Raw genomic sequence first — 57,671 nt, forward strand, 5'->3', positions numbered from 1 at the left:
CTACAAAGGACGTATCACACGTATTGAACCAAGCTTAGAAGCCGCATTTGTTGATTACGGTGCTGAGCGTCACGGTTTCCTCCCTCTTAAAGAAATTGCCCGCGAATACTTCCCTGAAGGTTATACCTACCAAGGCCGTCCAAGCATTAAAGAAGTGCTGACTGAGGGCCAAGAAGTAATCGTACAAGTAGAAAAAGAAGAACGTGGTAGCAAGGGCGCAGCTCTAACCACGTTTATTTCTCTTGCGGGTAGCTACCTTGTTCTTATGCCAAACAACCCTCGTGCAGGCGGTATTTCTCGCCGTATCGAAGGTGATGAGCGTACTCAACTAAAAGCAGCATTAAGCACTCTAGAACTGCCTCAAGGCATGGGTCTGATTGTTCGTACTGCTGGCGTTGGTAAGAGCGCAGAAGAACTTGAGTGGGACTTGAACGTACTGCTGAACCATTGGAGCGCGATTAAAGGCGCGGCAGACTCTAACCCTGCCCCATTCTTAATCCACCAAGAAAGTAACGTTATCGTTCGTGCAATTCGTGACTATTTACGTCGTGATATTGGTGAAATCCTTATCGACAGCAACACCATTTATGAACGTGCGAAAGAGCACATTCAATTGGTTCGCCCAGATTTCATCAACCGCGTTAAGAAGTACGAAGGCGAAGTGCCGCTGTTTAGCCACTACCAAATCGAGAGCCAAATTGAATCGGCTTTCCAACGTGAAGTGCGCCTACCATCTGGCGGTTCTATCGTAATCGACCCAACGGAAGCTCTGACTTCTATCGATATCAACTCTGCTCGTGCAACTAAGGGTGGTGATATCGAGGAAACAGCACTGAATACCAACCTAGAAGCAGCAGACGAGATCGCTCGTCAATTGCGTCTACGCGACTTAGGTGGTCTAGTGGTTATCGACTTTATCGATATGACACCAGTACGCCACCAACGTGAAGTAGAAAACCGCCTACGTGAAGCTGTTCGACTAGATCGTGCTCGCGTACAAATCGGTCGTATCTCACGCTTTGGTCTTCTAGAGATGTCTCGTCAACGATTGAGCCCTTCTCTTGCAGAAGCAAGCCACCACATTTGTCCTCGCTGTAGCGGCACAGGTGTTGTTCGTGACAACGAATCTCTAGCACTTTCTGTTCTTCGTTTGATTGAAGAAGAAGCACTAAAAGACAACACAGCTCAAGTATTGGCTGTAGTACCAGTGCCAATCGCATCTTACCTATTGAACGAAAAACGTCGCTCGGTTAATCATATCGAACGAATTCAAGAAGTGAAAATTACGGTTGTTCCTAACTCAGACATGGAAACACCGCACTTTGAAGTAATTCGCGTACGCGAAGGTGAAGAGTTTGATTTAATTTCTTACCTACTTCCTAAGAAGTTGGAAGCAATGAAAGAAGCAGAAGGTAAAGAACCTTCTGAAACAGACATCAAACCTAAGCGAATCGAAGAGCCAGTTCTTAAGGGCTTTGCAGCGCCAGCTCAAACCGCTCCAGCTCCTGTTTCTAAACCTGCGCCGGTAGCGAAGAAGAAAGAAGTAGAGCAAGAAGCAAAACCTGGCCTATTCAGCCGTTTGTTTAAAGCACTAGGTAGCTTCCTATTTGGTGGTTCTGAAGAAGTAAAAGAAGAACCAAAACAAGAAGAGAAGAAATCAAACCGCGACAACAAGCGCAACAAACGCGATCGCAACGACCGTCGTCGTAGCAACCAACGCGATAACCGCGAAGGTCGTGAAAACCGTGATAACCGTCGTCGCCGTAAGCCTCGTGAAGAGCAAGCAAATGAGCAAAACGAAGCTCAACAGCCTGCAAACAAACAGCAACCAAACCGTAGCCAGAAGCGTAAGCCAAAACCTCAACAAGCTGAAAAAGCTCAAGAGCCGAAAGCAAACGCGAAAGTAGCGGAAAAAGGCTTGCAACTTGCGGCTGAAGCTCGCTCAGAAGTGAAGCCTGAAGAGAATAAAGCGAAAGCAAACGCGAAAACAGAGAAAGTCAAAGAGCGCCGTCAACGTCGCAAACTGAACAAATCTGTTCGTGTTAAAGATCAACTTGCCGATGAGCAAGTAGAAGAAACAGCAGTAAAAGCAATTGAACCTGTTGAGTCTCAAGTAGATCAAGCCGTTGATACAGCAGCAGACGCACAGCAAGACAACAAGCAAGGTGAATCGAAACAACGTCGTAACCGTCGTTCTCCTCGTCACCTACGAGCAAGTGGTCAACGTCGTCGTCGTGGTCGTGATCGTCGTCCTAACCCATTCCGTCTGCGCAAAGGCGGTGTAGCATCTCCTGAGATGGCAATGGGTAAAGTGATGCCACGTTACATTCCAAAACCAGCGCCTAAGAAGGAAGAGCGAGTTCAGGAAGAAGCGGTTGTGGCAATTGCAACTGTACCTGCTATGCAAGGTGGTTTTGCTTGCCCTGAAATGGCAATGGGTAAAGTCATCATCCGTCGTGAGCAACCAGCGGTAGCTGAAGCACCTGTTGTTGAACCTAAAGTTCAAGAAACAGTAGCAGCTAAAGCTGAATCACCGATTGTTGAAGCTGTAGCGCCTGAAAAGGCAGAGCCAGTAGCGGTTGATCAAGCTCCTGTAGAGCCGATCGTTGAAGTGGCTGAAGCACCTGTTGCGGAAGCAACAACAGAAACAGTTGTTGAAGAAGCTCCGGTTCAAGAGCCAGTCGTTGCAGAAACTGTGGAAGAAGCAGCAACAGAAGTTGCCGTTGAAACTCCAGTAGCAGCGCCAGAGATGAAAGCTGAAGTTATCAACGTTGTTGCTAAGCCACGAGCTAGCGCACCAATGACAAAAGCACCTGGTCCTCAAGAACTACGTGAAATCGAAGTAGCCGCAGCGCCGTTTAAAGCTGAACGCTACCAAGCTAAAGGTGCTGGTAGCCAAGTGGCAACAAACCGCGCCTCTGCAGCAATGACAAAGCCAAACTTCAACTAAGTTTGAATATCATTGCGATAGCTTGAAAGCTAGAATCAAAAGGCCACCGAAAGGTGGCCTTTTTTGTTTGTTCTCGGTCTAGCGTAATTGGTTATATTAATATCAACGACGGATCACATTTGTGGTTCATTATCCGTATCATTCTTGAACTTAATCACACTTTTCGGTAGCATTCGCCAACTCAAGTTTTCGACACCATTCTACTGCTGCTCTTTTATTACTACGGTTTACACTAAGTACCTTGAATGTATTTTCATCACTTAGTGGTTAATGCAAATACGAATATGTGTCGGGATAAACTCATCTCAACGAGAACTTAAAGACAAACATGTTCGAATTCCCGCAATTTTCTAAGCACTCTGTTAAAAATGACGTGCTATCAGGTTTGACGGTTGCCCTGGCACTTGTCCCTGAAGCCGTAGCATTTGCATTCGTTGCTGGTGTAGACCCAATGGTTGGTCTGTACGCAGCATTCATCGTTGGCCTTATCACCTCAATCTTTGGTGGTCGCCCAGGCATGATCTCTGGTGCTACAGGCGCAATGGCTGTAGTAATGGTCTCTCTTGTTGCAAGCCACGGTGTTCAGTACTTATTTGCTGCCATTATGTTGGCCGGTATTCTTCAAATTGCTGCCGGTTTATTTAAATTGGGCAAATTCATTCGAATCGTTCCACACCCTGTAATGATTGGTTTTGTTAACGGCCTAGCGATTGTTATCTTCCTCGCGCAATTAGGACAATTCAAGGCTCCAGACATGAATGGCGTGCTGACTTGGCTTCCACAAGATCAAATGATGTTAATGCTAGGTTTGGTTGCGCTGACCATGGCGATCATCTACTTCTTGCCGAAAATTACAACAGCAGTACCATCTTCACTTGTTGCTATCGTAACCGTGACTGCACTAGTTGTTGGGTTAGATCTAGAGACACGTACAGTTGTCGACTTCCTACGTTCTATGTCAGGTAATGAAGCCGCTACACTAGCAGGCTCTTTGCCAACCTTCTCTATTCCATCAGTACCATTTACGCTAGAGACTCTGCAAATCATCTTGCCTTATGCAGTGATCCTTGCGGCCATCGGCCTAATTGAATCTTTGCTAACGCTGACCGTTTTAGACGAAATGACGAATACTCGTGGCCAATCTAACCGCGAATGTATCGGTCAGGGCATGGCAAACATGACATGTTCTGTATTCGGCGCGATGGGGGGTTGTGCAATGATTGGGCAGTCAATGATTAACGTAAACTCCGGTGGCCGTGGCCGTCTGTCTGGCATCGTAGCGGCTGTAGCTCTGCTGATGTTCATTTTGTTTGCGTCATCGTTGATTGAAATGATTCCACTAGCAGCCCTAGTTGGTGTGATGTTCATGGTTGTGATTGGCACATTCGAATGGGCAACATTTAAGTTGGCTCGCCGTGTACCAAAGCAAGATTTCTTCGTTATCGTACTAGTAACTGTCGTTACAGTACTGACTGACCTTGCTGTTGCGGTCGCGGTTGGTGTAATCGCTTCAGCGCTGATGTTTGCATGGCAACATGCGAAGCACATTTACGCAGATACTTGCTTGAACGCAGAAGGCTCAAAAGAGTACAAAATTCACGGTCCAATCTTCTTTGGTTCAGCAGCAAACTTCCTCGAGCTGTTTAATGCGCCAGAAGATCCTAAAGATGTGATTGTCGATTTCGCAGACTCTCGCGTAACAGACCACTCGGCAATTGAGGCAATTGAAACGCTAGCAGAGCGCTACGCTTCCATCGGCAAAACGCTTCACCTTCGTCACCTAAGTCCGGATTGTCGCAAACTACTCGACAAAGCTGGCAGTCTAGTCGAAATCAACGTGAAAGAAGACCCTAGCTACAAAGTCGCAACCGACATTTTAGCTGGCTAATCTATGCGTAAAGGGATGAGCAATGCTCATCCCTTTTTTTATTTATCGGATATCGAGATAATTACAGCTTCTGCAAAACCGCTACCGACGCCTCTTCGATTAAGTCCAATACCAACTCAAATCCATCATCTCCACCATAGTAAGGATCTGGGATCTCGTCATAACTCGAATTAGAGTGGCTTAAAAATAGCGAGACTTTATGACGATGTTCTGCAGGACAAATATCGAGTAAGTCAGCCAAGTTTGCTTTATCCGCAGCCAGTACCAAATCGAAGTCTTCGAAATCTTGCACTGACACTTGGCGCGCTTGCATTCCTTTAAACGAATAGCCACGTTGTTTCCCTGCCGCCATGGCTCTTGAGTCTGGCGTGTTTCCGGTGTGATAGCCAATTGTCCCAGCCGAATCAATGTCGACATCGACACCTAACTCTTCTGCTTTAGCTCTCAGAACGGCCTCTCCGGTTGGTGAACGGCAAATATTTCCCATACAAACAACGAGTATTCTCTTCATTTTATTCCCTGAATTATCGATGGTTTTTCTTCACGATATGTTGGTCTATCATAGCGAGATAATTCAATGAACCCAAGCTACCGCGGGCAAAGCACGAAACGGATTTAAGGAAGTATTATGTCTATCGAAGAAAATAAAGAAGCACGCCATAAGGCACGCCAACAAAAAGTAAAAGAACAGGTAGACGCAAAAATTGCGGCCGCTCAAGAAGAGAAAGGTCTACTTCTGATCATTACTGGTAATGGTAAAGGTAAATCGACATCTGGCTTTGGCACGATTGCTCGCGCCGTCGGTCACGGCCTTACGTGTTCAGTGGCTCAATTTATCAAAGGCACTTGGGACAACGGCGAGCGCAACTTGCTAGAAAAACTGGGAGTAGAATTCCAAGTTATGGCGACTGGTTTTACTTGGGAGACGCAGAACAAAACCGCCGATACCAAAGCAGCGCAACTGGTCTGGAAAGAATGTAAGCGTATGCTGCAAGACGACTCTATTGATGTCATCTTATTCGATGAGCTAACTTACATGGTGAGTTACGGTTACATCGATTTGGACGAAGTGGTCGAAGCGTTAAACAATCGCCCAAAAATGCAGTCGGTTGTGATTACTGGTCGTGGTGCACATCGCACACTAATTGAAATGGCCGATACCGTTTCTGAAGTGAAGAATGTAAAGCACGCATTTGAATCTGGCGTAAAAGCGCTGAAAGGCGTCGACTGGTAAAGCTTGCAGCACAATGAAAAAAAGGGTTGGCACAATGCCAACCCTTTCACTTTCAACGCGTGGTTAGTTGAAAAGATTCTTCAACAGACCATCGACCGCTTCTTTGGTTTTCTCATCTTTGATTTTGTCCGTTAGCTTCTCTACGCCACGGTCAATTTCTTTCTGAGCTTTCTGTTTAAGAACATCATCGAATACGAGTTTGAATTTAGGGTCCGCCCACTTACCAGACACATTGATTGGAATCGTGATGTCCTTCAGCTCATCGATGTTTTTACCACCTTGGCCTTCTAGCGTACCCACAATTGAAGTACTGATAGTAAAGTCGACCGTCTCATTGATGTAGTTTGCACTGCCTTTACCACGCACACGTAGTAACGGTGATTGAGCACGCAAGTTGTCCGTTGATACCACACCTTTGTTTAGTTTCAACGTCGCGGTCATCGCACTGAAGTCTGTTTTCTTAACTTCGTTGGTACTTTCAACTTTTTGCCCTTTGAATCGCGCGTAGTTTTCACGAATCAATTGAGCAACGTTGATGCCATTTACCGCACCATCAGCAAAGTTAATCACTACCGTACCAGCAAGGTTCTGTTTGATACCTGTCGGCGTCAAACTGCTACCTTGGACATTCACGTCGATGTTACCCGTACCTTCTAGCTTGTCGTTGTTAGCAACATCAATCAGTAGCGGTTGAACTTTCACACCTTTGATTGATTTTTTCACGCTGTAAGTCGCTGGCGTCTTACGTGCATCTAGCCTTGCTGTTGCTGAAATTGTGCCTTGGTACAACTTCGAGCTAAATGATGTGAGGTCAAACACACCACGATTGACAGTGAAGCTCGCTTTTACCGCTTCCATTTTTGCGTTAGCCGCTTTGAACTTATCGATGGTGATATCACCTTTGACATCCAGCGTTTTCAGTGCTGAAAGATCCGGCTCAACTTCAGGCCCCGCGGATGCACTCTTACCACCAGATGCTGGCTTTTCGCTTGCTGGTGCTTGTTTATCCAAGCCTAAGAATTCATCTAAATCGATATTAGGGCTATGAAGGGCAAAACGTATTTTTGGAATGTCTCCCAATGTCACATCGGCTTTACCATCCAATGCAATCGCGTTTGCGGTTAACTTCTCTAGAATAAAGCTAAGGTGGCTTTTGTTTAGGTCAAATGAGAGGTCAGAGACCATATCAACTTTCATTGGTGATTGTGGCAAAGCATCACCTTCAAAGCTTGATTTCAGCGTAAGCTTATTCAACAACACTTTGCTAATCGCTTGGTCAACCGTAAGCTGCCCACCGCCTTGCATGTCCAGCTTCATACCAGCCGCACTGCCTTGAAGCGCGTAGCTAAGATTGTTTACTTTATCGAATTCAAATGTATCTAAGCCAATTTTTGCCGATTCAATAGTGTTGTTTGGATCAGTGTACGTCGCATCAACATTGATGTTCTTCAACGCATAACTGGCAAGACCTTTCGCCAGTTTAAAGTCTGCCTTACCTTCTGCTGTAAACTTCTGGTCATTCATTTCGCCTTTCACACCAAAGTCAGCTGTCGTCCAGCTGTCAAAAGCAAATTCAGAAAGGTTCAACGATACATCATACAGCTTGGTGTAATTGCCGGCTTGCTTGTCTTGAATTTCTAGTGAGCCATTAGAAACCGTAACACCAGCCAGGTTGATACTCCAATCTGAGCCTTCAGACTGCGATTCACCACTTTGATCTGGTGCAGTATCATTCGGTTGCTCTGCTTGTTGAGTTTGCGCTTTCGTTAGAGCATCAATGTTCTTGCTGCCGTCTTTCTTCGTTTCAACGTAGAACTCCGCACCATCTAAAGTAATGTTACCGATTTCAAGTTGTTTGCTAAAAAGTGGTGTGACAGAAACATCAACACCGACAGTGTCGACTTTAAAAAGATTTGGCTGACTAAAACCTTGCGGGTTACGCAGTTCGGTTCTTCCCAATTCAAAACCAATTGATGGGAAGAATTGCCAACTGATATCCCCTTCAATCACTAATTCTAACCCTGTTTGTTTCTGAGCTTGCTCAACAATCAGTGGCTTAAATTGGTTTGGATTGACAAAAATAGTTAACGCTAAAATTGCAGCAACAAATACCACAACAGGTATCGCGAGAACTAAGAGCAGTTTCTTCATTTGTTTTTCCTTGCTCGTGTGTTTTTAAAATTATAAGCGCAGACTAGATTTACCGCCGAGAGTTCCACAAAAGCGTGAAAGTCATCCGGTTTTGACATGCAACTGACTAATTTAAAAACAAAAAAAGAAGTGGCACCTAAAGTGCCACTTCTTATCATAAAAATAAAGCGATATAGCCGTCTAAAGACTTAAGCTTTCAAAAGTTTTGCAATGTGAGCTTTTAGTACATCGATCGCGATACGGTTCTTACCGCCACGAGGTACGATGATGTCCGCATATTGCTTAGAAGGTTCGATAAACTGCATGAACATCGGACGAACAGTTTGCTGATATTGCTTAAGAACGGATTCCATTGTACGGCCACGCTCTTCAACGTCACGCTTAACACGGCGAAGTAGGCAGATATCCAGAGGCGTATCCATAAATACAGTCGCGTGCATCAGGTCACGAAGACGAGGGTCAGTAAGAAGAAGGATACCTTCTAAAATGATTACCTTTTTAGGGGTCATTGTGGTGGTGTTACTTGTTCTTGTGTGCTCTGTGTAGCTGTACTCAGGCACTTCCACGGCCTCACCACGTACAAGCTTCTCTAGGTGCTCGCACAATAGGTCGTGGTCCAACGCACTCGGGTGATCGTAGTTCGTCTTTACTCGCTCTTCCATGCTTAGGTGGCTTTGGTCGTTGTAGTAGCAATCTTCCGTGATGACACCGATTTGATGATCGCCTACTTTCGCGCGAAGCTCATTGTAAATTGTGCTCGCGATCAGACTTTTTCCAGAAGCAGAAGCGCCAGCAATACCTACGATGACGCATTGATTATTATCAGACATTAGTTTGCACCCGATGATGATTTCTAGTCACATAAAAAGATAAACTGCCTGATTATAGGGAGTTCACCCCGTAGTTACTAGCTGGAATTAGAGTTTAGTCATAAGTTTCTGCCTGCCCAGAGGATTAACCTCCAGGCAAACGTTAAAATGTGCAACTTTCAACCACCAACCTCAGTTTACCATTGTAAAACTGATTGCATCTGGTTTCGCTTTGCCTTGCCAAAACATTGTGCTACACACTCGATCTGCAAGCTGTTTGTAGTAGCCTGAATGCTCACTGTCAGGTCGTCTCACAACGGTTGGCACACCAGCATCAATGTCTTCTCGCATAGAAATATGCAACGGAATTTGGCCCAATAGCGCTAAGCCAAACTCTTGAGACATTTTCTCCGCGCCACCCATACCAAAGATGTGTTCAGTCGCTCCACATTGGCTACAAATGTGGTAACTCATATTTTCGACCACACCTACTACTGGCACATTGACTTTGTTAAACATTGCTGCACCTTTGCGCGCATCTGCCAACGCTAAATCTTGTGGCGTCGTCACCAAAACCGTGCCGGTAACAGGAATTTGTTGTGACAACGTCAACTGGATATCACCCGTGCCTGGTGGCATGTCTATCACTAAGTAATCCAGCTCTGGCCAATCGGTTTCATTCAATAGCTGAGCTAACGCTTTCGATGCCATAGGGCCACGCCAGATCGCTGCTTCAGATTTATTAACTAAATAGCCAATAGAATGAGTATAGATGCCGTGAGCAAAAATAGGCTCCATCCATTTGCCATCGCGAACTTCTGGTTTCGCATCTTCCTGGCCGAGCATCATCGGAACCGATGGACCGTATATATCGGCATCCAATAGGCCAACCTTCGCTCCCGACTGCGCGATAGCCAAGGCTAAGTTAACGGCTGTTGTGGATTTGCCCACCCCACCCTTTGCAGAGCTCACCGCAATGATATTCTTCACGCCTTTCACCGCATTAGAAACCTGCGTTTCTAGTGCTTTTACGCCGAGTTCAATGTGAAACGGAAACGCGGCTACAGCTTTGGATGCTTGCTGTTGTTGAATCCATTTTTGCAATGTGCGCTGAAGCTCATTACTAGCAAATGGCAATGTAATCTTCACTTCACCTTGAGCGGTGATGGTGACAACGCCGTGAATATCGGCCCAGTTTTCCACTAACTGTGGATGTTGAAATTGATTAAACCAATGACAAAAATCTTGTTTTGAAGTGAACTGATGCATAAGTCCTCCTTTTGAGTACCATGCTACCACCGACCCGACATAACCAGAACCCTAAAAAAACTAAGGCATTCCGCGGTTTGACACCTTGGAGTTAGTGAGTTCATGGGGTAGTATTATCCATCAAAATTTTTTTATACCTATCAAGAAAAGCGAATATTAAGTATGGCAAACGATCCAAGACACCTTCCTTCAAGGAAACTGCTGGTAACTTGTGCCCTTCCGTACGCTAACGGTTCGATCCACCTTGGCCATATGCTTGAGCATATCCAAGCGGACATTTGGGTTCGTTACCAACGCCTACGCGGCAACACTGTAAACTTCATCTGTGCTGACGATGCTCACGGCACGCCAATCATGCTTAAAGCGCAACAGATGGGTATTACTCCAGAAGAGATGATTGCCGCTGTTAGCGAAGAGCACCAAAAAGACTTCGCTGGCTTTGATATCAGCTTTGATAACTACCACAGCACGCACTCAGAAGAGAACCGCGAACTGGCATCTCACATTTACCTAGAGCTAAAGAAAAACGGCTTTATCTCTAGCCGTACTATCTCTCAGCTTTTCGACCCTGAAAAAGAGATGTTCCTACCGGATCGTTTCGTAAAAGGTACATGTCCTAAGTGTAAGTCTGAAGATCAGTACGGTGATAACTGTGACAACTGCGGCGAGACTTACAGCCCGACAGAACTGATCAATCCTAAATCTGCAGTTTCTGGTGCGACGCCAGTAATGAAAGATTCTGAGCACTTCTTCTTTGACCTGCCTCAATTTGAAAGCATGCTAAAAGAGTGGACTCGCTCTGGTTCTCTGCAATCAGAAACCGCGAACAAGATGCAAGAGTGGTTTGAATCTGGTCTGCAACAATGGGATATCTCGCGTGACGCACCTTACTTTGGTTTCGAAATCCCAGGCGAAAAAGACAAGTTCTTCTACGTATGGCTAGATGCACCTATTGGCTACATGGGCTCATTCAAAAACCTATGTAACAAACGTGACGATCTAGACTTCGATGAATACTGGAACAAAGACAGTAAAACTGAACTTTACCACTTCATCGGTAAAGACATCGTGTACTTCCACAGCTTATTCTGGCCTGCAATGCTTGAAGGTTCTGGCTTCCGTAAACCAAACAACGTGTTCGTACACGGCTACGTAACGGTAAACGGCGCGAAAATGTCTAAGTCGAAAGGTACATTCGTGAAAGCAAGCACGTACCTCGATCACCTAGACCCAGAATGTCTACGTTACTACTACGCAGCGAAACTAAACAGCCGTATTGACGATCTAGATCTTAACCTTGAAGACTTCACTCAGCGCGTTAACGCTGACGTAGTCAACAAGATCGTTAACCTAGCATCTCGTAACGCAGGCTTCATCGCTAAACGTTTCGAAGGCAAACTATCTGACAACTTCGCTGAACCAGAGCTTTACAACGAATTCGTGGCAGCGGCTGACCGTATCGCAGAGCTTTTTGAAGCTCGCGAATTTGGCCGTGCTATCCGTGAAATCACGGCACTTGCGGACAAAGCAAACCAATACGTTGACGAGAAAGCCCCTTGGGTTGTAGCGAAAGAAGAAGGCAAAGATCAGGAACTACAAGACATCTGTTCTGTAGGTATCAACCTGTTCCGCGTACTAATGACTTACTTGAAACCAGTAATGCCAGCTCTTGCTGCACGTACTGAAGCATTCCTAAACCAAGAGCTAACTTGGGAAGGCATTGCTCAGCCACTCACTGGCCACGAAATCACTAAGTTCAAAGCGCTATTCAACCGTATCGATCCAAAGAACATCGAAGCGATGATCGAAGCATCGAAAGAAGACGCTGCAGCAGAAATGGCAGCGAAAGAGAAAGCTGAAGCGGCTAAAACAGAAACTGAGCTAAACAAAGACCCAATCGCGGACGAGATTGAGTTTGATACTTTTGCTCAAGTGGATTTGCGTATCGCTCGCATCATCTCTTGTGAAGAAGTGCCTAAAGCAAACAAATTGCTTAAGTTCCAACTGGATATCGGTGGTGAAACTCGTCAAGTTTTCTCTGGCATTAAATCAGCCTACAAACCTGAAGAGCTAGAAGGCAAGCTAACCGTAATGGTAGCGAACCTAAAACCTCGTAAGATGAAATTCGGTATGTCTGAAGGCATGATCCTAGCGGCAGGCCCTGGTGGTAGCGACCTATGGATTCTTGAGCCACACGAAGGCGCTCAGCCTGGCATGCGTGTAATGTAATTCCCTTACGTTACGCTTGAAATGAGTTCAATCCCCGCCTCTCTCGGCGGGGATTTTTTTGATCAAATTCACATTATTGGGGAGATTCTGCACCAATAACGCGCAAAACATTTAGGTTTAAATTTTAACCACTTGTTTTTAAAGTAATTTTAATTGGCATCAAAACTGCAAATTCCTTCTTGCTAGGTCCAAACACTAACAAGGAGTTGGTTATGTTTGTTTTGATTTCAACGTTATTATCCGTCGCCATATTAGCCGGCATTTACCACCTTTCCACAAAACGCGAACAGCAACATGCACGAAAGTATCAGTTGCTTACCCTACTTCGCGATGTCGTTAACTTGCTTAGACGTCATCGAGCAATCACACATTACTCCCTTCAATCCCAACAAAACTATGAGCGAGAAATAGAAGAGATACATCATGCTCTCAACAACAAGCTGCACCTTTTGTTGGAAACATCGCGCTTTGAAAATAAACCCATGTATCGTGTGTTACAGATAAAAGTCAGTAAGTTGCTCGAACAATGGCAGGAAAACAGCATCGCAAGAAATCAAATGGAGCACGGAAAGCTGATTCGACATTGTTTGTTCTTAATGGATGAAGTCACTATTGCGTGGCTAGCAGTTGAGCAACGAGATGAGTTGCATGATGAGTACCACATGAATTGGCAAACCATTATCGATAGCCTCGAAACCTTGACTCAACTTCGTATTAGCATTCAAGACTTAAACGAACAAGGAGGAAGCGTTCGAGTAAAGAACTACGCATCTGTAATGACACGTAAACTGAATCAGTTAGCGGTAATAGCACCGCTGACTATCGCAGCGCCGATCTCCGTACGTTCGACACAAGCGTTAAACGACTATGTCGAAGGAAAACACACAGGACTAACAGAAGAAGAACTTTATGGCATCACCTCAGATCTGTCACTGACGATTTTCAATACCTATGATCACGTGCTATCAGATATTGTCGAAACACTGTATTTGCCTTTGCCCAGACTCTCATTAGCCTGAAAGACTCATTTTTCGACATAATTGCATGAGGAACTAGATCAAAAGCCGTAAGTAACGAGCAATAAAAAACCGCAGGCATTGCCTGCGGTTTTTTCTAACTTTGCTCACTCAATGCTTAGCTATCATCTTCAGTGAAGTTGGTTGGTAGTTGCTTTTTCATCTCGTTCCAGATTTGAGCACTTTCCATGCCGTAGTGGCGAATTACAACTGGCAATTGTTCACGCTGGCCCGTTTCACAAGTTTCTAGCAGTTGACGGTAGAATCTTAGCGCCAAATCACGTGAGGCCGGGTTAGAGAAGTAGTAACTGCCAACTCGGTCATACAGCTTCTTCAAGCCGTTGAAAATCAAACCGTAGATTTGGTTACCAGAGTGGAATGCTAAGCGTTGGAACAACATGTAATCGTAAAAGTTAAATGTTTTCGCGATCAAGATTTCCTGACGCTTTGCTTCATCTTTTTCGTTGTCTTCTTTAACGCTTTGAAGCACCTTATCCGCATACGGAGAAGAGGCAATGAAATCATCCCAAGACGATGCATTCACAAGCGCTTCACAAGACTCAATTACGTTCTTGATTGTACGCTCAGAGTTTTCTTTGTTCGCCTTGAATGCATAACGCATAAAGATAGGGCTGATGTTAGTACGTGCCGCAAGCAAATCTTCTACAATATTTGTTGCATTATCGACGTCTAGCGTCATCAACGTATCCAAGATATGCAGACCAGATGTCTCCATAAATTGGTTAACTTTTGTTGGTTTACCGTGTTGGATAGTCAACCATCCATCACGTGCTAGTCGTTGAAGAACCTCTCGTAAAGTCGTTCGAGTAACACCAATCAGTTCGGACAGCTCGCGCTCAGCAGGTAAAATTGAGCCTGGAGGAAAACGGCCGTTCCAAATGCTCTCGATAATATATTTTTCTGCGAATCCCGCAGGGCTTTTCGCCTTAATGACCATTCTACTTTTTATCCAATATTGATTTCTGAGGGTCGATACTACTCATCATACCACTACTTAACGATTTGAGAAAATTTACGATCAATTATTGAAACGATCCCTCAATATAGAGTTAATACTCTACACGTTCGCTGAATTTAGGATACTTAGTGAAGCAGTTCAAAGCCGTAAAATTTGTATTCTATAAAAAAGAAACCGAACACAAATAGAGAAAAAATAACGACAAGTACGTCACATTTTTATGTTTATAATATGCAAAATAAATTTGTATTCTCTGGTTAATATTCCTTTTTAATTGATCTTTTCTCGTCACTTGGCGTCATTTAAAATCCAAGGGGATTTTTTCAAGCTTTCCATGATATAGTAACGCCGTTTTGATCGCGTTATTACACTTAAAAAGTAGTTTTAGTCGGAAGCATTACGTTTTGTTATTGACTAATAAAAGCCGGAGTGTAGAGTTTGCGATCGAAAGTGAGCGGTGCTTGAGTTCAGGGGAAGTAACTTGGCAAAACTACAATAAAACAAAGGATTGTTGTTTTACTAAGTTATTGTTTTAAAAGACTAGTTAATAAGTCTAACAAACAGATACTTGAGCGCTAATTGTAGTGTCTATTCATAATATTGTTATAAAGAGAATTATCATGCCGATATCGCTCGGAAACGCTTTTATCAAGAATTTCCTTGGTAAAGCGCCTGATTGGTACAAAGTTGCCATTATAGCCTTCCTTATTATTAACCCGATTGTTTTCTTCCTAATAAATCCATTTGTTGCTGGGTGGTTGCTCGTCGCGGAATTTATTTTCACGCTTGCAATGGCCTTAAAATGCTACCCATTACAACCTGGTGGTTTACTTGCAATTGAAGCTATTGCTATTGGCATGACCAGCCCAGCGCAAGTAAAACATGAGTTGGTTGCGAATATAGAAGTATTACTACTTTTAGTATTCATGGTTGCGGGTATCTACTTCATGAAACAGCTTCTGCTGTTCATCTTCACCAAAATCCTGCTTGGTATTCGTTCAAAAACTCTGCTTTCGCTTGCATTCTGTTTCGCAGCCGCGTTTTTGTCAGCATTCCTAGATGCGCTGACAGTAATCGCTGTTGTCATCAGCGTAGCAGTTGGTTTCTACTCGATTTACCACAAAGTTGCTTCAGGTAACCCAATTGGCGATCACGACCATACTCAAGACGACACCATCACAGAACTGACTCGTGATGACCTTGAAAACTATCGTGCATTCCTACGTTCGCTGCTTATGCACGCTGGTGTGGGTACCGCTCTGGGCGGCGTAACAACGATGGTTGGTGAACCTCAAAACCTTATCATTGCAGACCAAGCGGGTTGGTTATTTGGTGAATTCCTAATCCGTATGTCTCCTGTGACGTTACCAGTATTTATCTGTGGTCTTATTACCTGTGCATTGGTTGAGAAGCTAAAAGTATTTGGTTACGGCGCACAACTGCCTGATAACGTACGTCAAATCCTTGTGGACTTTGACCGCGAAGAACGTAAGACACGTACAAACCAAGACGTCGCAAAACTGTGGGTACAAGGTATTATCGCCGTTTGGCTGATTGTCGCGTTAGCGCTTCACTTAGCTGCCGTTGGCCTGATTGGTCTGTCTGTCATTATCCTAGCAACGTCATTTACTGGCGTCATTGAAGAGCACTCAATGGGCAAAGCATTTGAAGAGGCTCTGCCTTTCACAGCCCTACTCGCGGTTTTCTTCTCGATCGTTGCAGTAATCATTGACCAAGAGCTATTCAAACCTGTTATTGACGCCGTGTTAGCCGTTGAAGACAAAGGCACACAGCTTGCCCTCTTCTACGTTGCGAACGGTTTGTTATCGATGGTTTCGGACAACGTATTCGTAGGTACGGTATACATCAACGAAGTAAAATCAGCCCTTATGGAAGGCTTGATCACGCGTGAACAGTTCGACCTGCTAGCAGTTGCAATCAACACTGGTACAAACTTACCTTCTGTTGCAACGCCAAACGGTCAAGCCGCTTTCCTATTCCTACTAACGTCTGCGCTAGCACCGTTAATTCGTCTGTCTTACGGTCGAATGGTAGTGATGGCATTGCCATACACTGTCGTTTTGGCGATTGTAGGTCTGATGGGCATAATGTTCTTCCTAGAGCCAGCAACAGCGTCTTTCTACGATGCGGGCTGGATTGCACCTCATACCGGTGATCTGACTCCAGTTGTGTCTGGCGGACACTAAAATTTGAGTTGATTAGGAAACTTATACACGATAAAAAGCTCTGAGTATTCAGAGCTTTTTTCTATTTCAGACAGGATTGAAACCGTGACTATTTTTTCATCACTTAACCAGTTTTCGAAGGGACGCTTATCGTGGCTGCTTCTTCTTTTGTTCATCATATTTTTTGAAGCCTGCGCACTCTACTTCCAACACGTAATGATGCTTGCCCCGTGCGTAATGTGTATTTATGAGCGTGTGGCAATGATGGGTATTGGCGGTGCAGCTATCATCGGACTTATCGCACCGAACAACGCACTATTCCGCTGGTTAGGGCTTATTGGTTGGGGATTAAGCTCGTACAAAGGATTGATGCTTGCAATGCAGCATGTTGATTACCAGTTCAATCCATCACCATTTGCAACTTGTGATCTTTTTGTCACCTTCCCAAGTTGGGCTCCGTTAAACCAATGGGTTCCTTGGATGTTTGAAGCGTATGGCGATTGTTCAAAAATTGTTTGGCAGTTCTTCGACTTATCGATGCCACAATGGTTGGTGGTTATCTTCGCTGGTAACTTGGTCGCTTTGGCGTTGATCGTGATTGCACAGTTCTTTCCGGTGAAACGTAAGAATCCAATTCGTTAAGGCGTATAAAAATATAGATAATAAAAAGCCGACCTTAGGGTCGGCTTTTTATTGGGTTCGATTCAGTAACTCGCTTTTATAGTGTTACTTACCACAACATTGCTTGAACTTTTTACCGCTCTCACAAGGGCATGGATCGTTACGACCTACATCTTTAAATGGGTTTAGGCTTTGAGATTTATTGCCGACCATTAGTTCATCTGCACCCAATGCGACTTCAACTAACATCAAATCAAGTTGATCAACAAGGTCTGTTAACGCTGGCGGCGTTTCAATGCCCGCGTCACGCATATGTTGCTGAGTAGACTCTTCATCAATGGCTAGCATCATTGTGGTAAGCAGCGCTTGCAGCATACGCTGTAAACCATCATTTAACTCAACCTCTTGCCACTGCTCTTCAATCAAAGGCCAAACCGACATGAAACCTTCAGCAAAATCGGCTAACTGCTCAGGATCTTTTTCAGTTAGTTCTAGAGCTGAATACTCATTACGTAAAATACGGTTATGTTGCTTGTGAATTTGCTCTTCGACCGCTGGCTGAATCGATTTAAAACCTTCACCAAATAACGGCTCAAGCCAAGCCTCTGGCGCCAAAGGTTTTGTGGTTAGGTTTGCGGCAAGTACCGCACCTTCAATAAATAGCGAAGATTCATCAAGTTGAACTTCACCTTTTTCAATCAAAGTGTATTGCATGACATCTGGTTTCCCATGAATTTGGCGGCATTATACTCCAATACAAGTGAGATGCCAGTTGGCACCAGCGCCGAGTCTTTTAATGACAAACTTAGCCGACATCGCTACAATCGCCCTCCTTTTTATCACCAAACTGTATTAGGCAAACTATGCGAGTTGTATTAGGCCCAATGGAAGGCGTTTTAGACCATTTGATGCGCCAAATCCTGACCGAAATAAACGACTATGATCTGTGTGTGACGGAGTTCGTTCGAGTGATCGATCAAGTCCTGCCAGACCATGTCTTTCATCGCTTATGTCCGGAGCTTATGCAAGGCTCTCAGACCACTTCTGGTGTGCCTGTACATGTTCAACTACTAGGTCAAGAGCCACACTGGATGGCGGAAAACGCAACCCGAGCAGCAGAGCTTGGCGCGCGCGGCATCGACCTAAATTTTGGTTGCCCAGCAAAAATGGTCAACAAAAGCAAAGGAGGTGCGGCGCTATTGCAGCATCCTGAGTTGATTCATAGCGTGGTAAAAGCATGCCGTGACGCAGTGCCTGCGAATATCCCTGTCTCCGCAAAAATTCGTCTGGGCTGGGAAAACCCTGAAGACTGTTTTGAAATCGTGGATGCGATTCAATCTGCGGGAGCGAATGAACTGACCGTCCACGCACGTACTAAGCAAGGCGGTTATAAAGCATCTGAAATCAAGTGGGAATACATCAATAAAATTCGCGAGCGATTCTCCATCCCTTTGATTGCCAATGGTGAAATCTGGAATTTCGAAGATGGTCAACGCTGTATTGAAACCACTGGTGTCGACTCTCTGATGGTGTGCCGTGGCGCGTTCAACATTCCTAACCTGGGTAACATGGTAAAACACAACCACACGCCAATGGTTTGGTCTGATGTGGTCGACCTGCTGATCTACTACTCAAAGTTTGAAATGAAGGGTGATAAAGGTTTGTACTATCCAAACCGCGTGAAGCAATGGTTCGCTTACCTGCGCCAATCTTACCCAGAAGCTAACGAATTATTCCGCGAAATCCGAACATTTAATAAAGCAGCACCGATTGTTGAGCACATCCAGCGCTACCGCGATGAACTCCAATCGCGTCAAAGCCAAGTGGCTTAAGCACTCAACATGCACGAATTGTGCGCAATGGTTGAACGACAAGTACAAAAAAGGGCGATATTATCGCCCTTTTAGCTATTTGTCAGACGGCCTTTTAGCAAGCGCGCCACGAACTAATAACAAATCTTGTTCTTTCCGGTACTTTTCGCTTCATAGAGCTTCTCATCAGCCGCCTTGAACAGTTCATCAAAGCTTTCCGCTTTGCTTGCAGAGCTAAAGACCACACCACCCGACACGGTAAATCCATTCTTCGTGACTCGTCGTGATCGTTCATCAATCGCTTTTTTGACTCGTTCAAGAATGTGCTTCATCCCTTCAATATCTTCATCGTATATCGCGAGAATAAACTCTTCGCCACCAAAGCGAGATGCGACGTCACTGTGACGAATGTTATCTCGGATGCACTTCGCGACCAGTTGAATCGCAGAGTCACCTACATCATGGCCGTAAGTATCATTGATAGTCTTAAAGTTATCGATATCGAACACAGCCAATGCCACGTTCTTCTTCGTCATTTTATTACGCCAAACGGCCTGCATTCCTCTGCGGTTGAGCAGCCCTGTCATTGGGTCTCTTGCAGCAAGATCTTTAAAGTAGCGACGTTCGGTGTGCATGTTGACATAAAACAGTACTACGGTACTCAATACGTAAATAAAGACCGCGACCATGATGCTGTACTTTTCAAAGAACGTTAAATTCTTAATCTCGCTCCATAAGTTATATTCGTAATAAATACTGTGATTGGCACTCAAGCGCTCTTTTTCAATGGGCTTGATCCGCACGGCATCTTCAGGAATCGTTTGGAAATTGGAAACTAAGTGCAGCTTCCCGACAAGGTTTTCAGAAGTCGTGAGCAGCGCATCGACATCAAAATCAATCGAGAGCACCCCTTGGTGGACGCCTTTTTCGTAAATTGGCACTGTTAAACTGATGATTTGCCCTTCCATGGAATCAAGCATCGGCCCAGGCCCAGCCAATGTAATGTTGACCTTATCTTGCGCGGTTTTTTGCCAGAATGGCCTCGCCTTTAACGTTGACCAAAGCTCTTTAGTAAAATTCTTCGCGTACTTATCGGGCGACGAAATCACATAACCACGTTTATCGATGTAATGGATACCAACAATGTGGGATTCAATATCATGAAGGAAGGACAAAGAAGGGGCAAAGCCTGCTTTTTGTTCTGCAAGTTTGTTGATTTTCGTCCCTGCCTGACACAAGCTTTTTTCGCCGACGATCATGTAATCAACATCAACCGCTGGCAGTCCATCGCTGTAAACGTTCTCCAATAGCAAAACATCAATCGGCCATATATAGCAGATATCGCCTTTCACAATAGAGTTATGCTCTTCAGAAAGAGGGTTCGCGAAGTTTGAATAGTTGGTAAAGCTGTAGTCCAGTGCAGTTAAGACTTTGATACCACGAGTTAACGCTCTATCGATACGCGAATATTCAGTATCAATATAGCGATTGACTGCATCGTAGTAGTTTTTTGTAGTAACGAGCATTACCACAATGAATAGAACTAAAGGAAAGAAAACAACAAATGAGAGGCTAAATCGCCTTTGGTTAACCATTGAGTACCATTGTTTAAGTGTTCGCCTCTCATATGCATCGGCTTAAAGAGGCTGTTTATAGTTATTAATGAACATATTCACAAATTTTAATAAATATAGAATGCGGTGTCACTTCACTTGCCACAAATTGATACTTAATGCTGCCATATTGACAGAAACATGACCTTCATAATCAATTATTTCACACTTATCTAATAATTGATGCAAGTGTTTCGCATTCAAGCCTAACTGCCACAATGGTAGGTCAATCGTGCTTTCTTGTAGACCAATATTGACTGCAACAATGATCGTCTCTTCACCAAGCTGTCTTGCATAAGCTAATGCCCTTTCGTCACAATACAGCCATTGCATGCTGCCAGATTGTAGAGCTTTGAACTGTTTGCGAATTTCAATCCACTGTTGGTACAGTTGGAGCCAAGGCGAACCCTGAACTAAATGCCAAGGGAAACAACGTCTGTTATCCGGGTCAAAGCTTCCCTCAAGACCGACTTCACTACCATAATAAATGCATGGTGCGCCGACATAAGTCATGAGTAAGGCCAACGCGATTTGCATTTTTTTCTCATCCCCATTCACCAAGGTGAGAAAACGCGCCGTGTCATGGCTATCAAGTTGATTGAGTTGTGAGAGCTGATTGGCAAAAGGAACTTTTGCTCTGGATTCATCCAACCACGCTTTGAACTCAAAACCATTTATATCGATTGGGTCGTACGTGATGTCTTGATGCGCGATAAACGCTCGAACAGGGTGGGCAAAACCGTAGTAGTTCATCGCGCCGTCTTCTTGCTCCCCTTGCAGCCATTGAGTCGCTTCAAAAAAATGCTCACCTAACACATAAGCATTCGGATTAACGGATTTGGTCGCTTGGCGAAATGCTTTCACGTAGTGAGCGTTGTTTTTCGCCCCCTCCCCTTCTCCTAGCATATGAATGACATCAAAACGCCAGCCATCCACGGAATATGGCGGCTTCAGCCAATGTTTGATAACCGACGCCTCACCTTGGTAGATATATTCTCTGACTTCGTGATTCTCAAAATTCAATACCGGCAGATTGTCGATACCTTTCCAGCCAATATAGTGATTACTCTCCCCATCAAAGAAGTAATAGTCGCGAAAATCGGATTTAGGATTCCCGTACGCGCCTTTCCCTTTCTGCTGAATATCAAACCAAGGGTGATGCACAGAAGTATGGTTAAAGACCGCATCCAATACGATCTTCATGTTTTTGCTGCGGATTTTTTCGCACAATGACGCAAAATGCTCGTTGGTGCCGAGCATAGGATCAATCGTGAAATAATCCGTGGTGTCGTACTTATGGTTACTTGGCGAGGAAAAAATCGGATTGAAGTACAGTGCGGTCACACCCAATTGTTCAAGGTATCCAAGCTTTTGCTCAACGCCTTTTAGATCACCACCGAAGAACTCACGTGCCCCAGAGTTTTGGTGATTCCCTACTGGTTCTCCCCACGTTTTAATCACAGCATTAGGATCGTACTCGCAGTACGCTTCACGAATCGCAGACTCACTTTGACTCGCGGCAAAACGATCAGGAAAAATCTGATAGAAAACTTGTTCTTGAACCCACTTTGGCGGTTGATAGTTTACATTCAATTTGAAATGAAATTCTCTGGGCGGAATACGTTTTTGCACGCCACGTGCGTCTAGCCAATATTGCTGACCGTTTCTAACGACTTTAAATACATAGTGGGTGATGTCTCGATCTCTATTCGGCTCGAACGATACTTCCCACAGCAGTAACTCTCCAACTCTGCCGCATTGCACCATGGCGACAAGGTATTCTTCGTTGTCTGGCTCAATACGCGCATAAACAGCATCAAATGTTAACGCTTCTGTTTTTAGACAGACCTTCACGCGTTTACCATCGAAGGCTAAACCATCAACCGTCTGGCTATGAAAGAGAAATGGCAAAGACATAATAAGCACTCTTTAATAGGTGGATATGCCACTATTTTATTAAAGAATGAGAGATAAAAAATCCTCCTTGGAAATTCGGTGTTTTACCTATTTTCTCAAGGAGGATCACACTTGGTAGGCGTAGTCGCGGCTCTGACTATGTCGAAGAAACGCGTAACGAATCAGACATGCTATTTAATTGAGTAATAAACTGTCATCCGAAAGTTCTTCGCCTCGAACTTTAGAAAACATGTCTAGTAGATCAGGCACTTGCATATTGGCACGCTGCTCTCCAGCGACATCCAGAACGATTTCACCTTGGTGGAGCATGACAGTTCTGTCGCCACAAGCGAGCGCGTCTTTCATCGAGTGCGTTACCATCATCACCGTCAAATCAAACTCATTGACGATACGCTTGGTTAAATCGATGACAAAAGCCGCCATACGCGGGTCAAGCGCGGCCGTATGTTCATCAAGCAGCAATAACTTACTCTCCGATAACGTCGCCATCACCAGGCTCACGGCTTGTCGTTGTCCACCAGACAACAAACCAATACTGTCACCCAATCGGTCTTCCAAACCTAAACCCAAAATACTGATGCGTTCTTGGAACAACTTGCGACGTTTGGCAGACAGCGCCAGCCCCCAGCCACGTTTTTTACCTCGCATGTACGCTAGAGCCATGTTTTCTTCAATGGTTAGCTCACCACACGTTCCTGCTAACGGGTCCTGAAACACTCGTGCACATTGAGTAGCGCGCTGGGCAACCGTCTGCTTGGTGACGTCTTTGCCATCAATGATCACTTGACCACCAATCATTGGTGTCTCACCCGTCACCGCTCCGAGCAATGTCGATTTACCCGCACCGTTAGACCCGATTACGGTTAGAAATTGGTGCTCTGGTACTTCTAACGATACCCCTTTCAACGCGCGATTTTCCAAAATCGTACAAGGGTTGAACGTCACTTGGATGTTGTTGAGTTCAATCATAACGCCTCCCCAGAACCATTTTTAGATGCCGCTTGTTTCGCAGTCGTTACGCGTTGTTTGGCTTTCATACTTTGCTTGAGCTTAGGTGCAATGAGCGCTACCGCAACCAATACTGCGGTCACGAGATTGAGATCTGAGGCCTGAAGGCCAAACATGCCAGAACTCAACGCAAAAGCGACGGCTAGTCGATACAACACCGAGCCCAAAATAACGGCGCAAACGGCAACCCAAATTTTGCGACCGGGAATGAGTGTTTGGCCCAAAATAACCGCCGCTAAGCCGACCACGATGGTACCAACGCCTGATGTTACGTCAGCAAAACTGTTGGTTTGCGCAAATAGCGCACCAGCGAAGCCAACAAACCCGTTCGACAGCGCCAAACAAAAGTAGGTGTAGAACCCTGTGCTTGCGCCTTGCGCAGACACCATTCGGCCATTCACACCCGTCGCTCGAAGGCCCAAGCCGAAATCGCTATTTAGCAATCGCACTACCAAAAAGGCAGAGATGAGAACCAGTACGCCTACGACTAACGGACGAATAAACATCGCATCGCCCATCGATTCAAAAGGAGTGAGAATGGTGTCTTCACCCAAAAGAGCCATATTGGGTTTGCCCATGATGCGAATGTTGATAGAAAACGCGGCAATCATAGTGAGGATGGACGCTAAGAGATGCAAAATTCCACAGCGTACAGCGAGAAATGCGGTGACCCAACCAGTCATGCCACCAGCAATAATCGCCATACCGGTTGCAATCCAAGGGTTGATGCCTGCAACGATAGCTGTCGCAGCAACCGCGGCTCCCATAGGGAAACTACCATCAACACTTAAGTCAGGAAAATCAAGAACACGAAACGTAAGATAGACGCCCAAAGCAACCAAGCCATAAATCAAGCCGATCTCAAGCGCGCCAAAAAAAGCAAATGCAGACATAACTACTCCTTTCTGCATGTTCAGATCGCTAGCAGCGATCTGACGTTACAACTTTCAACTTAGGTCGAGGTAAAGAGAGCAATCCGCTCAGAAAAAACTTTGCTCTCATAAACTTACGATTTACGAGCCCATTTTTCATGCTGAGACAAATGGGCTTGAGAGAAAGAGTCCTTACCTCAAGATAAGTGATTTACTGCATGCTAGTCGCACGTTGAACAACAGAACTCGGCAGTTGGATGCCCAACTTAGAAGCGGCGCTCTCATTGATGACCAAATCCGAACCCGTTGCGACTTTTACATCCAACTTTCCTGGCTCTTGACCATCAAGTATGGCTGCTACGTAATCTGCCGTTTGCACACCGACTTGGTAGTAGTCAAAACCAAGGCCAGCAATCGCACCTTTTTCAACATAAGATGTTGCACCGCCAAAGACTGGCTTTTTCGCTTGGTTCGCCGCGACAATCATGCCTTCGATCGCACTCGCTACAGTGTTATCCGTAGGCGCGTAAAGGATGTCTGATTTTGCTGCGATGGCTTGCGTAGCAGATTGAACATCGGCACTTTTCAAAGCAGTGGCTTCCACCACTTTAATGCCTTTCGCCTCTGCACTTTCTTTTAGAAGATTAACCAGCGTCACCGCATTCGCCTCGCCAGGGTTGAAGACGACACCAATGCTTTTGACTTGAGGAAGGATTTCTTGAATGAGCTCAACGTGCTGAGCCACTGGAGACAGGTCTGATAAACCTGTTACGTTTTTGCCCGGCTGCTTCATAGATTTAACTAACTTGGCTCCTACCGGGTCAGTCACCGCAGTAAACACAACAGGAATCGTACGAGTCGCAGAAACCAGTGCCTGCGCTGACGGCGTTGCAATACCGACTAGCACGTCTGGGCTCTCTCCCACGTATTGACGCGCAATTTGTACCGCAATTGCAGGGTTACCTTGTGCTGTTTTATAGTCGAATTCTAGGTTTTTACCCTCTTCATACCCTTTTGCTTTCAATCCATCTAGCAAACCTTGGCGAGTGGCATCCAAAGCTGGATGCTCAACGATCTGAGAAACCGCAACTGTTGCGGTATTAGCAAATACATGGGTGGAAGAAAGAATAGCAGTAGCGGATAGAACGGCAGTGGCTAATAAACGTTTCGTTTTCATCATAACTCCTTGATGTGTCTTCGTCCTTGTTTCACGAGCTTCAGCAATATGTGGGTACTCATGAGATCAAATGTGAGAAGGCGTGATGTTGTGTTTGCGTATCTGTGCACTTCTTGTGCATCTTATTTTTATTATTACTACTAAGTCTTAGTAAAGAAAAGAAACATTTAACACTAAGGCAACATTTGTGATCGCAAGATCGCATTCTATTACGCAACAATGTAATGCACTCAAACGTAGCTAGAGGATGGTTGCGGGCTAAAGGCTTAGCCCCACTGCGCATACTGCGCGATGAATATATAGACAAAACAAAAATGGAGTGGCAATCGCACACTCCATTTAAAAATTGTTGAACGCTAAATGAATTAGAACCAGCGCTCTAGTGAGGACTTATCAAGCTGGCGGAAAGCACGATTCAAAATTATTGCGAGCTCTTTATAACGAGGTCGCGCTTTAACTGGTTCTAAGGCAAAGCCTGTTTCCACGATTTTTTGATGAAGTTCGCGATACCAAGAAGCCAATGATGGCGGCAATTTGGTGTTTGAGCGAGCACCGAGCCACCAGATACCTTGCAAAGGCAAGCTTATAGCAAACAAGGCTACGACGATAGATTGAGGTAACGCGTTGTAATTGTTGAACGCCATTTGAGTGAGAACACTGATAGCAGCGACAGCTGGCATGACTTTAATGCCAAAACGAGTCGCTTTGATAATACGTTGCTCAGGAAATATGGCACCCAGCTCTTTACGAACCGGCCAGATCTCCATGTAACTTTGGCCATCTTTCAGGCTATGGATCAATCCGACTTTATTACTCATACCGCTCTCTCACTAAAAAATAGTTGAACATTTCAACTGAAGGTGCAAAAAATTGATGAAAGTTAATATTCTTTCAAATTTTTTTTGTTATCATTGCCTATTATCGCTATCCTTTGCAGACCCTCAATCTCATTGTTGCTGTTATTTACAATTTAAGCAACTCCGAGATATCTATCTGCACGGATCGCATCATAGTGATGGATGGGTTCATCACTATTTCTTTATATGGAATTAGAACGATTTTTGACCAAGATTAGTACGCAGCATTGCTGGTATCGGCTATTCTTGTGATTAATTTTTCATCCTTTAACTGATTTTGATCAGACGAATAACAGGTAGTCACACATGTCTAAGCTAGTTTTAGTTTTAAACTGCGGTAGTTCTTCTCTTAAATTTGCTGTTGTTGATGCCGAGAACGGCGAAGAGCATCTATCAGGTCTTGCTGAATGTCTTCACCTTCCTGAAGCACGTATCAAGTGGAAACTTGATGGCAAACACGAAGCTCAACTTGGTAACGGTGCAGCACACGAAGAAGCACTAGCGTTCATGGTAGAAACTATTCTTGCTTCTAAGCCAGAGCTTTCTGAGAACCTAGCTGCTATCGGTCACCGTGTAGTACACGGCGGCGAGCAATTCACTCAGTCTGCACTTATCACTGACGACGTACTAAAAGGTATCGAAGACTGTGCAACTCTAGCACCACTTCACAACCCTGCACACATCATCGGTATCAAAGCAGCTCAAAAATCTTTCCCAGCACTTAAAAACGTTGCTGTGTTCGATACTGCTTTCCACCAAACAATGCCTGAAGAGTCTTACCTATACGCTCTTCCATACAACCTATACAAAGAGCACGGTATCCGTCGTTACGGCATGCACGGTACTTCACACCTATTCATCACTCGTGAAGTTGCAGGCCTACTAAACAAACCAGTTGAAGAAGTAAACATCATCAACTGTCACCTAGGTAACGGTGCTTCTGTATGTGCAGTTAAGAACGGTCAATCTGTAGATACTTCAATGGGTCTAACGCCACTTGAAGGTCTAGTAATGGGTACTCGTTGTGGTGACATCGACCCTGCGATCATCTTCCACCTACACGACACTCTTGGTTACTCAGTTGAGAAAATCAACACAATGCTAACTAAAGAGTCTGGCCTTCAAGGTCTAACTGAAGTGACTTCTGACTGTCGTTTCGTTGAAGACAACTACGGTGAGAAAGAAGAAGCAACTCGTGCAATGGACGTGTTCTGTCACCGTCTAGCTAAGTACGTTGCTGGTTACACTGCAACTCTAGATGGTCGTCTAGACGCAATCACTTTCACTGGCGGCATCGGCGAAAACTCTGCACCTATCCGTGAAATGGTTCTAAACCGTCTAGGTATCTTCGGTATCGAAGTAGACAGCGAAGCTAACCTTAAAGCTCGTTTCGGCGGCGAAGGCGTTATCACTACTGAAAACAGCCGTATCCCTGCAATGGTTATCTCTACTAACGAAGAGCTAGTTATTGCTGAAGACACTGCACGTCTAGCAGGTCTTTAATTGAATTTTCTGGCTAGCCACTCGGCTAGCCAGATTTTCATCCAACGAATTTCTTAGGGGCTCAACTCCTATTCTTCGAGCGTCATGGAATAAGAGTTGAGCTTTTATCCCCCAATAGCTAAAGGTACTCTACGAATGTCTCGTACTATTATGCTTATCCCTGCAAGTGCTGGTGTTGGTCTAACTAGCGTAAGCATGGGTGTTCTTCGCGCAATGGAGCGCAAAGGCGTTAAGGTTTCTTTCTACAAACCAATTTCTCAACCACGTTCTGGTGGTGATCAACCTGATCTGACTTCTACTATCGTTGGCCACAACAGCGATATGAAGATCGGTGAACCTATGGCGATGTCTGTTGCTGAGAGCCTAATCGGTAACGACAACATGGACGAGCTACTAGAAACTGTTGTTGAGCGTTACAACCAAATCAATAAAGATGCGGATGTAACACTTATCGAAGGTCTAGTACCAACTCGTAAGCACCCATTCGCTAACCAAGTGAACGCTGAAATCGCAGCAACACTTGGCGCAGAAATTGTTCTAGTGGCTACTCCAGGCACTGATAACCCAGCTCAACTTAAAGAGCGCATCGAAGTAGCATGTTCTAACTTCGGCGGTACTAAGAACAAAAACATCTCTGGCGTTATCATCAACAAGCTAAACGCACCTGTTGACGAAGCTGGCCGTACTCGCCCTGACCTATCTGAAATCTTTGACGATGCAGATAGCGCGAAGCAAAACGAAATGAAAGTGATGGAAATCTTCAACACTTCTCCAATTCGTGTACTAGGTTGCGTGCCATGGAGCATCGATCTTATTGCTACTCGTGCAATCGACATGGCGAAGCACCTGAAAGCAGATATCATCAACGAAGGTGACATCAACACTCGTCGCATCAAGAGCATCACGTTCTGTGCACGTTCTCTGCCAAACATGATTGAGCACTTCAAACCAGGTTCTCTACTTGTTACTTCTGCAGACCGTCCAGACGTAATCGTTGCAGCTTCTCTAGCGGCAATGAACGGCGTTGATATCGGTGCTGTACTGCTAACTGGCGGTTACGACATCCCACGTGAGATCGAAGGTCTATGTAAGCCAGCATTCGAAACTGGTCTACCTATCTTCAAAGCACAAGGTAACACTTGGCAGACTTCTCTAAACCTACAGAGCTTCAGCATTGAAGTACCTGCAGACGACAAAGAGCGTATCGAGTTCATTAACGAGCACGTTGCTGGTCACATCGACGGTAACTGGATCGAGTCAATGACGGAAGGTACTCAAAAATCTCGTCGTCTAAGCCCACCAGCATTCCGTTACCAGTTAACCGAACTTGCTCGTAAAGCAGGTAAGCGCATCGTTCTTCCTGAAGGTGATGAGCCACGTACAGTGAAAGCAGCGGCTATCTGTGCAGAGCGCGGCATTGCAGAATGTGTGCTTCTAGGTAACCCAGCAGAAATCAAACGCGTTGCAGCGCAGCAAGGTGTTGAGCTAGGTGCTGGCGTTCAAATCATCGATGCTGATGCTATCCGCGAAAACTACGTTGCTCGTCTGGTTGAGCTACGTGGCGCGAAAGGTATGACTGAAGTTGTAGCTCGTGAGAAACTACAAGATTCAGTATTCCTTGGCACAATGATGCTTGAGAACAACGAAGTTGACGGCCTAGTTTCTGGTGCTGTTCACACTACGGCGAACACTATCGTTCCTCCGTTCCAAATCATCAAGACTGCACCAAACGCGTCTATCGTATCTTCAGTATTCTTCATGCTTCTGCCTGATCAAGTACTAGTATACGGTGACTGTGCAATCAACCCAGATCCAACAGCTGAACAGCTTGCTGAAATCGCTATCCAATCTGCTGACTCTGCAGCAGCATTCGGTATCGAACCACGCGTTGCAATGATCTCTTACTCTACTGGTGAATCTGGTAAGGGTGCAGACGTTGATAAAGTACGTGAAGCAACAAAACTGGCTCAAGAGAAACGTCCTGATCTTATCATCGACGGTCCTCTACAGTACGACGCTGCGATCATGGAAAACGTTGCTGCTTCTAAAGCACCAAACTCTCCAGTTGCAGGTAAAGCGACAGTATTCGTATTCCCAGACCTAAACACTGGTAACACGACTTACAAAGCGGTACAACGTTCAGCAGACCTAGTATCTATCGGTCCAATGCTGCAAGGTATGCGCAAGCCAGTAAACGACTTGTCTCGTGGCGCGCTAGTAGACGATATCGTGTACACCATCGCTCTAACAGCAATCCAAGCAACTCAAGAACAGAAGTAATTCTTTTCTTTGCTTGAATGAATAGTCAAAGCCCTCGATTCGTCGAGGGCTTTTTTGTTGTTCAAGACATACGGTTTAGAAAACAGATACTCAATACAAGACAAAGAACATCAGTGCCCCAACGGCAACACATCCCACCATCACAGGCGTGACCCTAAGCCATAATTTTTTGTCTCCTATCGCGACAACCATACTCATCTTAACAATGGTATTGACCGATGCTGCAATTAAGATACCCAACGCGGCGGTGGTTACGCTCAATATTTGGATGCTCTGACGACTGAGCGCCAAGGAAATCGCGTCTACATCCGTAATCCCTGAAAGGGCCGATAAAATTAAGACACCCGCATTACCGAACCACTCAGCTAGCGCATGTGACAGCAGCATAATCACAGCCAGCATCATCCCAAAAAACAGCGCCGATTGTAGTGCGAGTGGGTTGCTCTGTTTGTTCGATTGTTCGATCTGTTCCACTTCACTCCGCCGCCATATCCACCAAGCAGGCAAATACAGCGCCGCCATCATGGCCATCACAATCGGCCATAGTAACGAGACAAGTTGAGGATTAATCACAAACAGAATAATCAACAGCCGAGGAAACATGGTGCCGCAACTCAAGAGTATGCCACTGGCGAGCAATGGGCTGATATTGGCTTGCTCCCGAGAAAGATGGGAAAACTGCAGCGTTAACGCCGTCGAAGAACTTAAACCTGCAAAAATGGAGGTGAACAATATGCCACGTTTCGCCCCACCGATTTTGATTGCGAAATAGCCCACAAACGAAATACTGGCAATCAATACGACCATCCACCAAATCTCGTAAGGGTTAAGAGCGTTCCAAGGGCCATAGGGTTGATTTGGAAGAAGCGGCAATAACACGATGGAGATAATCAGCAACCGGAGCGCTGCATCCAGCTCGTATTCCTGTAATTTTTGCAACGCTTGGTGAAGTTCTCGTTTGTTGTCGAGCACCACTGCGGTAATCACAGCTGCAGATGCCGCAAGCACCGCTTCTCCCGACACCGCTAAACTGCCCAACACAAACGTCACCAACAAGCTAACCACGCCAGTAATACTGATATCGCGACTCTTCTTCTGCTGCATGACAAACGCGATACACGCCAATATCACCAACGCAATCAAGGCAAAACCAAGCAATAAAGGAGAATAGAGATCCGCAAGAATCGCGACAAGACCACCAAGTAACCCGACGAGAGAGAACGTACGAATACCAGCAACACGACTACCTTCAACACTATTTCGCATCACCCAGCCGCGCTGTGTCCCGATAATCGCACCCAATAGCAAGGCAATAAGCAGATTCCAGATAAGATGCTCGCCAGTCGCAAACTCGTTGATATCCATGCATCACCCCGTTAAAAAGCGGTTGTCATATCATTAGTTTATTTGAATATTGGTAAGAAGCTGTGACGACAAGAAGATAATCTGAAACTAGCCACCGTTCCTGCCTTACCTGTGGGTCTTGTCCTGGCCTTTAACTATCACCAGAGCTCAATAATACAGAACGATTTTCCCTCTCCCGTTCAATTTATCGGCATTATTTTCATATCATCTGAACTTTCTTACGAGAAACTACGTAACGAAGATGGAATGCAATTACGCAATCTCACACATAAGTAAGGAATACATATGAACAACTCCATCAACAACTCATTCCTAAAGTTTGGTTTAGCTGCATGTCTGTTCAGTTTTTCTGCGTTTAGTTTTTCCTCCCCAAGTATTGAAGGCGCAGATCAAGATATGTCCGCGGGCACGGTAACGGCAAAAATGGCTCATGCTGACGAAAACGGGTGGATGGTTGTACACCGAACAGACGAATCGATGAAGCCAGGCCCCGTGATCGGCTATGCTCCGCTTAAAATGGGACAAAATGAGAACGTGAATGCAATTTTGATGGAACCGGTTGAGTCTGGTGACATGCTGATGCTAATGGTCCACGGAGAAAAAGGTGGAATGAAAACGGGCGTATTTGAGTACTCACTCGGAGCCAAAGAAGATGGCCCAGTAAAGGTTGACGGTAAGTTGGTGATGGACATCGTCCGCGCTAAATAAGGCGAGCATATATTTAAAAATTGCCCCTACTGGTCCTAGTACTTAGCGTAAATAAAAGCCCTTAACAACGCAGTTCGTCGTTAAGGGCTTTTGTATTGGATGAACCGTTACAAACTAACCGATCATTTCTCTTTGGTGAGGAGAACTAAAGTCTAAATCAGGCCCTTTAGGCACCACTTGCGTTGGATTAATCCCTGTGTGACTGAAGTAATAATGGCGCTTAATATGATAGAAATCGGTGGTATCGGCGATACCGTCAATCTGATACAACTCTTTCAGATAACCCTGAATATTGACGTAATCGGCAATGCGTTGTTTATTACACTTGAAGTGCCCAACGTACACGGCATCAAAACGCACTAACGTGGTGAACAAACGCCAATCGGCTTCCGTAATTTTATTGCCTGCTAGATAGCGATGGGTCGCCAGATGGGCATCAATTTTATCTAAGGCCGAAAACAATGATTCAAAAGCCTCTTCATACGCTTCTTGTGAAGTAGCAAAACCGCAACGGTACACCCCATTATTCACGTTTGGATAGATGTAATCATTCCATTCATCAATCACACCGCGTAGTGGCTCGGGATAATAATCGTCATGATTGCCCGTGAGATCGTTAAATGCGGAGTTAAACATACGAATGATCTCTGACGATTCATTCGACACGATGGTGTTGGTCTTTTTGTCCCATAAAACTGGCACCGTAACACGCCCTGTGTAGTCGGGTTTCGCTTGAGTGTAGATTTGGTGCATACGTGTATGACCAAACAGCGGCTCGGGTAAACCCATTTGCCAACCTTGACTGAGCATATCAGGGCAAACAACCGTCACATCAATGTGTGGCTCTAGACCTTTCAACTTACGGAAGATAAGCGTTCGATGTGCCCAAGGACACGCGAGAGAAACGTACAAATGGTAACGGCCAGATTCTGGTTGGAATACCGCCTCTGAATCATTTTTAATCCAGTCACGAAATCCAGCGTCTTCACGAACGAACTTCCCGCCATTCGCTTTTGTGTCATACCACACATCGTGCCATACGCCTTCGACCAACTTACCCATGATTGCTCTCCTATTTCTTATGTCTCCCTTTATATTAGAGATTCATAAGAAACAGAAAATCATCACGCTTAGGACATCTTGTTCAAGAAATTCGAATGAGCATTGAAATTCATGTTCAAAGAAAATGAGCATAAAAAAAGCGCGACCCTAGTAAAAGGAATCGCGCTTAAGCCCGTCACAGGCTGAATTTACTTAACCTAACATTTGGTTGGTTACACGCTCACGTGAATACAAGAAACCGCGTGAATGTCTGTACCTTCAATCGTAGGTTTGGTTTTTGCACACTCTTCTGTCGCTTGAGGGCAACGAGTACGGAACACACAACCTGAAGGAGGATTGATTGGTGATGGCAGATCCCCTTCCAACATTTGGATGGTTTTATTGCGTTCTAACTCTGGGTCTGGGATTGGAACCGCCGACATCAGCGCACGCGTATAAGGGTGCTTAGGGTCTGCAAATAGCGCATCCGCTTCGCCTAACTCTACCGCGTTACCCAAATACATCACGAGAACACGATCAGAGATATGTTTCACCACTGACAAATCGTGCGCAATAAACACCAAAGAAAGTCCTAGCTCTTTTTGCAGCTCTTTCAGAAGGTTAACAACTTGAGCCTGAATCGATACGTCTAGCGCCGAAACTGGTTCGTCACAGATGATCATTTTTGGCTTAAGGATAAGTGCGCGTGCGATACCGATACGCTGACACTGACCACCTGAGAATTCATGCGGGTAACGGTTGATTACGTTTGGCAATAGACCAACTTTCGCCATCATCTCTTTAACGCGGTCTTTCACTTCTTGCTTAGACAGTTCTGGATAGAATGTTTCTAGCGGCTCAGCGATGATGTCGCCAACCGTCATACGCGGGTTAAGAGAAGCCAAAGGATCTTGGAAAATCATCTGGATTTCTTTACGTGTTTCACGGCGCTGTACATCTTTCATTTTTGTGAGGTCTTGGCCTAACCAAACCACTTCGCCATCGGTCGCTTCAACAAGTCCAATGATGGCACGTGCGAAGGTCGATTTACCACAACCTGACTCACCTACTACGCCAAGCGTTTCCCCTTCGTAGAGGCGCACATTTACGCCATCTACCGCTTTTAGGCTAGAAGGTTTTGACCAAGGCCACGCTGATTTCGATGCGATGCTGAAGTGAACTTTCAGATCAGATACATCCAGAATTAACTTTTTATCTGCGCTCATTTGTTCCAAGCCTCCCATTCAGAAAAACATGCACGCTGACGACCATCACCAAATGGCGTCAAGATTGGTGCTTCACGCTTACAGCGGTCCATCACACGATGACAACGCTCTTGGTAAGGGCAGCCCGGTGGTAGACGCAGTAAGTTTGGTGGATTGCCAGGAATGGTTGGCAGAATTTCGCCTTCTGTATCCAGACGAGGGATCGCCTTTAACAGACCTTCCGCATAAGGGTGGCTTGGGTTGTAGAAAATTTCGTTTACGTTGCCGTACTCCATCGTACGACCTGCGTACATCACAAGCACTTTGTCACATGAACCAGCAACAACACCTAGGTCGTGGGTGATCATAATGATTGCCGTGTTGAACTCGGATTTCAGCTCGTTCAACAAGTCCATGATCTGTGCCTGAACGGTTACGTCCAACGCGGTTGTTGGTTCATCAGCAATAAGCAGTTTAGGACGGCACAATAGCGCCATCGCAATCATTACACGCTGACGCATACCGCCTGAGAACTCGTGCGGATACATGGTAATACGCTTACGTGCTTCAGGGATTTTTACTGCTTCCAGCATGCGAACAGATTCTTCAAACGCTTCTGATTTTCCCATGCCTTTATGCAGCATCAACACTTCCATCAGTTGATCGCTCACTTTCATGTATGGGTTTAGCGAGGTCATCGGATCTTGGAAGATCATCGCGATCTGTTCTGCACGAACTTTGTTCAGCTCTTTTTCTGGAAGGTTAAGAATTTCTCGACCTTCAAATTTCGCACTGCCTGAGATCTTGCCGTTTTTCGCCAGTAGACCCATGATTGCGAATACAGTTTGTGATTTACCTGAACCAGATTCACCCACGATACCGAGAGTTTCGCCCTGCTTCAGAGAGAAGTTCAAATCGTTTACTGCGGTTACGATACCATCTTGGGTGGCAAATTCGACACGCAGATCTTTGACATCTAATAAGCTCATCATTGCTTCCTTAATCTTATCTTTTAATTATCTGTCTTTTGGATCCAGCGCGTCGCGCAGGCCGTCACCAACGTAGTTGAAGCAGAATAGAGTCACAACCATGAACGCCGCTGGGAATGCCAACTGCCAAATTGCTACTTCCATTGTCTGTGCACCTTCTTGTAGAAGTGCGCCCCAACTTGTCATTGGTTCCTGAACACCAAGACCAAGGAATGATAGGAATGATTCGGTCAGAATCATGCTCGGAATTAGAAGCGTAGAGTAAACCGCTACAATACCTAATACGTTCGGTACAATATGGCGAGTAATGATCTTCCAATTACTTACACCACAAACATGCGCCGCTTCGATGAACTCTTTACTACGTAGGCTGAGTGTCTGACCACGTACGATACGCGCCATATCCAGCCAGGCGATTGCACCAATCGCAACGAAGATAAGAATGATGTTACGGCCGAAGAAGGTAACAAGTACGATAACTAGGAACATGAACGGTACAGCGTACAAGATTTCTAGAATACGCATCATAATGCGGTCAACTTTACCGCCAATGAAGCCAGAAGCCGCACCGTAAAGTGTACCAATCAATACCGCTACGAATGCACCCATCACGCCAACCATTAGCGAGATACGGCCGCCGATTAGAGTACGTACGTACAAATCTCGGCCTAGACTGTCGGTACCAAACCAATGTTCAGAGTTTGGCGCAACGTGCATTGCATACCAGTCAGTATCGTCAAACGCGTAAGGAGCGATCATCGGCAGAACAATTACCGCCAACGTCATTAAAACAAGAATAAATAAGCTCACCATCGCCGCTTTGTTACGCATAAAGCGGATACGAGCATCTTGCCAAAGACTGCGACCTTCAATCTCTAAGTTCTCAGAGAATTTTTCAATCGCTTCTAGGTTTTCTTTTTTCGTCAACATAACCAAACTTCCCTGTTAGTAGCGAATTTTCGGGTCAATCATTGCAAGTAGAATATCTACAATCGCGTTGAATAAGATAAATAGGAAACCAATCAGAATGGTTACACCCATTACTAGCGAGTAGTCACGGTTAAATGCAGCGTTAACGAATAGCTTACCGATGCCCGGCAAACCAAAGATGGTTTCGATAACAACAGAACCCGTGATGATGCCTACGAAAGCAGGACCCATGTATGAAACAACAGGAAGAAGTGCTGGTTTAAGAGCATGTTTGATGATGATGTAACGGTAACTCAGACCTTTAGCACGAGCGGTGCGGATAAAGTTACTGTTTAGTGTCTCAATCATTGAACCGCGAGTAATACGGGCAAACGTTGCAACGTAAAGCAATGACATACCAATAACCGGCAACACTAAAAACTGCCAGCTACCATCTTGCCAACCACCCGCAGGGAAAATGTGCCAATGTAGAGAGAATAGGTAAATCAGAGCTGGTGCCAATACGAACGACGGCATAACCACACCAAGCATCGCGGTCGACATTATGGTGTAGTCAACCCACGTATTCTGCTTGAGAGCCGCTATCGTCCCGACCGTCACGCCCATGATCAACGTAAAGATGAAGGCGATAAAACCCACTTTCGCTGACACTGGCAGAGCAACGGCGATCAACTCGTTTACGGTGTAATCTAGGTATTTAAACGATGGACCAAAATCACCTTGCAGAACGTTGGTCAAATACGTTGTGTATTGCTCGAATACTGGCTTATCAAGGCCGTATTTCGCTTCAATGTTCGCCATAACTTCTGGCGGTAGTGGACGTTCTGTCGAGAAAGGGTTTCCCGGTGCAAAACGCATAAGAAAGAAAGATACGGTGATCAAAACCAACATTGTTGGGATCGCCTCAAATATCCTTTTTGCGATGAATTTAAGCATAAACTCACTCTTTCAGTCTGTGACAATTTAAATGAAAAAGAATAGTCCGATTTATTTTGGACTGAACATAGGCGCTACATGCAATTTCTCACATGCAGAGCCTAATTTTTATAGTTCTATCTGATTGAAGATTTACTCAGTGATGTAGAGATCTTTAGAGTAGATCTTTTCTTCCGCGTTGTTTGATGGGAAGCCACCCACTTTCGTAGATAGTAGACGTGATTTCACGTACTGGTAGATAGGTGCAATTGGCATATCCTTCGCCATTAGCTTCTCTGCTTCTAGGTAAAGCGCCTGACGCTCTTCGTTTGACGTAGAGCTGAACGCTTTATTCATAATTGCATCATATTCTTTGCTGTCGTAGTGAATACCACCAGTGGTGTTGTTGCTCATCATTAGAGTCAAGAATGACGAAGCTTCGTTGTAGTCACCACACCAACCAGCACGAGCAACTTCGAAGTTACCTGAGTCTTTTGTTGATAGGTATGTTTTCCACTCTTGGTTTTCTAGCGTTACGTCTAGACCAAGTGTTTTCTTCCACATAGAGCCTAGAGCAACCGCAATTTTCTTGTGGTTCTCAGACGTGTTGTAAAGAAGGTTAAACTTAAGTGGATTATCTGCACCGTAGCCTGCTTCTTCCAATAGACGAGCCGCTTCTGCGTTACGCTCTTCTTGCGTCATTTTGCCGTAAGCAGGAATTTCTGGGTTGAAACCTGCTGTGATTTCTGGCGTTAGGAAGTAAGCTGGTTTTTGACCTTGAGCTAAAATCGCATCAGTTACGATGTTACGGTCAATCGCGTAAGAGATAGCTTGGCGAACACGTACATCATCAAACGGAGCTTTCTTCGTGTTGAAGATGTAGTAGTAAGTACATAGGTTACCCGTCACAGATACTTCTTGTGGGTGCTCTTTCTTCAGACGCTTGAAGTGCTCTGTTGGCAGTTCGTTCGTGAAGTCGATTTCACCCGCTAGGAAGCGGTTCATTTCTGCAACTTGGTTTTCAATCGGTAGGAAAGTAACTTTCTCTAGTGTGGTGTTTTCGTTGTCCCAGTATTGCTCGTTACGCTTCAATACTAGACGCTCGTTCACAACCCAGTTGTCAACAACATAAGCACCGTTACCAACAAAGTTCTCTGGCTTCGTCCATTGCTCGCCGAACTTCTCTACTGTCGCTTGGTGAACAGGTTTCACTGTTGTGTGGCCCATCATCATCACGAAGTAAGGTACAGCTGTATCTAGCTCTACCACTAGAGTGTGGTCATCCACAGCTTTAACACCCAGCTCGCTCTTGTCTTTTTTGCCAGCAACGATGTCTTTCGCATTCTTCATCTTGGTGTATTCCATGTACCAAGCGTATGGAGAAGCCGTTGCAGGGTCGACAGCACGTTGGAAACTGTAAACGAAGTCACCTGCTGTTACAGGATCGCCGTTTGACCATTTCGCGTCTTTGCGTAGGTGGAAAGTGTATGTTTTGTTGTCTTCAGTTTCCCAAGACTCTGCAACACCTGGGATAGTGTTACCGTCTGCGTCTTGGTTTACTAGGCCTTCAAGTAGGTCGCGAATCACGTGAGATTCAGGAACACCTTGAGATTTGTGAGGGTCTATTGTCGCAACTTCTGTACCGTTACCACGCACCAATTCTTGAACTGCTGCTAGTTTCGGTTCTGAAGAATCAGTTTTTGCTTCTGGTGCAGGTGCCGGCTGAGCCGCCTGTTTTTCTTCTGGCTTATTGTCGCCACAACCCGCTAGGGCAAGAGAAAGACCAGCACCAATAAATAAAGCGCGCGTGATTTTATTCTTATACATGCGTAAAACTCCAAGTTTTTTCGTTAGCATCCATGACTTCTCTATAAGGGACTGGAACGGTCAGCGTTTTAGATTTTTTTAGTGCACTTTCTGAGCACAAAAGCCTAAAACCTTACAGAGACTGCGGCACACATTAGCAATCATTGAAGTAATTTGCCATAAAAATGTAGCAAAAAAACTAATAATTCTGTAATAACCGCACATATCTAGCAATAAACTCCAATACAAAAGCATTCACTAGTAAAATGAAGACTGTAACTGACATTTATCAGCCAAAACTTTCGATTACTCTGAATTTAAACTATTTGATAGCATCTTATGCTAGATATTTGCATATTATTTAACATTTGTGACAAACGAAGTCTAACAAATAATCGTTTATATATTGCTCGATATTTTTTATTGTGAACAATGTCACCGAGATAAAACACGGGTGTTTTCGAAGATAAGAATCGCAGTATTGAACCGTTTCAATATGGTTGAACAAATCGCGAAATACAAAAAAGCTAAGTGCGATTAACACTTAGCTTTTTATTTTTTGTCAAAACGAGTGGCTGGTTCTATTTTTCCCAGCGCTGCGCTGCTTGATGATCGGTGTCGCGCGATTCAATCCAACGATCTTCGTTAGTTGTGCGCTCTTTTTTCCAAAACGGTGCTTTGGTTTTCAGGTAGTCCATAATGAACTCGCACGCATCAAATGCCGCGCCGCGATGCGCACTAGAAACGCCCACAAATACAATTTGGTCGCCGCTGTCCATATCACCCACACGATGAATCACGCGCACGCCAAGCAGAGGCCAGCGAGCTTCAGCTTCATCACAAATATCGCTCAAGCTCTTTTCCGTCATGCCCGGATAATGCTCTAGGTGCAGGCCAATCACGTTGTCACCAAGGTTCATATCTCTGACTTTACCGATAAAGGTCACGACCGCACCAGCAGCAGTGCCTTCCGACAAGCGTTGATATTCTTGATCAACAGAAAAGTCTTCAACTTGTACAGAAACACGAGGATCCATCTTAGCCTCCCGTTACCGGTGGGAAAAACGCGACTTCGTCACCCGCTTTTACTTGTGTATCCAGTGGAACGATCGATTGGTTCACTGCAGCAAGCAGCTTGCCTGGCTCAAGCGCCAAATCCCACTTGCCTGCTTTTTCTGCGCCCGCTTCGACAAGATGTGCGCGAACGGCTTCGACCGTATCGAACTGGCCGTCCAAATCAACGCTGTCGATACCCACTAGCTCGCGGGTTTGAGCAAAGAAAAGTACTTTAATCATGATTCCGCCTTGAAATGTCCAGATTTGCCACCCGTCTTCTCTAATAGACGAACTTGACCAATGACCATGTCTTTTTGTACTGCTTTACACATATCGTAAATCGTTAGTGCAGCGACGGAAGCTGCAGTGAGCGCTTCCATTTCGACACCAGTTTTACCCGCAAGTTTACATACAGACTCGATGCGAACTTTGTTTTCTGCTTCGATAGCTTCCAGTTGAACTTCAACTTTAGAAAGCAGTAGCGGATGACAAAGTGGAATCAAATCCCATGTTTTCTTCGCTGCTTGAATACCAGCAATACGAGCCGTTGCGAACACATCACCTTTGTGGTGCTGGCCAGAGACAATCAGTTGCAAGGTTTCTGGAGCCATGTGTACAAATGCTTCAGCGCGAGCTTCACGCACGGTTTCTGCTTTTGCAGACACATCGACCATGTTCGCTTCGCCAGATGCATTAATGTGTGTAAATTGGGTCATTGTTTTTCCTTCGCTTTTAGGAAAGGTTATACAGATAGGTGTGGCATGAAGTTACAAGGGCGATGACTTGCATCCAACTGCTGTTTAATAATTTTTGTCCAGCCTGTACGACACGCACCCGTTGAACCTGGCATTGCGAAGATCACGGTGTGGTTAGCAAAACCTGCAATCGCACGAGACTGAATAGTAGACGTACCGATCTCTTCATACGACACCATACGGAACAACTCACCAAAGCCTTCAACTTCTTTATCAAATAGAGGCTTAAGTGCTTCTGGCGTGCTATCGCGTGAGGTAAAACCTGTACCGCCAGTGATCATGATCGCTTGGATGTTTTCATCGGCAATCCATTGAGAAACGATCGCGCGGATCTTGTACATGTCATCAATAACGATTTGTTTGTCTACTACGTTGTGACCCGCTTCTTGAGCGTGTTCAACAAGGTAACGACCAGAGGTATCGTTTTCTTCAGTACGTGTGTCAGATACCGTTAGAACGGCAATATTTGCAGGTTGAAATTTGCTTTCAGCGTGACCCATTTGTTCACCTATTCTCTAAATTAGCTTTGATACGCTTGGTATCGATTCGGAAAAAGTTAGAGCCAGCTTAGCACCAAGCTCTCTCTAAAAATTGAATAAAGTTAGCCGCCGATAGACGCAAGATGCGGCGTCATACCAGTATTGCCATCGTGTAAGAAGTGGCTTACGGACTTTGTTTGCAGCTGCGATTGGATACGTTCAATCAACTCATTTTCTTGGTCATCACGCTCCAACAAATCACGCAGTTCCACGCCATGTTCACCAAACAAACAAAGGTGCAGCTTACCCAGCGCAGAAACACGCAGACGGTTACAGCTTTCACAAAAGTCTTTTTCATAAGGCATGATAAGACCAATTTCACCTTTGTAATCTGGGTGAACAAACACCTGAGCGGGGCCATCATTGTGCGAACGCACTTTCAGTAACCAGCCGTTCGCAATCAGTTGATTACGAATCGCAACACCAGAAACATGATGCTTTGAAAATAGGTCATCCATCTCGCCCGTTTGCATTAGCTCAATAAAGCGCAATTGGATTGGACGATCTTTGATCCAGTTAAGAAATGCGGGTAGCTCGTGATGGTTCAGATCTTTCATCAACACCACATTAACTTTGACCTGCTCATAACCGACTTCGAACGCACGCTCGATACCATTCATGACTTCAGTGAACTTATTTTCACCAGTAATCTGATGGAACATTCGAGGGTCGAGGCTATCTACACTCACGTTGATGTTTGTTAAACCGGCTTCACGCCAGTCTGCAACTTGCTTCGCCATTCTGTAGCCGTTGGTCGTCGTCGCCACCTTTTTGATGCCTGGCGTCGTTGCGACAGAATGAATGATGTCAGGGAAATCTTTGCGCAAGCTTGGCTCACCGCCAGTAATGCGCACTTTTGACGTGCCACAATCAGCAAACGCTTTTACGACCCGTTTGATTTCAGGAAGAGATAAAAAAGACGAGTTTTTGTTGCCCGATGGTTTGTAACCATCAGGAAGGCAATAGGTACATTTGAAATTACATACGTCGGTCACAGACAGACGCAAGTAATAAAACTTACGATGAAATTTGTCTTCGAATTGTTGCGCCACGGAACACCTTTCCAAACACGGGAGGCATGGCCATTTCCAATCATGCCCTTGTGACAGTATGTCACTGGCTCAAAATGCTTATCCTCAGACTTAGCATAGTGAGCTCGGAGTTATGGCAACCAGAGGGATAACCCCTGATAGCTTTGCGGAGTAAAATACTTAATATTTGTAATGGAATCCAGACTTGAGTGATAAAAAACTCTCTAGAGACACAAATTACCGCTTAGTGAGTACCGTTAGGACACTCATTAAGTTAAATTGTAGCCGTTTTTTACAAGATTATTAGAAGAACGTAATGAATATCTATACGGATAAGAAAGTGGTCGCTGTTGGCGGTGGTCATGGCTTAGGTCGAATGTTAGCCGCTTTAAAAGACTTTGGCAGCAATGCTACGGGCATTGTTGCCACAACCGACAATGGTGGTTCAACTGGGCGTATTCGTCACTGCCAAGGTGGCATCGCTTGGGGAGACACCAGAAACTGCATCAACCAGCTAATCACTGAACCATCTATCAGTTCGATGATGTTCGAATACCGCTTTAAAGGTACGGGAGAGCTGGACGGCCACAACCTTGGCAATTTGATGCTAACAGCATTGGATAACTTGTCGGTTCGACCGCTGGATGCAATCAATCTGATCCGAAACATGCTTAAGGTTGATGTCAATATTCTGCCAATGTCAGAGCACCCTTCGGATTTGTCTGCGCTTTCAGTGAACGGTCAATGGGTCACAGGTGAAACCAATGTGGATGAGATGGAAACCGACTTACGTCGCTTAGATCTTTCACCAGAAGTTCCAGCCACTAAAGAAGCCGTTACTGCTCTGGCAGAAGCCGATGCAATCATTCTTGGCCCAGGCAGTTTCCTCACCAGTATTATGCCGCCACTGTTATTGCCTGAGCTGGGCAAAGCCATTGCAGCAAACCGAAAAGCGAAGGTGATATTCGTCGCTAACCTCAGCCCTGAATACGGCCCAGCAGGTCGAATGTCGATGGCGCAAAAGCTGGAATGGTGTGAACGTGCGTGCCAAGGACGAAGAATCGATGTCGTCCTTGCCGAAGAAACGGACCAGAAAGTGTTGGAACAATGGAACGTCGTTACCGAATCATTAGCCTCAACCAACCGAGATTGGCGTCACGACCGAGATAAGTTGAAAGCAGCGATAGAAAACCAACTACTCACTAAGTAGCCACTTGAGACTGCCAACGTTGATACGACAAAGCCCTTCCAATATGGAAGGGCTTTGTGTTTAAAAAGTAAAGACTTTATTGAGTCCAAGAGCGATACGCGTCGCGTGTTTCATTCAAGCGATCAAGCATAGTGTTAACCTCACTCCCCTGTTCAACTAAATCACCAGATTTGGCTTTTTTATCGATAGACATCGCTAACTCACACAAACTGTCGGCTCCGAAACTCGCAGCACTGCTTTTTAGCGCATGGCTGATCTCTTTCAAATACATTAAGCGCTCTGAACCTTCTAACTGCGACAAGTTGTCGATGTACGTATCCATCTCACCCAAAAAAATATCGAGCAAAACAGGCACGTTATCACTGCCGATTTCCATCGACAGTTCATCTATTTTTTGTTGATTCAATATCGTCATGCTTACACCTTCTGCCGCTCTTCTTTACCATTCCATGCTTGTAGTTTGCGGTAAATCGTTGACGGACTGACATCAAGATACCCAGCGGCTCTTGGAATATTGCCGTCACACGCCTCAATCGCTTGCTCAATCGCCATTTTCTCTGTCATCCATAGCGGCATGATCTCTGAAACAGTCATCGCTTTTGGCTCAATCAGTTTAGATACAGATGGCCTATCTAACGGTTGATTCAGCGGCGGTGGCAACATATCTAACGTAATTTCTTTGCCGTTGTTGAGCACCACGATATTGCGTAGTACGTTTTGTAGTTGTCGGACGTTACCCGGCCACTCATAACTGTTAAAGCGGTCAATCACTTCTTGAGAAAAGCGGACAAAGTTTTTGCCCTCTTCATGAGACATGTAGCCTAACAGTGAGTACGCAATTTCAATCACATCTTCACCACGTTCGCGAAGAGGCGGAAGATGCAAAGGAATCACGTATAAACGGTAGTATAAGTCTTCGCGGAAACGCCCTTCTTGAACTTCTTTCCAAGGGTCTCGGTTGGTCGCACAAACGAAGCGCACGTCCACACTCTTCATTTTTGAAGAACCCACTTTCTGGAACGTACCGGTTTGGATGAATCGCAATAATTTGGTTTGTAAGTCCAAATCCATTTCACACAATTCATCGAGGAACAACGTGCCACCATCGGCTAACTCAGCGGCACCTTGACGGTCATTTGCCGCACCAGTAAATGCCCCTTTTACGTGACCAAATAGTTCACTTTTAATTAAGTCTTTAGGTATGGCTGCACAGTTGATGGCAATAAACGGCTTATCACCACGTTTGCTTGCAGCGTGGATGGCTTCTGCGCATACCTCTTTACCCGTACCACTTTCACCAGTAATAAAGATACTCGCTTTACTGCTAGCGACAGAGTCAATGGTGCGATAGACCTGCTGCATGGTTTGGCTGCTGCCGATAAAACCTTGGTAATTCTGATTACCCGGATTATCTGCTTCATTTTTTAGTTTAGTTGCTTTTCGAATTGCGTTGTTGACCGTAACACGCAGACGGTCTGCTTCACACGGTTTGATCAAAAAGTCTTGAGAGCCATGACGCATCGCTTCTACCGCTGTATCGATAGAGCCATGAGCCGTCATGAAAATGATCGGCACATCTGGATGACTCTTTTTAACGGCATGCAAAACATCCATCCCCGTCATATCAGGCAGACGAAGATCAAGAAGAATAAGATCTGGAATTCGATGATTGAGACTTTCAATGGCATCTCTACCTGTACCGACAATATTAATGTCGATCCCTAACGGCGTGAGGTACGAGCGGTATAACGCCGCAACCGATGCTGTATCCTCAACCATCAGAAGGTAACGAGATTTTTGGCCTTCAGTTTTTTGTTGCATAACCTAGCTAATATTTTGTTGTGTTTTAAACAATAATCGCATTACGCTTTGCATTTTGCAAATAACATTAGCAAAGTTACGGTTAATGATAATAGAATCAAAAATGATATCAATAGGTTAAAAAGTGGCATAAAGCATGCTGATATATTAGCGACCCCTCGGGTCACCTAGCCAACTGACGTTGTTAGTGAACGATATGTTCACAAAACAAGCCAATAGACCCGACTGCCTATTGGCTTCTTTTTTGCCTATTCCAAGTATCTCTTTAGAAACAGCTTTTCGTGTTAACTAGCTATTCGCGATGAATTGCGCACGCAGTTTTTCTATTTCATCACGCTTCTCAGCCGCAAGCTCAAATTCCAGATCCTGAGCATGTTGGTACATCGCCGCTTCTAGTCGACTGATTTCCTTCTCCAATTGTTGTGGAGACATCACTTCGTAAGTTTGAGATGGTTCAGCCACTTTAGACAGTGGCACTTGCTTAGTATTGCGTTGACGTTTGGACTTAGTAATGTCGCCCAATTCCATAATATCCTTGATATTACGTTTTAACGCTTGCGGCGTAATGCCCATTTTCTCGTTGTACGCTTGCTGCTTCTCACGACGACGATTTGTTTCATCCATCGCTTTTTTCATCGATTTTGTAATGCTATCCGCATAGAGAATCGCTTTACCCTCAATGTTTCGTGCAGCACGACCTATCGTCTGAATGAGTGAACGTTCTGAACGCAAGAAACCTTCTTTGTCGGCATCCAAAATTGCCACCAGCGAGACTTCCGGCATATCCAAACCTTCTCGAAGCAAGTTGATACCCACTAAGACATCGAACTCACCTAAGCGCAAATCTCGAATGATCTCGACGCGCTCTACCGTGTCGATGTCTGAGTGAAGATAACGAACACGAACATCATGCTCATGCAGATATTCCGTTAAATCTTCCGCCATTCGTTTGGTCAGAGTCGTAACAAGAACACGTTCCTCTTTGGCGGCACGAATACGAATTTCAGACAATAGATCATCGACCTGAGTCGCGACTGGTCGAACTTCGAGTATTGGATCCAGCAAGCCGGTAGGACGCACGACTTGATCCGCAATTTCACCTGCCGATTTCTCTAGCTCATAATTGCCCGGCGTTGCCGAGACGAAAATAGTTTGCGGAGCAAGAGACTCAAATTCTTCAAATTTTAGAGGACGGTTGTCCAACGCCGATGGTAAGCGGAAACCAAACTCAACCAGAGTTTCTTTACGTGAACGGTCACCTTTATACATCGCACCAATCTGCGGTACAGTCACGTGGGACTCATCGATGATAAGCAAACCATCATGAGGCAAGTAATCGAACAAGGTTGGAGGCGGCTCACCCTCAGAACGACCACTGAGATAACGTGAGTAGTTTTCGATACCAGAGCAGAAACCGAGCTCATTCATCATCTCGATATCAAACTGTGTACGCTGGCTAATGCGCTGCTCTTCTATTAGCTTGTTATTCTCTAGTAATTGTTTCTTGCGTACTTCGAGCTCAACTTTGATGCTTTCTATCGCTTCGAGAATACGGTCGCGGGGCGTCACGTAGTGCGTTTTCGGGTAAATCGTGTAACGCGGCAAATCTCTTTGTTTCACGACACCCGTCAATGGGTCAAACACACTGATACAATCCACTTCATCATCAAACATTTCAACACGGACAGCATCTTGGTCAGACTCGGCTGGGAATATGTCAATCACTTCGCCGCGAACACGGAACTGACCGCGTTCAAAAGCGACATCATTACGCGAGTATTGGAGTTCCGCTAGGCGACGAAGCATGTCACGCTGATCGATCACGTCACCACGGCGTAAGTGCAGCATCATCTGTAAATACGACTCGGGATCACCCAAACCATAGATGGCCGAGACAGAAGCGACGATGATGGCATCTTTTCGTTCTAGTAAAGCTTTGGTGGCAGACAAACGCATTTGCTCAATGTGAGCGTTCACTGACGCATCTTTTTCAATAAAGGTGTCAGTTGTAGGTACGTACGCTTCTGGTTGGTAGTAGTCGTAGTAAGACACAAAATACTCGACCGCATTGTTAGGAAAGAACGATTTCATTTCCCCATACAACTGAGCCGCGAGGGTTTTATTTGGCGCCAGTAAAATTGCAGGACGCTGTGCTTGAGCAATCACATTCGCTAGCGTGAACGTTTTACCAGAACCCGTTACACCTAAAAGCGTCTGATGCGCCAACCCCGCATCTAAGCCTTCTAATAATTGCTTAATCGCGGTTGGCTGGTCACCTGATGGCTGATACTCAGAGACCAGTTCATAAACTTTACTCATACCCTTCCTCAATCTTTACTGCCTTTACTACGTTAGGCTGTGTTACCACTTCTGCGCTGTATATATATACACCTTAGTAAACGAAATCTATGCCTAAATGATTTTTCTCACTCATTGTTAATAATTTTTGTACTTTGTCTATATGGCTATAGCCTTATTCGAGTCGCTCTGATATAGTACTTCGCCCTAGTTGATAAACACTCCTCTAATATCAACTTATAGTTTCCACAACTTTTCCCCAAAACTTCTCTAAAAAGCTCGTTATCCCCAAAAGCTCATCTTTTATCCACTTTGAATATTTTACCCACTCACTCAATAAATCACTGTTTCATTTGCCTATTTTGCGCATAAAACTGACTAAAAATGCACACAAAACAAACCGCGTTGCATATGAGAGATCTTTACTCAGATCTCATCAACACACTTATCCACAATTTTAGTGGATAAGTAACTCTAGCCCTTTACTGGCAAGCACTACAAAAAAGTAAAGCGCTTTAAGCGCAATTTTTTCAAAAAAATGTATTTTTTTACTGTTGACACTAGTTTTAGTGCTCGGTAAGATTCTTCCCGCTTTCAAGCAAAGCAATTCCCCCTTAGTTCAGTCGGTAGAACGGCGGACTGTTAATCCGTATGTCGCAAGTTCAAGTCTTGCAGGGGGAGCCAAATTCAAGAAAAAAGCTCAGTTGAAAAACTGAGCTTTTTTCGTTTTTAATCGTCAAAAAATCTGCTTAAAATTTCTATCCACTTGCTAAGTATCAGAGGCCAACTCAATCGTTCATATGGGCCACTCAGGATTCGCGCACTTTTCGTTAGCTCTCATTCCCCCAACAAATTATTCACCAAACTATTAATTCCGATACAAATTCATCTATCTAACTCACATTGACGGTTATTTTTCAGCCGTGTGTATAAAACCACATCGTTCACTGGTTGTTATTGGTGTCACAAAACACGATAATATTGGGATCGGATTTTAAGAACGTAATAACTATGACCGAATATGTTTTGTTGTTGGTCGGCACTGTGCTGGTGAACAACTTTGTACTGGTGAAGTTTTTGGGCTTGTGTCCATTTATGGGCGTGTCTAAAAAACTGGAAACAGCAATAGGCATGGGGTTAGCAACCACTTTTGTGCTAACCCTCGCATCTGTGTGTGCGTACTTAGTGGAAAGCTATATCTTGCGACCGCTCGGTATCGAGTACTTAAGAACCATGAGCTTTATTTTGGTGATCGCTGTCGTGGTACAGTTCACCGAGATGGTTGTACACAAAACTAGCCCGACCCTTTATCGCTTGCTTGGTATCTTCTTACCGCTGATCACGACCAACTGTGCCGTATTGGGTGTTGCACTTCTCAACATCAATGAGAATCATAACTTCATCGAATCTATCATTTATGGTTTTGGTGCAGCCGTCGGTTTCTCGCTTGTATTGATCCTTTTTGCTTCTATGCGTGAGCGTATCGCTGCGGCTGACGTGCCTGTTCCATTTAAAGGTGCATCGATTGCAATGATCACTGCGGGTTTAATGTCGCTTGCTTTCATGGGCTTTACAGGTTTGGTGAAGTAAACAATGAGTACGATTTTAATTGCGATCATCGCACTCGCTGTGCTTGCTGCGATTTTTGGCGCCATTCTTGGTTTTGCTTCTATTCGTTTTAAAGTTGAAGCGGATCCTATCGTGGATCAAATCGACGCGATTCTTCCACAAACACAATGTGGCCAATGTGGTTATCCAGGCTGTCGACCATACGCAGAAGCGATTGCGAATGGAGACAACATCAATAAGTGTCCTCCCGGCGGTCAAGCAACCATCGAAAAACTCGCAGACTTAATGGGTGTGGAACCTGAAGAGTCGGCACACGATCTAGACAGCAAAGTACCGACCGTTGCCTTCATTCACGAAGATATGTGTATCGGTTGTACTAAGTGTATTCAAGCTTGTCCTGTTGATGCGATTGTTGGTGGGACAAAAGCCGTTCACACGGTCATCAAAGACGAATGTACAGGCTGCGATTTGTGTGTCGCGCCATGTCCAACCGATTGTATTGAAATGATTCCTGTGGAAACCACCACAGATAGCTGGAAGTGGCAACTTAACGCCATCCCAGTGGTTAACATTACGGATGCTGCCAGCGATGCAGCGAACGTGAAAGATTCAATTAAGTAAGGTTTCGTATGTTGTCTTTGATTGAACAAATTCGTACAGGCTCGCTTTGGGACTTCCCAGGCGGTGTGCATCCGGCAGAAAACAAAAAACAATCCAATAAAGCCGACTTAGTGCGAGCATCCATTCCCGCTGAAATCATTCTTCCGCTGAAACAGCACATTGGTAAAGCGGGTAACTTGTTGGTCTCTGTTGGTGAGCACGTTTTAAAAGGACAAGCTTTAACCCAATCAGAAACTGGGTTTACAGTGCCCGTACATGCGCCAACTTCTGGCACTATTACTGCCATCGAGCCTCGAACGGTGGCTCACCCTTCTGGTTTGAGCGAATTGTGCGCCGTCATCACTCCTGACGGCCAAGATACTTGGTGTGAAAAGTCACCTATCGCTGACTACACTCAAGAATCCGCCGATGCACTCATCGACATTATTCGCCTTGCTGGCATTTCAGGGATGGGTGGTGCTGGCTTCCCTACCGCGAAAAAGATCCAATCGGGCATTGCTCGTACAGAAATCCTGATTGTGAATGCAGCAGAATGTGAACCGTACATCACGGCCGATGACAAACTGATGCAGGAGCATGCCGAAGAGCTTATCCAGGGTATCGAAATTGTCGAACATATCCTTAAGCCAAAACTGACGATCATTGGTATCGAAGATAACAAACCAGATGCCATTAAAGCGTTGGAAAGTGCCGCGCTGAACAAGGACATTGTTATTCGAGTAATCCCGACGAAATACCCATCGGGCGGTGAAAAGCAGCTGATAAAGATTCTGACCAACAAGGAAGTTCCTAGCGGCTCTATCCCTGCAGATATTGGCATCTTGGTTCAAAACGTCGGTTCTTTATACTCAATTAAGCGCGCTATCATCGATGGCGAGCCAATGATCGAACGTGTCGTTACGTTAACAGGTAAAACCTTTAAACAGCCTCGAAACGTATGGGCGATCTTGGGTACCCCAGTTCAAGCACTGCTCGACGAATTCGGGTACAAAGCCGATAAAAAACTTCAGCGTTTGATCATGGGCGGACCAATGATGGGCTTTACCCTGCCCCACTCACAGGTTCCTATCACCAAAACGGCGAACTGTATTTTAGCTCCGACTCGTCACGAGATTTCAGCTCATCAATACGAGATGGAATGTATACGTTGTGGTCAATGTGCGGAAGCTTGTCCTGCATCTCTACTGCCACAGCAGCTTCAATGGCATGCCAAGGCCGAAGAATATGACAAGCTAGAAGAACTAAATCTAAAAGATTGTATCGAGTGTGGCGCTTGTGCGTTTGTTTGTCCAAGTGAAATTCCACTGGTGCAATATTACCGCCAAGCAAAAGCAGAAATTCGTACTCGAACTCAAGAAGCAGAAGCCGCAGAGCGTGCGAAACTGCGCTTCGAAGAGAAAAAAGCGCGTATGGAGCGCGAAAAAGCAGAACGTGAGAACCGCTTCAAGAAAGCCGCGGATGACCGTCGAAAAGAGATGAAGTCAACCGGTGGTGATGATGCGATCGCCGCAGCCATTGCTCGTGTTAAAGCACAAAAATCGAACGAAGAGAATAAAGCTGAGCCAGCAGTTAAACCTGCTGTCGCGGCTGCCATTGCCAAAGCAAAAGCGAAGCAAGCCGAAGCAGCAAAAGTTGGTGCAACTGAGCCTGACAACTCCGAAATGTCAAAACTGCGTGAAGAGCGCAAGCGTCTTGCTCGTGAACGTAAAGCAGAAAAAGAACAAAGCGAAACCCCTGCTAACAATGCTGATGACAAAAAGTCCGCAGTTGCTGCAGCAATCGCACGCGCGAAAGCGAAAAAAGCTCAGCAGGAAGAAAACGCATCTGAAGCGCCAGAAGATAAAAAAGCTGCAGTAGCCGCTGCTATTGCTCGAGCAAAAGCGCGCAAAGCACAACAAGAAACTGAATCGCAACCTGTTGAAGAAACAGCTTCTCAAGAGCTAACCGAAGATCCGAAGAAAGCTGCAGTCACTGCTGCTATCGCTCGTGCAAAAGCGCGTAAAGCACAACAAGAAACTGAATCTCAACCTGTTGAAGAAACAGCTTCTCAAGAGCCAACCGAAGATCCGAAGAAAGCCGCAGTTGCAGCCGCTATTGCTCGTGCAAAAGCGCGCAAAGCACCACAAGAAACTGAATCTCAACCTGTTGAAGAAACAGCTTCTCAAGAGCTTGGCGAAGATCCGAAGAAAGCCGCAGTTGCAGCCGCTATTGCTCGTGCAAAAGCGCGTAAAGCGCAACAAGAGACTGAATCTCAACCTGTTGAAGAAACTGCTTCTCAAGAGCCAACCGAAGATCCGAAGAAAGCCGCAGTTGCAGCCGCTATTGCTCGTGCAAAAGCGCGTAAAGCGCAACAAGAAACTGAATCGCAACCTGTTGAAGAAACTGCTTCTCAAGAGCCAACCGAAGATCCGAAGAAAGCCGCAGTTGCAGCCGCTATTGCTCGTGCAAAAGCGCGCAAAGCGCAACAAGAGACTGAATCGCAACCTGTTGAAGAAACTGCTTCTCAAGAGCCAACCGAAGATCCGAAGAAAGCCGCAGTTGCAGCCGCTATTGCTCGTGCAAAAGCGCGCAAAGCGCAACAAGAGACTGAATCTCAACCTGTTGAAGAAACTGCTTCTCAAGAGCCAACCGAAGATCCGAAGAAAGCCGCAGTCGCTGCTGCTATTGCTCGTGCAAAAGCGCGTAAAGCTCAACAAGACGCGAATAAAAATAATACCGAGGAGAACGAGTAATGTCGTTTTTTATTGCCAGTTCACCGCATGCGCATAGTCGTCGCAGCACGCCTGACTTAATGAAATGGGTAGCCTTATGTGCTATCCCTGGCTTGGCAGCGCAAACTTACTACTTTGGTTGGGGCACATTAATCCAGCTGATTTTTGCTATCGCCGTTGCAGTATCACTTGAAGCACTCGTGATGATCTGTCGTAAACGCTCGCCAATGAGAGCGTTACGAGACAACAGTGCAATTGTCACCGCATGGCTACTCGCCGTTGCCATTCCACCTTGGTCTCCGTGGTGGATCATAGTTATTGGTTTAATTTTTGCGATTGTGATTGCCAAACATCTTTATGGCGGCATTGGACAGAATCTCTTCAACCCAGCAATGGTCGCTTACGTTGTACTTTTGATTTCCTTCCCGGTTCAAATGACCAGTTGGAGTGCACCAACACAGTTGATTCCAGACCATGTGAATTTCGCAGATACCCTCTCTTTGATTTTCACTGGTTTTGATTATGACGGTCTTTCATTGCAACAAGTTCGTGCTGGTGTTGATGGTGTAACAATGGCAACTCCACTGGATGCCTTTAAAACAGGTATTCACACGGGAGCAACCCCTAGTGAAGTGCTTTCACAGCCGATCTTTGGTGGCTTGGCTGGCATCGGCTGGCAGTGGGTGAACATAGCCTACCTGATTGGCGGCTTAGTGATGATCAAAAAACGCATCATTCAGTGGTACATTCCAGCAGGCTTCCTCACGAGTTTGACTCTGTTTAGCCTTATTTTCAGCGTTATCACGCCGGGAGAGACGGCTTCGCCAATCTTCCATCTGCTGTCAGGCGCAACCATGCTAGGTGCGTTCTTTATTGCGACAGATCCAGTATCGGCATCTACCACAGTAAAGGGTCGCCTTATTTTTGGTGCGCTGATCGGTGCTCTTGTCTTTATTATTCGTAGTTGGGGCGGCTTCCCTGATGGCGTCGCCTTTGCGGTTCTTTTAGCCAACATGTGCGTTCCGCTTATCGACTACTACACCAAACCTAGAACTTACGGCCACTGAGGTAAACATGTTAACCGCAATTAGAAAAAATGGTCTGACACTGGCGATCTTTGCTTGCGCCACAACAGGTTTGGTCGCGTTGACTCAGTACTTAACCGAAGATCAAATCAAGCTTCAGGAACAAAAGCAGCTACTTTCAGTGCTTAATCAAGTAATTCCTGAAACGATGCACGACAACGCATTAACTCAATCATGCACGTTGGTGACGTCTCCAGAGCTTGGCACGATGCACGCAATGCCTACCTACATTGCCACCAAAAATGGCGAGCCAACAGCCATCGCCATTGAGTCGATTGCACCAGATGGCTATAACGGTGAAATCAAAGTCATCACAGGTATCGATAATCAAGGTAAGATTTTAGGTACGCGCGTACTTAGCCATCAAGAAACACCGGGGCTAGGCGATAAAATAGATCTTCGCGTTACCAGTTGGATTCTTGGCTTCACGGGTAAGCAAGTCACCGAAGATAATTGGAATTCTTGGAAAGTTCGTAAAGATGGTGGAGACTTTGATCAGTTTACTGGCGCTACCATTACGCCTCGAGCTGTCGTCAAAGCAGTCAGAAACACCGTAAACTACGTAAATCAATCTCGTGATGAGATTCTCAGCCAGCCACTAAACTGCGCAGGAGACAATCAATGAGCGAAAACAAACAATTGATGAAGAACGGCATGTGGAGCAACAACCCAGCATTGGTTCAGCTGCTCGGTTTATGTCCTCTACTCGCCGTTTCATCGACGATCACCAACGCGCTGGGGCTTGGTATTGCCACATTACTGGTACTAGTGGGGTCTAACGTAACGGTTTCACTGATCCGTAACTATGTTCCTAAAGAGATCCGAATTCCGGTTTTCGTTATGATCATTGCGTCACTCGTAACCTGCGTCCAGCTACTAATGAATGCTTACGCTTACGGATTGTACCTATCACTGGGTATCTTTATCCCGTTGATCGTAACCAACTGTATCATCATCGGTCGCGCCGAAGCTTACGCTTCAAAAAATGATGTGCTTCCTGCCGCATTGGACGGCTTATGGATGGGACTGGGCATGACCAGTGTGCTAGTTGTGTTGGGCTCAATGCGCGAGCTTATCGGCAACGGCACATTGTTTGACGGCGCAGACTTGCTATTGGGTGACTGGGCTGCAGCGCTGCGCATTCAAGTATTCCAATTTGATAGCAGCTTCTTATTAGCACTATTACCACCAGGTGCTTTCATCGGTGTAGGACTTTTGATTGCGTTGAAAAATGTTATCGACAGCTCAATTCAGGCTCGTCAGCCGAAAGAAGAAAAACCGGCCATTGAGCGTGCTCGCGTAACTAACGCATAATATAAGAATTCTAAAATCAAGGCTCTACCACTCGTAGGGCCTTTTTCATAAACCGCAAAGACGGGTTTGGAAGTCAGCAATGAACAAAGAAAAAAGAATAGAAATTCTGGAACGATTAAGAGAAAACAACCCCAATCCTGAAACGGAACTGAACTGGAGCTCTCCATTTGAGTTACTCATCGCTGTGCTACTTTCAGCGCAAGCGACCGATGTTAGTGTCAACAAAGCCACTGACAAACTCTTCCCCGTTGCGAATACGCCACAAAGTATTCTCGATTTGGGTGTCGATGGTTTGAAGGAATACATCAAAACCATTGGCCTGTTTAACTCAAAAGCAGAAAACACCATCAAAACCTGTAAGATCTTATTAGAAAAACATAATGGCGAAGTGCCTGAAGATCGCGACGCTCTTGAAGCTCTTCCAGGAGTCGGCCGTAAGACCGCCAATGTCGTGCTCAACACCGCATTTGGTTGGCCAACCATTGCTGTCGATACGCACATTTATCGCGTTTCGAATCGTACTAAGTTTGCGATGGGAAAAACGGTAGATGATGTCGAACAAAAACTATTAAAAGTGGTACCAAAAGAGTTCAAACTCGATGTACACCACTGGTTAATTCTTCATGGTCGCTACACTTGTTTAGCGAGAAAGCCTCGCTGTGGAAGCTGCATTATTGAAGATTTGTGCGAATATAAAGAGAAAGTATACCCAGATAGTTAACGCTATCTGAAAACAGAAGCTAGGAGCTAAAAATGTCAAACGGTCGAATTCTACACACTATGCTTCGCGTAGGTGATCTAGACAAATCAATCAAATTTTATACTGAAGTCATGGGCATGCAGTTGCTTCGTACCAACGAAAACAAAGAGTACGAATACACACTTGCCTTTGTTGGTTACGGTGATGAATCCCAAGGTGCCGTGATTGAACTGACTTACAACTGGGGTAAGACAGAATATGACCTAGGCACAGCATTTGGTCATATTGCAATTGGCGTAGACGACATCTACGCAACATGTGATGCAATCAAAGCCGCAGGCGGTAACGTTACTCGCGAAGCGGGCCCAGTGAAAGGTGGTACAACACACATCGCCTTTGTAAAAGATCCTGATGGTTACATGATTGAGCTTATCCAGAACAAACAAGCTTCTGCGGGTCTAGAAGGCTAGTTCATCTGATTCACTTGCATTGCAAGTCGAACCTCAATTACAGGCAGGTCTGCGATCTGCCTGTCCTTTTGTAAACAAACTACTTTACTTGATAATAATTATCGTTTAGATTCATCCCAAATTCGATACGTGGGACAACGATAATGATCAGTGAATGGGAAAAACACACACTCCTAGCCGATACTGCCCTGCAACTAGATGATCCTGTACGCAGCATTCTTCACTATCAACAAGCTTTAAGCTTAAGTGAAGACATTAGTGAATGCGTGGAAATTGAAGCAGACGAACGCCTTTTGATTTCTGTAATCTCTTGTCACAACCTCGCGCAATTTTGGCGCTGGGCTGGTGATACCGAATACGAACTCAAATATCTTCAGCTGGCATCTGAAAAAGTGCTCACACTTATTCCCCAATGCCCAAACCAGAATTGCGCGAGCTTTATTGACTCCATCGGCTGTTGCACAAAAGCACTTATCGATTTTATGAAGCGTCATCCAAACCCAGCAATTGCGAAACAAGTAGAGAAGATCGATACCGCAACCAATTGCGAAGTGATCGCTAAGTTTCGTTTAAATTAATGAGCAAAGGTCGAAAATAAGCTGACCTCATCACTTGGAAATGACTCAACGAAAGTTATTCGACAGTAAGTAGATACTCACTAACATATACAAAGTAAGACTTGAGCGTTTTCGATGCTCTTACTTAATTTACAAGCTAACAACGTCAATATACAAAAACGCCGGAGATTATTTCTCCGGCGTTTTTTATGTAAGCATGCTTTACTACGGCCTAAACTTGAGTTCGACCTAAAGAGATGACTACACGACGGTTCTTGTCTTTACCAATCGGCGTGCCATTATCAGCAATAGGTCGGCGCTTGCCATAACCCTGCACTTGAATACGATCCTCTGGCAAACCCAGTGATTCAAAGTAAGTACGTAGAGACTCTGCTCGTCGCTCCGATAGGCTCTGGCTTTCGCTCTTACCATCGGTTGAATCAGTGTATGTCGCCACCAGCACGAGGTCGATATCTTGATTGTGACGCACATAATCAGCAATCTGAGCAAGACGCTTTTTAGACGCTTTCGTCAGTTGGTCACCCTGACGTTCGTAATGCAAAATCGTAAACGCAATATCTTCGAAACTGTACTTCAACAAGTTG

At 45.2% G+C, this 57,671-nt stretch carries 49 protein-coding genes, 1 tRNA gene and 1 riboswitch (2 of these 51 cut by a window edge); of the genes, 22 read left to right on the forward strand and 28 right to left on the reverse strand.

The window, feature by feature from the left end:
• Positions 1-2,950, forward strand: partial view of a ribonuclease E gene (gene rne / locus DYB02_RS12215; protein ID WP_029805599.1) — the 3' portion only. Its footprint begins 122 nt before the window's first position; only the last 2,950 of its 3,072 coding nucleotides appear in the window; its start codon lies off the left edge, out of view; the stop codon is at positions 2,948-2,950.
• A 328-nt stretch (positions 2,951-3,278) separates the two neighbouring features.
• Entirely contained in the window at positions 3,279-4,838 is a 1,560-nt protein-coding gene (locus DYB02_RS12225) for a SulP family inorganic anion transporter (protein ID WP_020838711.1), read from the forward strand.
• Positions 4,839-4,899: 61 nt separating this feature from the next.
• On the opposite strand, the gene DYB02_RS12230 is transcribed toward DYB02_RS12225, so the two are convergent.
• Positions 4,900-5,349, reverse strand: coding sequence for a low molecular weight protein-tyrosine-phosphatase (locus DYB02_RS12230; protein ID WP_023650163.1), 450 nt, complete (start codon positions 5,347-5,349; stop codon positions 4,900-4,902).
• 117 nt (positions 5,350-5,466) lie between these two features.
• Between DYB02_RS12230 and cobO the strand changes: the two genes are divergently transcribed.
• Positions 5,467-6,072 carry a cob(I)yrinic acid a,c-diamide adenosyltransferase gene (gene cobO / locus DYB02_RS12235; RefSeq protein WP_029807186.1) on the forward strand — a complete coding sequence of 202 codons (606 nt, stop codon included), beginning with the start codon at positions 5,467-5,469 and terminating at the stop codon, positions 6,070-6,072.
• A 63-nt stretch (positions 6,073-6,135) separates the two neighbouring features.
• Here cobO and DYB02_RS12240 read toward each other — a convergent pair whose 3' ends face one another.
• The 3 genes from DYB02_RS12240 to apbC all read right to left on the reverse strand — a co-directional run bounded on the left by DYB02_RS12240 (position 6,136) and on the right by apbC (position 10,301).
• Positions 6,136-8,223 carry an AsmA family protein gene (locus DYB02_RS12240; protein WP_029806908.1) on the reverse strand — a complete coding sequence of 696 codons (2,088 nt, stop codon included), beginning with the start codon at positions 8,221-8,223 and terminating at the stop codon, positions 6,136-6,138.
• Between the two features lie 188 nt (positions 8,224-8,411).
• Entirely contained in the window at positions 8,412-9,053 is a 642-nt protein-coding gene (udk, locus tag DYB02_RS12245; RefSeq protein WP_005461598.1) for a uridine kinase, read from the reverse strand.
• Positions 9,054-9,224: 171 nt separating this feature from the next.
• The gene (gene apbC, locus DYB02_RS12250) at positions 9,225-10,301 is read right to left on the reverse strand and encodes an iron-sulfur cluster carrier protein ApbC (RefSeq protein WP_025554228.1); all 1,077 of its coding nucleotides are present in this window, start codon (positions 10,299-10,301) and stop codon (positions 9,225-9,227) included.
• Positions 10,302-10,463: 162 nt separating this feature from the next.
• On the opposite strand from apbC, the gene metG reads away from it, so the two are divergent.
• Both metG and DYB02_RS12260 read left to right on the forward strand, forming a co-directional pair.
• Entirely contained in the window at positions 10,464-12,530 is a 2,067-nt protein-coding gene (gene metG / locus DYB02_RS12255) for a methionine--tRNA ligase (protein ID WP_029862508.1), read from the forward strand.
• Positions 12,531-12,742: 212 nt separating this feature from the next.
• Positions 12,743-13,549 (forward strand): hypothetical protein, encoded by an 807-nt coding sequence (locus DYB02_RS12260; RefSeq protein ID WP_005494538.1) that lies wholly within the window; start codon positions 12,743-12,745, stop codon positions 13,547-13,549.
• A gap of 115 nt (positions 13,550-13,664) precedes the next feature.
• Here DYB02_RS12260 and fadR read toward each other — a convergent pair whose 3' ends face one another.
• The gene (fadR, locus tag DYB02_RS12265) at positions 13,665-14,504 is read right to left on the reverse strand and encodes a fatty acid metabolism transcriptional regulator FadR (protein WP_005461531.1); all 840 of its coding nucleotides are present in this window, start codon (positions 14,502-14,504) and stop codon (positions 13,665-13,667) included.
• 641 nt (positions 14,505-15,145) lie between these two features.
• Between fadR and nhaB the strand changes: the two genes are divergently transcribed.
• Both nhaB and dsbB read left to right on the forward strand, forming a co-directional pair.
• Positions 15,146-16,732, forward strand: a complete 1,587-nt coding sequence (nhaB, locus tag DYB02_RS12270; RefSeq protein WP_005461506.1) for a Na(+)/H(+) antiporter NhaB — start codon at positions 15,146-15,148, stop codon at positions 16,730-16,732.
• Between the two features lie 84 nt (positions 16,733-16,816).
• Positions 16,817-17,353 carry a disulfide bond formation protein DsbB gene (gene dsbB, locus DYB02_RS12275; RefSeq protein WP_017448352.1) on the forward strand — a complete coding sequence of 179 codons (537 nt, stop codon included), beginning with the start codon at positions 16,817-16,819 and terminating at the stop codon, positions 17,351-17,353.
• A gap of 84 nt (positions 17,354-17,437) precedes the next feature.
• Here the strand turns inward: dsbB and DYB02_RS12280 are convergent, their stop codons facing one another.
• Positions 17,438-18,046: an SEC-C metal-binding domain-containing protein gene (locus DYB02_RS12280; RefSeq protein WP_025526653.1), complete on the reverse strand. Its 609-nt coding sequence runs from the start codon at positions 18,044-18,046 to the stop codon at positions 17,438-17,440.
• A 149-nt stretch (positions 18,047-18,195) separates the two neighbouring features.
• Here DYB02_RS12280 and dusC point away from each other — a divergent pair, with 149 nt between their 5' ends.
• Complete coding sequence (gene dusC, locus DYB02_RS12285) at positions 18,196-19,164, forward strand: tRNA dihydrouridine(16) synthase DusC (protein WP_025505215.1); 969 nt, start codon at positions 18,196-18,198, stop codon at positions 19,162-19,164.
• Positions 19,165-19,277: 113 nt separating this feature from the next.
• Here the strand turns inward: dusC and DYB02_RS12290 are convergent, their stop codons facing one another.
• The 6 genes from DYB02_RS12290 to yfbV form a co-directional block, all read right to left on the reverse strand.
• Positions 19,278-20,738 carry a sensor domain-containing diguanylate cyclase gene (locus tag DYB02_RS12290; protein WP_005493122.1) on the reverse strand — a complete coding sequence of 487 codons (1,461 nt, stop codon included), beginning with the start codon at positions 20,736-20,738 and terminating at the stop codon, positions 19,278-19,280.
• 108 nt (positions 20,739-20,846) lie between these two features.
• Positions 20,847-22,673: a maltodextrin glucosidase gene (gene malZ / locus DYB02_RS12295; protein WP_029805859.1), complete on the reverse strand. Its 1,827-nt coding sequence runs from the start codon at positions 22,671-22,673 to the stop codon at positions 20,847-20,849.
• Between the two features lie 174 nt (positions 22,674-22,847).
• Entirely contained in the window at positions 22,848-23,642 is a 795-nt protein-coding gene (locus tag DYB02_RS12300) for an ABC transporter ATP-binding protein (protein WP_029805861.1), read from the reverse strand.
• Positions 23,639-24,574: an ABC transporter permease gene (locus DYB02_RS12305; protein WP_005461508.1), complete on the reverse strand. Its 936-nt coding sequence runs from the start codon at positions 24,572-24,574 to the stop codon at positions 23,639-23,641. The genes DYB02_RS12300 and DYB02_RS12305 overlap by 4 nt, the downstream gene beginning before the upstream one ends.
• A 190-nt stretch (positions 24,575-24,764) precedes the next feature.
• Positions 24,765-25,730, reverse strand: a complete 966-nt coding sequence (locus tag DYB02_RS12310) for an ABC transporter substrate-binding protein (RefSeq protein WP_005461481.1) — start codon at positions 25,728-25,730, stop codon at positions 24,765-24,767.
• A 365-nt stretch (positions 25,731-26,095) separates the two neighbouring features.
• On the reverse strand, positions 26,096-26,548 hold the full coding sequence (gene yfbV / locus DYB02_RS12315) for a terminus macrodomain insulation protein YfbV (RefSeq protein WP_005461479.1): 453 nt from the start codon (positions 26,546-26,548) through the stop codon (positions 26,096-26,098).
• A gap of 345 nt (positions 26,549-26,893) precedes the next feature.
• Between yfbV and DYB02_RS12320 the strand changes: the two genes are divergently transcribed.
• Together DYB02_RS12320 and pta are read left to right on the forward strand one after the other, a co-directional pair.
• Positions 26,894-28,090 carry an acetate kinase gene (locus tag DYB02_RS12320; RefSeq protein WP_005461478.1) on the forward strand — a complete coding sequence of 399 codons (1,197 nt, stop codon included), beginning with the start codon at positions 26,894-26,896 and terminating at the stop codon, positions 28,088-28,090.
• A gap of 135 nt (positions 28,091-28,225) precedes the next feature.
• Entirely contained in the window at positions 28,226-30,370 is a 2,145-nt protein-coding gene (pta, locus tag DYB02_RS12325; protein WP_005461502.1) for a phosphate acetyltransferase, read from the forward strand.
• 90 nt (positions 30,371-30,460) lie between these two features.
• Here the strand turns inward: pta and DYB02_RS12330 are convergent, their stop codons facing one another.
• Positions 30,461-31,735, reverse strand: a complete 1,275-nt coding sequence (locus DYB02_RS12330) for an MgtC/SapB family protein (RefSeq protein WP_029804903.1) — start codon at positions 31,733-31,735, stop codon at positions 30,461-30,463.
• 285 nt (positions 31,736-32,020) lie between these two features.
• Here DYB02_RS12330 and DYB02_RS12335 point away from each other — a divergent pair, with 285 nt between their 5' ends.
• The gene (locus DYB02_RS12335) at positions 32,021-32,443 is read left to right on the forward strand and encodes a DUF7282 domain-containing protein (RefSeq protein ID WP_017447836.1); all 423 of its coding nucleotides are present in this window, start codon (positions 32,021-32,023) and stop codon (positions 32,441-32,443) included.
• 114 nt (positions 32,444-32,557) lie between these two features.
• Here DYB02_RS12335 and DYB02_RS12340 read toward each other — a convergent pair whose 3' ends face one another.
• The 11 genes from DYB02_RS12340 to moaA form a co-directional block, all read right to left on the reverse strand.
• A complete protein-coding gene (locus tag DYB02_RS12340) occupies positions 32,558-33,505 on the reverse strand; it encodes a glutathione S-transferase family protein (RefSeq protein ID WP_005494511.1) in 948 nt (315 codons plus the stop codon).
• Positions 33,506-33,717: 212 nt separating this feature from the next.
• Positions 33,718-34,710 carry a murein tripeptide/oligopeptide ABC transporter ATP binding protein OppF gene (gene oppF, locus DYB02_RS12345; protein WP_017447834.1) on the reverse strand — a complete coding sequence of 331 codons (993 nt, stop codon included), beginning with the start codon at positions 34,708-34,710 and terminating at the stop codon, positions 33,718-33,720.
• Positions 34,707-35,678: an ABC transporter ATP-binding protein gene (locus DYB02_RS12350; protein ID WP_029804902.1), complete on the reverse strand. Its 972-nt coding sequence runs from the start codon at positions 35,676-35,678 to the stop codon at positions 34,707-34,709. Before DYB02_RS12350 ends, oppF begins: the two co-directional genes overlap by 4 nt.
• A gap of 27 nt (positions 35,679-35,705) precedes the next feature.
• Complete coding sequence (gene oppC, locus DYB02_RS12355; protein WP_005482423.1) at positions 35,706-36,608, reverse strand: oligopeptide ABC transporter permease OppC; 903 nt, start codon at positions 36,606-36,608, stop codon at positions 35,706-35,708.
• 15 nt (positions 36,609-36,623) lie between these two features.
• Positions 36,624-37,544 carry an oligopeptide ABC transporter permease OppB gene (gene oppB, locus DYB02_RS12360; protein WP_005461536.1) on the reverse strand — a complete coding sequence of 307 codons (921 nt, stop codon included), beginning with the start codon at positions 37,542-37,544 and terminating at the stop codon, positions 36,624-36,626.
• Positions 37,545-37,676: 132 nt separating this feature from the next.
• A complete protein-coding gene (locus DYB02_RS12365) occupies positions 37,677-39,350 on the reverse strand; it encodes an ABC transporter substrate-binding protein (protein ID WP_029804900.1) in 1,674 nt (557 codons plus the stop codon).
• Between the two features lie 560 nt (positions 39,351-39,910).
• Positions 39,911-40,366, reverse strand: a complete 456-nt coding sequence (moaE, locus tag DYB02_RS12370; RefSeq protein WP_005461480.1) for a molybdopterin synthase catalytic subunit MoaE — start codon at positions 40,364-40,366, stop codon at positions 39,911-39,913.
• Position 40,367: 1 nt separating this feature from the next.
• Positions 40,368-40,625 (reverse strand): molybdopterin synthase sulfur carrier subunit, encoded by a 258-nt coding sequence (gene moaD / locus DYB02_RS12375; RefSeq protein ID WP_005461535.1) that lies wholly within the window; start codon positions 40,623-40,625, stop codon positions 40,368-40,370.
• Entirely contained in the window at positions 40,622-41,101 is a 480-nt protein-coding gene (gene moaC / locus DYB02_RS12380) for a cyclic pyranopterin monophosphate synthase MoaC (protein ID WP_005461493.1), read from the reverse strand. Before moaC ends, moaD begins: the two co-directional genes overlap by 4 nt.
• Positions 41,102-41,127: 26 nt before the next feature.
• Positions 41,128-41,640: a molybdenum cofactor biosynthesis protein B gene (moaB, locus tag DYB02_RS12385; protein ID WP_005482393.1), complete on the reverse strand. Its 513-nt coding sequence runs from the start codon at positions 41,638-41,640 to the stop codon at positions 41,128-41,130.
• A gap of 101 nt (positions 41,641-41,741) precedes the next feature.
• A complete protein-coding gene (gene moaA, locus DYB02_RS12390) occupies positions 41,742-42,731 on the reverse strand; it encodes a GTP 3',8-cyclase MoaA (RefSeq protein WP_029804899.1) in 990 nt (329 codons plus the stop codon).
• Positions 42,720-42,853: riboswitch (molybdenum cofactor riboswitch) on the reverse strand. It overlaps the preceding gene by 12 nt.
• Positions 42,854-43,026: 173 nt before the next feature.
• On the opposite strand from moaA, the gene DYB02_RS12395 reads away from it, so the two are divergent.
• Positions 43,027-43,920 (forward strand): YvcK family protein, encoded by an 894-nt coding sequence (locus DYB02_RS12395; protein ID WP_005494500.1) that lies wholly within the window; start codon positions 43,027-43,029, stop codon positions 43,918-43,920.
• Between the two features lie 76 nt (positions 43,921-43,996).
• On the opposite strand, the gene luxU is transcribed toward DYB02_RS12395, so the two are convergent.
• The 3 genes from luxU to uvrB form a co-directional block, all read right to left on the reverse strand.
• On the reverse strand, positions 43,997-44,335 hold the full coding sequence (gene luxU / locus DYB02_RS12400) for a quorum-sensing phosphorelay protein LuxU (RefSeq protein WP_025500803.1): 339 nt from the start codon (positions 44,333-44,335) through the stop codon (positions 43,997-43,999).
• A gap of 2 nt (positions 44,336-44,337) precedes the next feature.
• Positions 44,338-45,741 (reverse strand): quorum-sensing sigma-54 dependent transcriptional regulator LuxO, encoded by a 1,404-nt coding sequence (gene luxO / locus DYB02_RS12405; RefSeq protein WP_172462910.1) that lies wholly within the window; start codon positions 45,739-45,741, stop codon positions 44,338-44,340.
• A 288-nt stretch (positions 45,742-46,029) separates the two neighbouring features.
• The gene (gene uvrB, locus DYB02_RS12410; protein WP_005494496.1) at positions 46,030-48,060 is read right to left on the reverse strand and encodes an excinuclease ABC subunit UvrB; all 2,031 of its coding nucleotides are present in this window, start codon (positions 48,058-48,060) and stop codon (positions 46,030-46,032) included.
• A 587-nt stretch (positions 48,061-48,647) separates the two neighbouring features.
• On the opposite strand from uvrB, the gene DYB02_RS12420 reads away from it, so the two are divergent.
• The 10 genes from DYB02_RS12420 to DYB02_RS12465 all read left to right on the forward strand — a co-directional run bounded on the left by DYB02_RS12420 (position 48,648) and on the right by DYB02_RS12465 (position 57,087).
• Positions 48,648-48,723: transfer RNA gene (locus DYB02_RS12420), tRNA-Asn, on the forward strand.
• A gap of 327 nt (positions 48,724-49,050) precedes the next feature.
• Positions 49,051-49,629, forward strand: coding sequence for an electron transport complex subunit RsxA (gene rsxA / locus DYB02_RS12425; protein WP_005380762.1), 579 nt, complete (start codon positions 49,051-49,053; stop codon positions 49,627-49,629).
• A 3-nt stretch (positions 49,630-49,632) separates the two neighbouring features.
• Positions 49,633-50,229 (forward strand): electron transport complex subunit RsxB, encoded by a 597-nt coding sequence (gene rsxB / locus DYB02_RS12430; protein WP_005480813.1) that lies wholly within the window; start codon positions 49,633-49,635, stop codon positions 50,227-50,229.
• Positions 50,230-50,237: 8 nt separating this feature from the next.
• Positions 50,238-52,961, forward strand: coding sequence for an electron transport complex subunit RsxC (rsxC, locus tag DYB02_RS12435; protein ID WP_061064927.1), 2,724 nt, complete (start codon positions 50,238-50,240; stop codon positions 52,959-52,961).
• Positions 52,961-54,007, forward strand: a complete 1,047-nt coding sequence (gene rsxD, locus DYB02_RS12440; RefSeq protein WP_029806517.1) for an electron transport complex subunit RsxD — start codon at positions 52,961-52,963, stop codon at positions 54,005-54,007. Before rsxC ends, rsxD begins: the two co-directional genes overlap by 1 nt.
• 7 nt (positions 54,008-54,014) lie before the next feature.
• Positions 54,015-54,650 carry an electron transport complex subunit RsxG gene (gene rsxG, locus DYB02_RS12445; RefSeq protein WP_005494487.1) on the forward strand — a complete coding sequence of 212 codons (636 nt, stop codon included), beginning with the start codon at positions 54,015-54,017 and terminating at the stop codon, positions 54,648-54,650.
• On the forward strand, positions 54,647-55,339 hold the full coding sequence (locus DYB02_RS12450; RefSeq protein WP_005480817.1) for an electron transport complex subunit E: 693 nt from the start codon (positions 54,647-54,649) through the stop codon (positions 55,337-55,339). The genes rsxG and DYB02_RS12450 overlap by 4 nt, the downstream gene beginning before the upstream one ends.
• Before the next feature lie 79 nt (positions 55,340-55,418).
• Complete coding sequence (nth, locus tag DYB02_RS12455) at positions 55,419-56,060, forward strand: endonuclease III (protein WP_005480814.1); 642 nt, start codon at positions 55,419-55,421, stop codon at positions 56,058-56,060.
• Positions 56,061-56,092: 32 nt separating this feature from the next.
• Positions 56,093-56,509, forward strand: a complete 417-nt coding sequence (gene gloA, locus DYB02_RS12460; RefSeq protein ID WP_005480812.1) for a lactoylglutathione lyase — start codon at positions 56,093-56,095, stop codon at positions 56,507-56,509.
• A gap of 143 nt (positions 56,510-56,652) precedes the next feature.
• A complete protein-coding gene (locus tag DYB02_RS12465) occupies positions 56,653-57,087 on the forward strand; it encodes a DUF2753 domain-containing protein (protein WP_005490627.1) in 435 nt (144 codons plus the stop codon).
• Between the two features lie 211 nt (positions 57,088-57,298).
• Here DYB02_RS12465 and motY read toward each other — a convergent pair whose 3' ends face one another.
• Positions 57,299-57,671, reverse strand: the end of a protein-coding gene (gene motY / locus DYB02_RS12470) for a flagellar protein MotY (RefSeq protein ID WP_005494483.1). 509 nt of this gene lie beyond the right edge of the window; 373 of the gene's 882 nt are visible here — the last part of the coding sequence; its start codon lies off the right edge, out of view; it ends in the stop codon at positions 57,299-57,301.

Origin of the sequence: Vibrio parahaemolyticus (genome assembly GCF_900460535.1) — a bacterium.
Lineage (GTDB): Bacteria > Pseudomonadota > Gammaproteobacteria > Enterobacterales > Vibrionaceae > Vibrio > Vibrio parahaemolyticus.

Excerpts from the sequence above, each read along its gene's own strand:
- moaC (WP_005461493.1), bottom strand. The coding sequence starts at position 41,101 with ATGACCCAATTTACACACATTAATGCATCTGGCGAAGCGAACATGGTC.
- moaD (WP_005461535.1), bottom strand. The coding sequence starts at position 40,625 with ATGATTAAAGTACTTTTCTTTGCTCAAACCCGCGAGCTAGTGGGTATC.
- cobO (WP_029807186.1), top strand. The coding sequence starts at position 5,467 with ATGTCTATCGAAGAAAATAAAGAAGCACGCCATAAGGCACGCCAACAA.
- DYB02_RS12365 (WP_029804900.1), bottom strand. The coding sequence starts at position 39,350 with ATGTATAAGAATAAAATCACGCGCGCTTTATTTATTGGTGCTGGTCTT.
- DYB02_RS12320 (WP_005461478.1), top strand. The coding sequence starts at position 26,894 with ATGTCTAAGCTAGTTTTAGTTTTAAACTGCGGTAGTTCTTCTCTTAAA.
- DYB02_RS12335 (WP_017447836.1), top strand. The coding sequence starts at position 32,021 with ATGAACAACTCCATCAACAACTCATTCCTAAAGTTTGGTTTAGCTGCA.
- dusC (WP_025505215.1), top strand. The coding sequence starts at position 18,196 with ATGCGAGTTGTATTAGGCCCAATGGAAGGCGTTTTAGACCATTTGATG.
- oppB (WP_005461536.1), bottom strand. The coding sequence starts at position 37,544 with ATGCTTAAATTCATCGCAAAAAGGATATTTGAGGCGATCCCAACAATG.
- luxU (WP_025500803.1), bottom strand. The coding sequence starts at position 44,335 with ATGACGATATTGAATCAACAAAAAATAGATGAACTGTCGATGGAAATC.
- rsxD (WP_029806517.1), top strand. The coding sequence starts at position 52,961 with ATGTCGTTTTTTATTGCCAGTTCACCGCATGCGCATAGTCGTCGCAGC.
- pta (WP_005461502.1), top strand. The coding sequence starts at position 28,226 with ATGTCTCGTACTATTATGCTTATCCCTGCAAGTGCTGGTGTTGGTCTA.
- DYB02_RS12395 (WP_005494500.1), top strand. The coding sequence starts at position 43,027 with ATGAATATCTATACGGATAAGAAAGTGGTCGCTGTTGGCGGTGGTCAT.
- rsxG (WP_005494487.1), top strand. The coding sequence starts at position 54,015 with ATGTTAACCGCAATTAGAAAAAATGGTCTGACACTGGCGATCTTTGCT.
- DYB02_RS12260 (WP_005494538.1), top strand. The coding sequence starts at position 12,743 with ATGTTTGTTTTGATTTCAACGTTATTATCCGTCGCCATATTAGCCGGC.
- DYB02_RS12340 (WP_005494511.1), bottom strand. The coding sequence starts at position 33,505 with ATGGGTAAGTTGGTCGAAGGCGTATGGCACGATGTGTGGTATGACACA.
- metG (WP_029862508.1), top strand. The coding sequence starts at position 10,464 with ATGGCAAACGATCCAAGACACCTTCCTTCAAGGAAACTGCTGGTAACT.
- oppF (WP_017447834.1), bottom strand. The coding sequence starts at position 34,710 with ATGAGCGCAGATAAAAAGTTAATTCTGGATGTATCTGATCTGAAAGTT.
- nhaB (WP_005461506.1), top strand. The coding sequence starts at position 15,146 with ATGCCGATATCGCTCGGAAACGCTTTTATCAAGAATTTCCTTGGTAAA.
- rsxC (WP_061064927.1), top strand. The coding sequence starts at position 50,238 with ATGTTGTCTTTGATTGAACAAATTCGTACAGGCTCGCTTTGGGACTTC.
- DYB02_RS12240 (WP_029806908.1), bottom strand. The coding sequence starts at position 8,223 with ATGAAGAAACTGCTCTTAGTTCTCGCGATACCTGTTGTGGTATTTGTT.
- nth (WP_005480814.1), top strand. The coding sequence starts at position 55,419 with ATGAACAAAGAAAAAAGAATAGAAATTCTGGAACGATTAAGAGAAAAC.
- DYB02_RS12290 (WP_005493122.1), bottom strand. The coding sequence starts at position 20,738 with ATGGTTAACCAAAGGCGATTTAGCCTCTCATTTGTTGTTTTCTTTCCT.
- apbC (WP_025554228.1), bottom strand. The coding sequence starts at position 10,301 with ATGCATCAGTTCACTTCAAAACAAGATTTTTGTCATTGGTTTAATCAA.
- DYB02_RS12330 (WP_029804903.1), bottom strand. The coding sequence starts at position 31,735 with ATGGATATCAACGAGTTTGCGACTGGCGAGCATCTTATCTGGAATCTG.
- fadR (WP_005461531.1), bottom strand. The coding sequence starts at position 14,504 with ATGGTCATTAAGGCGAAAAGCCCTGCGGGATTCGCAGAAAAATATATT.
- luxO (WP_172462910.1), bottom strand. The coding sequence starts at position 45,741 with ATGCAACAAAAAACTGAAGGCCAAAAATCTCGTTACCTTCTGATGGTT.
- DYB02_RS12450 (WP_005480817.1), top strand. The coding sequence starts at position 54,647 with ATGAGCGAAAACAAACAATTGATGAAGAACGGCATGTGGAGCAACAAC.
- rsxA (WP_005380762.1), top strand. The coding sequence starts at position 49,051 with ATGACCGAATATGTTTTGTTGTTGGTCGGCACTGTGCTGGTGAACAAC.
- gloA (WP_005480812.1), top strand. The coding sequence starts at position 56,093 with ATGTCAAACGGTCGAATTCTACACACTATGCTTCGCGTAGGTGATCTA.
- moaB (WP_005482393.1), bottom strand. The coding sequence starts at position 41,640 with ATGGGTCACGCTGAAAGCAAATTTCAACCTGCAAATATTGCCGTTCTA.
- DYB02_RS12310 (WP_005461481.1), bottom strand. The coding sequence starts at position 25,730 with ATGAAAACGAAACGTTTATTAGCCACTGCCGTTCTATCCGCTACTGCT.
- DYB02_RS12350 (WP_029804902.1), bottom strand. The coding sequence starts at position 35,678 with ATGAGCTTATTAGATGTCAAAGATCTGCGTGTCGAATTTGCCACCCAA.
- oppC (WP_005482423.1), bottom strand. The coding sequence starts at position 36,608 with ATGTTGACGAAAAAAGAAAACCTAGAAGCGATTGAAAAATTCTCTGAG.
- DYB02_RS12225 (WP_020838711.1), top strand. The coding sequence starts at position 3,279 with ATGTTCGAATTCCCGCAATTTTCTAAGCACTCTGTTAAAAATGACGTG.
- DYB02_RS12305 (WP_005461508.1), bottom strand. The coding sequence starts at position 24,574 with ATGTCTGCATTTGCTTTTTTTGGCGCGCTTGAGATCGGCTTGATTTAT.
- moaE (WP_005461480.1), bottom strand. The coding sequence starts at position 40,366 with ATGGATCCTCGTGTTTCTGTACAAGTTGAAGACTTTTCTGTTGATCAA.
- DYB02_RS12280 (WP_025526653.1), bottom strand. The coding sequence starts at position 18,046 with ATGCAATACACTTTGATTGAAAAAGGTGAAGTTCAACTTGATGAATCT.
- DYB02_RS12465 (WP_005490627.1), top strand. The coding sequence starts at position 56,653 with ATGATCAGTGAATGGGAAAAACACACACTCCTAGCCGATACTGCCCTG.
- DYB02_RS12230 (WP_023650163.1), bottom strand. The coding sequence starts at position 5,349 with ATGAAGAGAATACTCGTTGTTTGTATGGGAAATATTTGCCGTTCACCA.
- rsxB (WP_005480813.1), top strand. The coding sequence starts at position 49,633 with ATGAGTACGATTTTAATTGCGATCATCGCACTCGCTGTGCTTGCTGCG.
- malZ (WP_029805859.1), bottom strand. The coding sequence starts at position 22,673 with ATGTCTTTGCCATTTCTCTTTCATAGCCAGACGGTTGATGGTTTAGCC.
- yfbV (WP_005461479.1), bottom strand. The coding sequence starts at position 26,548 with ATGAGTAATAAAGTCGGATTGATCCATAGCCTGAAAGATGGCCAAAGT.
- uvrB (WP_005494496.1), bottom strand. The coding sequence starts at position 48,060 with ATGAGTAAAGTTTATGAACTGGTCTCTGAGTATCAGCCATCAGGTGAC.
- udk (WP_005461598.1), bottom strand. The coding sequence starts at position 9,053 with ATGTCTGATAATAATCAATGCGTCATCGTAGGTATTGCTGGCGCTTCT.
- DYB02_RS12300 (WP_029805861.1), bottom strand. The coding sequence starts at position 23,642 with ATGATTGAACTCAACAACATCCAAGTGACGTTCAACCCTTGTACGATT.